We start from the raw sequence: 56128 nt of genomic DNA on the forward strand, positions 1-56128 counted from the left end.
GTACGTGCAGATCCTGGCCGCGCTGGGGGGCGGACAGCGCGATCGGCTTGACCGTCACCGTCGGGGTGAGTCCGGTCGTTTGGCGGGTGGTCACGTGTGTGCTTCTTTCCGGCGCGATGCGAGTGCGAGTCAGGTGATCTTGAGGCTGAGGATGCGTCCGGCGTTGATCCGTGACGTATCGGGCGAAAACCCCGGGGTCATGTCAGCTACGCTAAAACTTGACGTCGACGTCAAAGGCAAGCTGTTGTGGCGTAGATCACAGGGAGCTCGGAATGCGCATTGGGGAACTCGCCCGCCGCACAGGCGTCAGCACCCGGGCCCTGCGGTACTACGAGGAGCAGAACCTCCTCACGGCCGAGCGCAGCGACACCGGCCAGCGCCACTACCCGGAAACCGCGGTTGCCCGGATTCTCCTGGTTCGGGAGCTGTTCACCGCCGGCCTGTCGAGCAAGACCATCGCCGAGCTCACGCCCTGCGTCATCGACGGCAAGGCCACACCCGAACTCCTCGACCGCCTGGCTGTGGAGCGCGGCCACATCGACCAGCACATCGTCGATCTCACGCACACCCGAGACCGGCTCGACTCGGTCATCGCCAGCGCCTCCGCATCCATGGACACCGGTACCCCCTGCCGGCCCGGCCCGGCCTCGACCACTCCGGCGCGGGTCAGCGACGCTGCCCTCCGGGGAGATCAATCAGCTCGGGAAGGTGGGGATGACGTCGTCCAGTCCGCTCGGGGTGCTCTGGAACAGTGACCAGCTCGCGTTGTTACGAGAACTGGCGAGCTCGCGAACAGCGCCGCTGCGGCGGATGCATCGAGCGCATGTCGCCCTGCAAACGTGGCACCGCGAACGCCGTCGTCGCCCGCATGCTCCGACTGCACCTGGACACCGTGCGCCGCTGGCGTAAGCGGTTTACCGCTGAAGGACTCGCAGCTGTGGAGGACCGTCCGGGGCGCCCGCGCCGCTACGGTGGTGAAGTGCATTTGGCCATTGTGGCCACGGTGACCGGCGCATCTCGGTTGGTGCCTGCTGCCCGAGGGTGCGCCCTCACCGGCAAGGCACCGCCGGGGGACCAGCGGCAGTCCGGCCGACGAGCAGGATGGCCGAGCTGACGGTTTGCAGTCAGCTGACGTCCCCGAAAGCCATGTCAGGTGCGAATTCCGCAGGGCAACGTTCCCCAGTGACGTCGCATGCACGCAGGTGAGCGACCCTCTCCACCGCCAGATGAACTGTGACAGGGCAACAGGTGTGGTTTGCCCTGAGAGGCCGCAGGCTTAAGGCGGTCCGCGGCCCCGCTGCGGGCGGGCTCAGTCCCTGCCCGGCCCCGCCGCGAGGGCGTCCAGTTGCTCCTTCGACCATGAGAGCCTGCCGCCCCGCAGGTCTTCGACCACCGTGCGCACCCACTCCAACTCTGCGGCTGTCACGGCCCGCAGGTATTCGGTCTCCAGGCGGGTGATGCGCGGCAGCCCCTGCTCCGTCTCCGCGGCCATGGCCGCTTCCAGCCCGCAGAGCTTCTGCGTGAGGGCGCCGACCCGTTGCTCCAGTACCTCCGCCATCTCGTCGGACGTGAGCAGCAGAAGGTTCGAGAGGGCGGCCGGGAATTCCGGAAACTCCTCCTTGGGAGCGGTGAGCATCTCCTTCAGCCAGGCGCGCGCGGTCTCGCGCCCCGCGTCGGTCACCTCGTACACGGTCCGCTCGGGGTACTGCTGATCGCGTCCGGTCTCGCGGACCGCGATCAGCCCGTCACTGTTGAGCCGCTCGATCGTCCGGTAGAGGCTCGCGCGCTGCCTGACGTTGACTACCTGCTCCTTTCCCCAGTCCTTGACCAGGCGCTGGATGCCGTACGGATGCAACGGCTGGTAGTGCAGCAGAGCCAGGACGGTCAGGGCGAGGGGGGAGCTGCGGGGAGTGGATGCGGCCATGGGCTCCATTCTAGCCTCAGCACGACTAGTTGACATGATACTAGTCTCACTGCGACTATCAATCATCCGCACTGCACCACGCAGAGAGAGCCCACCGATATGCCCTCCGCCCAGCGCCACCCCTCCGATCCCGACCTCGTCAAGCACCTCGGTGCCCGGACGCAGGTAGTTCGCTTCGGGGTCGACAGCGGCGGCGTACCGACGATCGACGACCCTCCAAGGAGGCACCAGTCATGACCCACACCGGCAAAGCCCGCACCGCGCTCGTGATCGGAGGCGGCATCGCCGGCCCGGTCGCCGCGATGGCACTCCGTCAGGCAGGTATCGAGGCCGCCGTCCACGAGGCGTACGATCACACGGCCGACGGGGTCGGAGGCGGCATGACCATTGCCCCCAACGGCCAAGACGCCTTCGCCGCGGTTGGTGCGGGTGACCTCGTTCGCACCATCGGCACCCCAGTCACCGCCATGGGACTCCGGAGCTGGACGGGCAAGCCGCTCGCGCGGTTCGCCCCGCCTTCACGCCTCCCGTCCTCGCAGTTCGTCTGGCGCGCCGATCTCTACCGGTCGATCTACGACGAGGCGGAGCGCCGCTCCATTCCCCTCCACCACGGCAAGCGGCTGACCGGCGCGACGGACACCGGCTCCGGCGTCACCGCGCACTTCGCGGACGGTACGGAGGCGAGCGCCGACATCCTGATCGGCGCCGACGGCATCCGCTCCACGGTCCGCTCCCTGATCGACCCCGCCGCACCGTCACCGGCCTACGCCGGCCTGGTGTGCTTCGGGGCGCGCATGGACCGGTCAGGGATGCCCTCGACCGACGGGGTCATGTACATGTGCTTCGGTAAGCGCGCGTTCTTCGGCTACCAGATCTTCGACGACTCCTCGGCGGTGTGGTTCGTGAACCTGCCCCACCCCGCCCCGATGACCGTTGCCGAGGCTCAGGCGATCGGCGCGGAGGAGTGGATGCGCACCTTGCGGACCGCCTTCGCCGATGACCGCACCCCTGCCCTTGAAATGATCAGCCGTACCGACGCCGGCGAACTCCTCATCACCGGTCCGATGGAGAACATGCCGAGGGTCGCGAACTGGACCCACGGCCGTATGACCCTGATCGGCGATGCGGCCCACGCCGCCTCGTCCAGCTCCGGACAGGGAGCCTCCCTCGCCGTCGAAAGCGCCGTCGAACTGGCTCGGTGCCTGCGGGACCTGCCTTACGACCAGGCTTTCGTGGCGTACGAACAACTGCGGCGACCCCGCGTCGAGCGCATCATCAAGCTCGGCGCCCGCACGAACAGCAACAAGACCGCGGGTCCCCTCGGTCGCGCCCTGCGCGACCTCGTGATGCCGGCCGCCATGAAACTGATCAACCCCGAGAAGACGGCCTGGCAATTCGACCATCACATCGACTGGGAGGCGAAAGCCGCCTCGTTCAGCTGAACTGCAGCCCGTCCGCCGGCAACGGGCTGTTGCCCCTTTGCGCACGTCGGGCGCCGAGCACGCCGGATAGGGGCGACCGGTCACCCCGGGCCATGACCGCGGCCAGTTCCCCGTCGATCGTCTCGAACGCAATCCGCGACGCGGACCGGTGCGTTCGCGACGCATCGCTTTGCTGCACGCTCTCAGGTGAGGTTGACGTGGGCTCTCGATGAGCAGTTGACGACCTGTCGAGCAGCCCGACGTCCCGTTCCGGCGCCACTGGTTCACCCGCTTCGACGCGCATGCCCGCGAGATGCCCATCTCGACGGCGACGATGAGCGAGCGGGCGCGTCATGGACCGCTCGACGAGCCGACGGCAGTCCTCACACAGTCAGAGAGGCGTGGGCGTAGGTCATGATCCGACCTGGTGGGCCATGTAGGAAGCTGAGCCGGCCGCAAGCAGCAGGTACAGGCTGGGAAAGGCAATGTTGCGGTAGATGCCGGCCCGGACGTGAGCAATGACGGCACCGATGAAGAACACGGTGAGTCCGATGCCTGCCGCAAGGCCGAGCCAGGGCAGCCAAGCCAGTCCGACGAGAAGCCCGACAGCACCGGCGAGTTTTGACGTCGCAAGTCGCGGAAGCACCTTCAAGGGAAGGTGCACTTCAGTGGAGTTCTTCACCACGAATCCCGCTTTTGCGTAGTCGGCCGTTGCGATGAATGCGTTGGCGACAATGCAGAGGACCGTGAGGACGAGCAGGACTGTCGTCATGCGCTGTACCGGCCGGTCACGGGGTACGAGCGTGGAGCCCGGTCATCATCGGTCTGCCCGGGCACCCCACTGCCGGTCGCCGCAGCGGCAGGGAGCGACGGCGACCGGTCTCAGCACTGTCGCGGAGTTCGAGGGTCGAAGGGGACGCGGGTTCGCCGACGGCGCGTATGACCAGGTAGCTGGTCCGCCGTGGTGCCGATTCTCGCAGCGCGGCGAACAACCGCACCTGGTCGGGGCCTGTGCGGAAAGGAACGGTCTGTACGCTCATGGGCGTGCGTCTCCTTCGGGATGTCGGGCGTGAGATGGGTGGTCTCATCGGTCCCGACGTCTCGCAAATGGAAAAGGTGACACCCAGTGGAACTGGTGAGGGAGTTCGAGGCCGCCCGGCCGCAGCTGATGGCGGTGGCGTTCCGACTTCTTGGATCCGTGCACGACGCGGAAGATGCGGTGCAGAGCAGCTGGATCAAGGCAGCCTCGGCCGACAGCGACAGTCTGCGGAACCCGGCGGCATGGCTGACCACAGTGGTGAGCCGCGTGTGCCTCGACCGACTGCGCATGCGAGCTCGCCGCCATGAGGAGCCGCTACGGGCCGACGAACTCCCGGCGGAAGAGCTGACGGCCGACGAACGCTACCTGCGGCGGGAACGAGTCTCCCGGGCGCTCATGGTCGTCCTCGACGCGCTGACTCCTGCCCAGCGCGTCGCGTACGTTCTGCATGACCTGTTCGATGTCCCGTTCCGTGACGTGGCGCGGATCCTGGCCATCAGTCCGGACAGTGCCAAGAAGCATGCCAGCCGGGCACGTACACGGGTGGAGAGCACCGATCCCGCCGCGCACCGGGCGGCTGCGGTCGACACCGCCGTTGTGGAAGCGTTTCTTGCCGCAGCCGCCGGCGGCGACATCGACCGGATGATCGCTCTGATGGCCGACGACTGTGTGCGCATCGCAGACGGCACTCTCCTTCCTTCCGGGGCACCCGCCGTCGTCCGCGGCGCCCGGGCCGTCGCCGAGGAGACGACGCAGTTCGCGGAGCGGATCCGCGTCAGTACATGGATGCTCGTCAACGAGTGCCAAGCGCATGTCATCGCTCCCGGCGGGCACCCACTCGCCATCATCAACATCGCCATGAGGAGCAATCAGGTCTCCCAGGTCACCGTCACCCGAGTAACCGCGCAGACGACCTTCGCCCTGCTGTCGACAACCTCCTGACCCGCAGCGCCTAGCGCCCGTGGCGAGTCGGAATCCGTCGGCCGGAGTCGATCTCTGACTGAGGCCGGTCGCATGCCGGCAGACATCCACGGGGCGAGCTGCGACGATGGCCCTATGCTGCAGGTTTGTCTCAACGGTGCTCGAAACCGTGCCGAGTACTCCCGTCTGCCCGTGACCGCCGACGAGCTGGCAGCGGCGGCCCGTGAGGCTGTCGCCGCCGGTGCCGAGGACATCCATCTGCACCCCAAGGACCACGACGGTCAGGACACGCTGGAAGCCACCGCCGTCGCCGCCGCGGTGAGCGCGGTGAAGCTCGCGGTCCCGGGAGTCCCTGTCGGGGTCACCACCGGTGCGTGGACCATGGCAGACCCCCAGGCACGAGCCGCCCAGGTCCGGGCCTGGACCGTGCTACCTGACCACGCCTCCGTGAACTGGCACGAGGACGGCGCCACCGATGTCGCCGCGGCGTTGCTGGAGCGGGGGATCGGCATCGAAGCCGGCATCTATTCCGGCACTCCCGCGGCACAACGTTTCCTGAACTGGCCCGGATCACGCCGAGTCCTGCGCGTCTTGGCCGAGACCACGGAGACCACACCACAGGAGGCGCTCCACTCCGCGGCCGGCCTGCTGGACGAACTCGCATCGGCGGCGACCCCGATCCTCTTGCACGGCGAAGACGCCGCCGCATGGCCCGTCCTGCAACTTGCGGCCTCCCGCTGCCTGGATACCCGCATCGGCCTGGAAGACGTGCTCCACCTTCCCGATGGCGCCCCCGCGCCGGGCAACGCCGCCCTCGTCCGTGCAGCGCGCGCGATCATCCAGCACACACAGCAGCGCACGTGTAACGAGTCGTGATCACGCACTCCCCATGAGGTCCTTGACCGGATCAGGGAGGCGCGGAGGTGAAGTGCGGCGCGGTGCCTCTCGGGCACGGGGTGAGTCGCCCGGGGCGTCATGGCTGTCGTGCCAGAACTACTTCGCGCCCAGGGAGCACGACACCGAGCGGTCACGCCTGCTGCCGCTGGACGAGCCATCCGAGTGCGCCCCAGCCGCTCGGGAAGACGGGCGCTCGCGCGGACTACGGGCCGCTTCGGACGCGAGGTCGACGCACGCCCGTCGAAGAGTTGCCGTGCTGCTGGCCGCAGTCGGCATGTCTCGGTGCTCACATCGTTGCGAGGGCGATTCCGGGGTAGGTGGGCTGTGCCGGCGGGGAAGCGGTGCAGTGCCTGGGGAGGTCGGCACCGCTTCCCCGCCCTTCCTGGTGCCGAGGGTGGACCCGGTCCCATGCGTCGCTCTCGGCCTTGCCGTAGTTGGTGGCGTCGATGGTCGCGGGCTGGGGCCAGGTCTCCGACTTGGTGAACCGGAATTGCGGGCCGTGCCCGTCGGCCGAGGTAAGTCAGGTTCCAAGATGCATCCTGTCCGACGCGGACGGATTGCCCCTACGCGTGGGGCTCTCCGCAGCCCCCGGCAGCCAAGCCCTGAAGCCGACGCTGCCGCTCTCCCCATGGGACACGAATTTCACACGACGGGCCCCCACCCCGCCGCCTTCCAGCGGACACGGCGTAAGACATCCTTCACCTGCGGCTATGGCTCTGGGGCAAGTGCATCCGGGGCCGTATCGCGCGCAAGGGCAGCGACTCCAGCGGGCGGCTCGGTCGGCGGCGGATGGGTGATCGAACGCACCATGTCCTGGCTGACCGGCCACCGCCGTCGCAACCACCCCTGCGAGCGGAAACCACGCGAACTGCATGGCCCTTCAGGCATCACCAGGAAGAGTGGGCTGACCGGCCGCCGTAGGGAGAGGCCTCGGAGGGGGCGATGGGGCGCCTTCGCCTCGGTGGGGCCGTGTCATGCGTGGGTGAGCGGGAGAGAAGACCTCGTGCACTCAGGTCTTACGCGGGAACCGTCTGCGCCGAGGACTACAGAAACCGGCGGATGGGCAGGACGGCCGTCTCGCGGACGCGTTGCGCGAGCGAGCGCCTCTTCCAGCGGTCCTCTGCGATCAGTTCGCTCACGGCTACGTCTTGCTCGAAATGCTCGTCCAACGCAGTGGTGAAGTCCTGGTCCAGTACGGCGAGCATGACCTCTTCGTCGTGGTCCAGTGAGCGCCGGTTGAAGTTCGTCGATCCGACCAGAGCGGCGACACCGTCGACGGTGATCACCTTGGCGTGCATCATCGTGGGCTGGTACTGGAAGATCTTCACTCCGCAGGCGGTGAGGTCTTCGTAGAAGTGCTGGCCCGCCAGCTGACAGACCCGCTTGTCCGTGTGCGGACCGGGCAGCAGGATTTCCACCTCGACCCCGCGCCGCGCGGTGGCGCAGAGGAGCTCGATGAAGTAGGTGTCGGGTGAGAAATAGGCGGTGGACAGCCGGAAGCGTTCCTCGGCCGATTCGAGCATGACGCGGATCAGCGTCTGCATGTCCTGCCAGCCGAAGCTGGCCGAGCCGCGCACCACCTGCACGATCGAGTTCCCCTTGGAGTCGTGCTCGATGAACCGGTCGCGGTCGTCGAAGAGGTCCACGTGGCACTCGGCCCAGTTCTGGGCGAACGCGGCTGCAATGCCGTCCACGGCCGGGCCGCGGACCTGGACGTGGGTGTCGCGCCACTCGTTCTCGTTGCGCGCGTTCCCGCACCATTCCTCGGCGATGCCGACTCCGCCGGTGTAGGCCGTCGCCTCATCGACGACGAGGACCTTGCGGTGACAGCGGTGGTTCTGCTTGAACGGCGAGAGGTGCAGTGGCTTGCGGAACCACGCCACCTGTACCCCCGCGCGTTCCATCGCCTCCAAGTGAGCGGTCTCGATCAGCCGGCTGCCGAAACCGTCCAGCAACAGCCGTACCCGCACGCCCTCGCTGGCCCGTTCCGCCAGCGCCTGGGCGAACTCGCGGGCGATGTCACCCTTCCAGTAGACGAACGTCATCATGTCCACCGTGTGCTGAGCCGAACGGATGCCGTCCAGCATCGCCGCGAAGATCTCATCCCCGTTCCGCAAGGGAACCAGAGAGTTGCCCTCCGTGGCCGCGATGCCGATCAGTCGCTCCAACCGGCGCCGTATTCGCGTGATGCGCTCGTCGGCCGAAGGTCTGGGCCGAGCCTCCGGGAGGGCGTGGGTCTGTTCCGGGGCATCCTGTGTACTGGTCATGGTCTCACCTGGCCGGCGTAAGAATCGGAAACGGGGCCGGGCGCGGCCCGGTCCGGCGCGGGTCGGCACAGCGAGCCGACTGTACCCCTGCGGCCCCGATGCAGCCCGGACGCAGTGTCTCGCCTCCCGCCGGTGGACACGCTGCGCATGCACTGATCCGCCGGGAGCGGGGGTACACACCCCTCGCCCCCAGGAACCCTTCATGGTGATCGTCGGCATCGTCGCTGTCCGTGTCGTTCTCGCTGTCCTCGCCTTCTTCGGCCCGCGCTTGTCCGCCGTGCCGGACATGACACTCAGCGCACCGTGTGCGCTGGCTCACGCGCGGTGACACGGCCCGGGGTACGGGGCCCTGGGCCGGGTCTTCCGCAGCCCTTCCGGGGGAGTGGGGCGCCCGCAACGGGGCAGGAGCCGGTTCCAGGCAAGTGCGCGACCAAGAGAGGGTTGGGACATGGCAGCTGCTTCTGCGCCTACCACGGACACCGGGCGGAGCGAGACGGTGGTGACGCAGAAGGCCGGTGAACTGCCGTGGATCGAAGACGCGGGAAAGGTAGCTCCCCAGGACGCCCGGGCCCTGTCGAAGCTGTTCTTCGACCAGCTCCAGGTAGTGGAAGAGGGCACGCGGGAGTACCAGTACGCACGCAACACCCTCATCGAAATGAATCTGTCCCTGGTTCAGTTCGCCGCGCGCCGGTTCCGTAACCGAGGCAGCGCCGACATGGAGGACATCGTCCAGGTCGGCACCATCGGGCTGATCAAAGCGATCGACCGGTTCGATCTCTCTCGTGAGGTCGAGTTCGCCACCTTCGCCGTCCCCTGCATCGTCGGCGAGATCAAACGATTCTTCCGCGACACCACCTGGGCGGTGCACGTCCCCCGGCGTCTGCAGGAACTGCGCGTCACCCTCGCCAGGAGCAAGGAAACCCTCGTCACCGAACTGGGCCGCACCCCCACAGTGAAGGAACTCGCCGCCCACCTGGACCTGAGCGAGGACGAAGTCATCGAGGGCATGGTCGCCGCGAACGGCTACGTCGCCGGAACCATCGAGACCCCGGGCGGCGACGAGGATTCCAGCGGCGGTGGCCAGAAGTACGCGGATACCCTGGGCACGGTCGATCCGGCCCTGGAACTCTTCGAAGACCTGCACACGCTCGGTCCTCTCCTGCAACAGCTCGATGAGCGGGAGCGGACCATCATCGAGCTGCGTTTCGGCAAGGAGATGACCCAAGCAGAGATCGGCCACCGGCTGAACGTGTCACAGATGCAGATCTCCCGCCTGCTCACGCGCATCCTCGCCAAGCTTCACACCGGCCTCCTGCCCGCGTGACAGCCCTCTTGTCCGCCCTGGCCCACCCACACCCGCACACAGCACTGAAAAGGGGGCATCCGTCATGAATGCCGAGCAGGATCCCACGCCCCGGCCGTCCGGCCCTGTCGTCACCGAGCCGGTCCCGGACATCCAACTGCAGATGCTGATACGGCTGATCGGGCAGGACCCACAGGCCGCACTGCCCATCACACTCACGCTCGGTGGCGGCTTCCTCTACGGGGACCTGATCTCCCACCAGGCATGGACAGCGGGCTGGGCGCACAGCATGCGCAGGGTTGAGGGGTCCGGCGCCCAGCTGCTGGAGCGCTTCCCGGAGCTGGTCGACCAGGCCGTCATCGACACACAGGGACAGCAAGGGCCGCAAGAGCTGCCACAGTGGATCCATCTGCGCGATGCCACCGGATCCGCCGGTGTGATCATGCCGTTGTGGCGTGGCCGACTCGCGGACATATCCGGCTGGTCGCTGGGCAAGCCGGAATAGCGGGCGAGGGCTGATACCGCCGTATACACGGCACACTGCCGGTTTCCAGGTCCACCAGAAAGCGACGGGCGCGGTTCCCGAGAAGCAGCAGGGACGAAGCCGAGGAGTGAGGTGTCGGCGTACACCTGAACGTGCACCGGTAGGTACAGCTCAACGTACACAAAGCCCTTGAGCATTTTCGGGCTGTTGCTGATACTTGGCCATGGTGATCGCTGGGGGCCGTTTGTCTTCGCGGGCCGCTGCTTGATCGGTGGAAGTTCAGCGACGAGGATGCGGAAGACGAGATCACCCGGGGAGGCGTAGTGCGTCTGGGGACGGTGGCGGTGACGGGCGCGGCGGGGAACATCGGGTCCGTCGTGCGCAAGGCGCTTCGAGGTGAAGCGACGCGTGTGATCCTGCTCGACCGGGTGCCGCTGCGGCCGGAGGCTGGCAACGAGGACGTGCATACCATCGACCTACGCGACGCGGACGCCGTGGAATCGGCACTCGCGGGCGCTGATCAGGTGGTCCATCTGGGCGGCGTGCCGGACGAAGCGCCGCTCACGGATCTCCTCGACGCCAATGTGCTCGGCACCCACCACGTCCTGGAGGCGGCACGACGTTTAGGCACCGAGCGGGTAGTGCTGGCCAGCAGCAACCGCGTGACCGGCTTCTACCCCGTCGGGCATCTCACGAGGTCGCAGGAACCCGCACGGCCTGACGGCCTGTACGGGGTGAGCAAGGCAGCCATCGAGGTCCTCGGCCAGCTCTACGCCGACAAGTTCGACCTGTCCGTCATCTCCCTGCGCATCGGCAGCTTCGAATCCGTCCCGACCGAGCCTCGGCACCTGGCGACGTGGCTCAGCCCGCGCGACGCCGTCGGATACATTCGGGCCGCGCTGACCGCCCCCACCTCCACCCGCTTCGCCACCGTGTACGCCGTCTCCGCCAACACCCGCCGTTTCTGGGAAATCCCTGATCCGGCGGTACTGGACTACACACCCGTCGACAACGCCGAACTCTACGCTGTCGACATTGCCGGAGCCGACCTCCCGACCGACCCGGCAGCACCCCAGGCCGGCTCCTACGCCCTGCCCGAGTTCACCCTCCCGCACCTCCGGTCCTGACCATTCGGCCACCCATCAGCGACACCCTCCACGCGATCGGGCGCGCGTGGCCGATCGGGCTGACCATCGTGCGGTGCCGGTGTTGTGGTGCACCACGCACGGTGCATGTTCACCCGTACCAGGTTGTGCACTTTCACGCGAACGCCGACATGAGGTCGGCCGCATTCCCCGGTATGCGGGCGATGTCCGCCTCCAAGCGCATCAAGGGTGCAGCCTCCGGATATGTGGCCGAGTCCTCTTCGCCTGCGCAGCGCCACGGTGGGGGAGCCCGCCGTGTGGCTCTCCCCACCGCGGAGGGAGATCCGGCTCAGCTGGTCGCGAGGGCGAAGGGCCCGTCGTGCGCGAAGACGAGCTTGGCGAAGTTCTCGCCGATACGACGGTGGCCTTCGGGGCTCGGGTGGATCGCGTCCGGCAGGGGGAACTGGTCGTGCTCGCTCGCGCCGTAGAGGCTGAGCCCGTCGAGGTAGTGGAGGTGGGGGTCCCCGGCGGACCGCTGTTCGACGATGCCGGCAAGCACGTCGCGGACGATCGCGAGTGTCAGCCGCCCGGCGGCGGTCTCCGCCGGATCACCGGTGGCCTTGAACTTCAGGGTTCCGCTGGAAAGGTCCGGCATCAGAGGTCCGGGAGTGTTCTCGTGAGTCGGACACAGGAGGGGGGAGACCAGAAGCAGTGGGGTCGTGGGGTGGCCCTCCCGGATGGTGTCGAGGAAGCCATGAACGGCGGGAACGAAGGCACGCAGGCGCATGGCGTCGCTGTTGACGACGTTGATGCCGAGCTTGAGGCTGATCAGGTTAGCGGGTGTGTCGCGCATCGCGCGGGCGGTGAACGGATCGACCATTGCGCTCCCGCCGAATCCAAGGTTGATCAGCTCCACACCGCCTGCGGAGGCGGCCAGGGCAGGCCAGATGGTGCTCGGGAAAACCGCGTTCGATCCCTGGCTGATGGAGCTGCCGTGGTGGAGCCACACCCGGCGCCCGCTCTTCGGGGCCGGCTCGACAGGGGCGTCGGTGCGCAGCGAGATGACCTCGGTGATCTCCGCGTGCGGGAGCCAGACCTCGATGTCCTTCTCGCCCGCGGGCAGGTCGGTGAAGTGAGCGGTTCCGGAGGGGCCCGGGGTGAATTCCGCGATCTGGGTCCGCATGTCGGTGATCGTGCGCAGGTTCCCGCCGTCCACTGTCGTCCGGGCGGTGAGGAGGCCGTCGACCAGGAGGTCATAGACGCCGTCCGGCGGTGGCGGGAAGCCGGCGTAGACACGCTTGGTGGGCCGGGTTTCCAGGTCGATGCTGGTGGCGCTGGTACGGAACACGAGCCGCACACCTGAGGGTTGGGCCTCGGCCACGGTCAGCAGGTCGTCGGGAATCTGGCGGCGCGCCCAGGCCGGCAGTCGGTGCGGCAGCAGGCCGTCAGCTGTCTCTTCAATGTCGAGGTGCCCCCGCAGGAAGTCCTCGGTGAGGGGTGTGACGATCCGGTTCCGTTCGGTGCTCATTGCCTCAAGCCTTCTGATTCGGGGGTGGAGTGTCGGTATGGCGAGGCCGGCGCGCAAGGCGTGGGCCGGTCAGAGAGCGGACCGGCTTCGCACGCCGGTGTCGAGGCCGTCCGGCGTCCAGGCCGAGGACGGCTGCGCAGCGATGTCCGTGGGGTTGAAAGCGCCGGCTGCTTCCAGAGCGGCATGGCCATGGAAGACGCTGCCGAGCATGCGGACCGCGTGCGTCTGGTCCGGCTCAGCCAGCTCGTAGCCGCGAGGAATCGCCCGTGTCATCTGCGCGTGGCGGATACCTGTGCCGGCCGGGGCGGTCTGCGGGTCGAGCCCGGGCTGCTGCGTACCGCCCCGGCGTGCGCGCGGGCGTACGCCGGGTAGGCATTCGCGAACGCCGTCAGAGCGTCCTTGCCCGCCCCCGGCCACGGCGTCGGCGCCCCGCGGTCAGCGAGTTCCTCCCACGCGAAAAGCGCACTCGGAGTCCTCAGGTCACGGGAACTCTTCAGGTGCGCATACGGGCTGCCTGCTTCACGTGGAAACGCCGGGCCGGCGCGGACAGAGTCACTTGGTCGAAACCGGCCTCATCGTCGAGTTCCGCACCAGCGAGCGTCAGCCGCTCCGGGCTCAGGCCCGTCTGGACCATAGCCTCTATCACCTCCCCACGTGCCTACATGTCCATGTGATCTACCTATAGGTTATAGGTAGAAGCCTAGCTGGTTAGCGTGCGGGGTGCGAGAGCAGCCGGGAGTCGGCCGTGGAAGAACTGGACGGCGCTCTCCCGAGGGGCAAGAGGGCAAGCGGGCAAGCGCGGCGTTCGGGCGCCGGTCGTCACCGATGGCATGCCGCACCTGGCGCTCTGCCGCTGGGCGACCAGCGAGTCGGTCGAGGAGATCCAGCCCGACCCGAGATCGCGTCCCGACCGGCGAGGGCTTCGCGTCAGCGCCGCGAGCGGACACCCCACACTCAGCTCACCCAGTGGCTGAGACCTGCGCTCGGTTGCCATCTCCTACGGCGAGCGCACCGAATCGTCCAGCGTCAAAGCCGGAGGGAGGGGGCGCATGCGGGCCACCTCCGGGCATCCAGTCCACTCGGCGCCATGGACCCCGGTGTCAGGGACGCTCATCAGCCGACGCCTGTGGCGTGGGCAGGTGGCTGGTGCGCCGCCAGGTACCCCCGGGCCGTGCAACGCGACCAGTCCACGCAGCTTCCTGCTCGTCGAGATCTGCGCGCAGCTACCCGAGACCGCCATTGCTCTGGAGAAGCTGGGCGTTGATCCATCCGCCCTCTGCCGAGCAGAGGAACGTGACCAGATTCGCGCAGTCCTGCGGCACGCCGAGGCGTCCCAGGGGCGTGAAGCGGATCATGTCTGCCTTTTGATCTTCGGCCATCCAACCGGTGTCAGTCGGCCCGGGGTTGATCGCGTTACAGGTCACTCCCAGATGGGCGAGCTCGCGGGCGGCGGCCAGCGTGATCCGGTCCATAGCCCCCTTGCTCGCGCCGTAGGGCAGGTTGCCGACGGTGTGGTCGCTGGTCAGGCTGATGATCCGCCCGCTTCCGTGCCGCCCGCGGAATCGCAGCCCGTACTCCCGGATCAGCAGCCACGTTGCCCGCGCGTTGACCGCGAAATGGAGGTCGAAGCTCTCCACCGTGGTGTCCAGCAAACCGGAGTCAACCGACTCGCAATGGCAGAGCACCAACGCGGTGACATTCCCCAGCTCCCGCTCGACGTTGTCGAAGAGCTGAGCCGGCACCGCCGGGTCGCTCAGGTCCGCCTCGACCGCGAGCGTTCTCGCCCCGTGGGACGCCACCTCCTGCCGCAGCCCTTCGGGCGCGCCAGGCTCCCTGCCCCACTGCATCCGTGCGTCATACGGAGTCCAGTACGTGAAGGCCACGTCCCAACCTGCCCGGGCCAGATTCAGAACGACGGACGCCGCGATCCCCGCCGAACGTCCCGCCCCCGTGACCAAGGCAAGCGGGCGCACGGCCTCTCCCGCGTCCTGCCGCCATCCCACGCGCGTCTCCCCAGTCATGATCCTCATCCTGGCGGTCCGCCCATGGCGCGTCACTCGATTTTCGCGGGCCCTGCCATGCTCATTCATTCCCCTTGAAATGCGCAGCCCCGGCCGCCACGAGGCCCCCAGACTGTGGATGCCGGATTTTCCCCTCCTGGTGAGCCACCGTCCTTGGCCCGCTACCACCGGCCCGGGCCACAGACAGTTGGACCTGGCCGGTGGTGCCGGCGTCCTGCTCTGCCGCTTCACCTGCCGTGCCGATGACCAGGTCCTCGCGCGGGGCCCACGCCCCGGCCTTGCAGACGCACACCGATTCAGTGGCGGGAACGCCTCCGCAGGACCTCGGCCGCTGGTAACCCGGGCCTCACCTCGGCTGATCCGCGGTCGCCCCGGCCCTCACCCACACGGTCCGGACCGCGCTGAGCCGTGCGTGCCCACCGGGGGTCCGACGGGTGCGGTCAGCCTCCGGTCAGCTGCGGTACGGGCCGCCGACGCGGAATATGTGCCGTCATCGCTCAGCCCGCCGACCGAGCCGGTCACCGCCTTCGTCGCGGCCGGGCCGACGGATGACCGCCCGCTCTCGACGCCGAGACGTACAAGCTGCGCAACGCGGTCGAACGATGCATCAACCGCCTCACGCAGTGGGGCGGCTTGGCCATGCGAACGGACAAGCTCGCGATCGCCTACGAGGGCGCACTCCACCTCACTATCCTGATCTGGACGCGAGCATAGGCGCGGGTCAGCGGGAGCTGTGCGCTGCCTGGAGCGTCGTCTTCCATTCCAGGGCGGGAAGCTCGTAGCCCCAGCGCTTCCGGCACCCGTCTGTCCCGTGTTCGGAGAGAAGCTCCTCAATCAGGGCCATGAAAGCCCGAGTCATTGCCCATACCTGTGGATGACCAGCGATCTCCTCCGTCTCACCGTCCTGGGGCGTGCGACGCCCTATGCGAGCGTGGACAACCCTTGCTCCGGCTATCTGGTTTCCGGCGGTGGCACTCGGGTCTGGGTGGATGCGGGCAGCGGGACGCTGGCGGCGCTGCAGCGGCATGTCCGGCTCGATGCGCTGGACGCGATCTGGATCTCGCACCTGCACGCCGATCACAGCGCGGACCTGCTCACCGCCTACTACGCGGTGCTCTTCGCGGACACACAACGTGCCACGCCCATCCCCCTGTACGGGCCGCCGGGCATCGCTGACCGGCTGGCTCACTTCCTCACCAACACCTCGACGCGCAGCCCGGTCGAGTCCGCCTTCGCCGTCCACGAGCTGGATGACGGGCATCAAGCGCGCGTCGGCGCACTGAGGATGACCAGCCGGGCAGTGGCGCACGGCATCCCGGCCTTCGCCGTGCGCATCGAGGTCGAGGGCCGATCGCTGGTCTACTCCGGGGACACAGCACCGTGCGCGAACCTCACACGGCTGGCCGAGGCATGCGATGTGCTGCTGTGCGAGGCTGAGAGTGACCAGCTACCGGCCGAGGGCGAGCAGGTGCACCACACGCCCGAAGACACCGGCGACACGGCCGGCGCGGCCCGGGCGGGGCGGTTGATCGTCACCCACGTCGGCCGTTTCCTCACCCCGCAACAGGCGGTGGCACGCGCCTCGGCGCGGTTCGACGGTCCCGTCGACTATGCCGCACCCGGTGCTTCGTTCTCGATCGGTTAGGCCACGACTGCCTGGGGCCGTTCGACCCCCACACCTTGGTCCCTGGCCTGCGGAAACACTTCTGCCAGGGCCCTCCGCAATTTCATGGCACCGTCGCCGTCCACGAGCATCGGATCGGCGATCGCGATCGGTTCCTTGGGGCTGTCGACGCGGACGCCCTTCAGGTCAGGAGGAGGCAGGAGTGCGTCTCGGACAAGCGGATTCTGGGGCGGACACCGTCGGCCCTCGGCCCGGCTCCGTGCCGAGGGACACGGGATCCGGTCGCGCGAGGAGACCTGTCGGCGACTGAAATGATCATTGGTGTGGCTGGTGTGATCTGGCTTCGGAGTCCTCGTGGACTCCCCGTTCACCGGGCTGAGTCCGCGTGTCAGCGGAACTCGTGGACCAATTGGATCTCGCCGACCATGTGGGCGTTGAAGTCGTCCAGTTCCTCGGCCGGGACCCAGAGCTCGAGGATCGTCTGCCCGCCGGCCTGTTGGACGGGATACCGGCTCAAGAACTCCGACTCGACCTCGAAACGGGTGACGAAGCCGGCGCCGTCGTGCTTCACGTTCCAGTCCCGCGCGATCCTGACCGCGTAGTCCTCGTTGAGGACCGGGTAGAAAATCGGCTGCTCGGGCAGCCGGGGCGGCCAGGCACGCCAGTTCAGCTCCCGAACGAGATCCAGCTCCTTGGGACCGGTGGGGCGCCACAGGGTCGTCGTTGCTTGCTGCCTGGTCATCTGCATCGCTCTCTGAACATAGGCCGTCGGTACGGCAGGCCGGGAGACGGGACGATACCGGCACCGCGAACTCAGCCGCCCTGGGGTCCTGATCCCCTGATGGCAATGCGCCGGGCAGTTCACTGGCGAGCTGCGGGCGCGGCTCTCCGCCATGCTGACCGCCGGGCAGTGTGCCTAAGGGCTGTCCCGCGATTCCCGGCGGGCGCGCGACGACAGCTAAGGCACCTCGCCGCGTTGTCGAAACTCCCGACTACACCAGTATGCGGGCGTCTCTCCGCCTTGCGATGCACCGCATCTGACGCCGCGCGCTGATCCACCGGGAATCGCGGGACAGCCCTTAGTTCGCCCACGCCGGTCGACGAGTCGACCAGCGCCACGACCTCATGCCTGTACGTTGTGGGCTCCGGCAAGCCTATGAAAGGACGGCTGATCGCGGCCATGCTTCTCGCTCATGAGGGCTGTTCGCCCTCCGTCGACCCCACGGCCTATGTCGCTCCCACCGCCACGCTGTGCGGGGACGTGCGCGTGGGGGCCGGGTGCCGGGTGCTGTTCGGTGCGGTGCTCACCGCCGAGGGCGGGCCGGTGGAGCTGGGTGAGGGCTGCATCGTCATGGAGAACGCGGTCCTGCGTGGCACCCGGCGGGATCCGCTGGCCCTGGGGCGGCAGGTTCTGGTGGGCCCCACCTCCTACCTGACGGGCTGCCAGGTCGAGGACGAGGTCTTCCTGGCCACCGGCAGCCGAGTCTTCAACGGGGCACGGATCGGGACACGCTCCGAGGTCCGGATCAACGGCATCGTCCATCTGCGCACGGTCCTGCCGGCCGATTCGATGGTGCCGATCGGCTGGGTCGCCGTCGGCGATCCGGCGCGCATCCTCCCGCCGGAGGACCATCAGGGGATCTGGGACGTGCAGAAGGAGCTCGACTTCCCGGGTTATGTCTTCGGCCTGGATCGGCCCGGCGAAGGCCAGAGCCTGATGCCGGCCATCTCCGAACGCTTCGGCCGCAGCCTCGGCCGCCACCGCGACGACCACCGGATGTGAGCCCCGCTCCGTCGTCTGCATGGGTGTGTCGGGGGTACTCCAGGAGGCGGGGACCCCACTTCGTGATCGGGGCCGTTGCCGCGGGTCAGGCCCGACGGTCATGACGGCGAACCAGCCGAATGTCCTGCGGAGCGCACCGCTGGCGGCCTCCCCTCGGTGCGCAGCCACGGGCCGCCCTTTCTGAGCGCGTGGATGAAGACCTCTCAAGAGAACGGGGACGGGAGTCCGACGATGTGCTGCCTGCCCCTGCCGACAGGTCGCGGAAAACGAGGCGGGCGAGCCCAGCAGGGACGAGCCGTCGACCACTGGTTCGAGGGTCGGGCCAGAACTCGTTCATACCGGGGACCGGACCCCGGCTCAGGTGCCTACGGACACCTCGTGGGCCGGGGACTACGGGGAGGTCGGGGCGGAGGTCTCCCAGGCGGCCATCTGCTCCCGGAACTTGGTGCAGCCGACGATGTCCTTCTCGCCGCACTGCAGGGCGTGGACGAGGAGCTGGTGGGCGTGGTCGAGGTCGATCATCCGCTGCTCCACCTCGGCGATCTTGGCGCGGATCATCGCCTGCCTGCGCGGTTGGTCCTCCTGGAACTCGCCGATCTCCGCCAGGGTCAGCCCCGACTGCTGGCACGTGCGCAGCATCAAAATCCGCTGTGCGGCCTCCGGCGGGTAGCGCCGCTGCCCGCCCTGGCGCTCGGGCTCGGGCAGCAGGCCGTGGCGTTCCCAGAACCGGATGGCCGACGCCGGTACTCCGGTGATCTCCGCGAGCTGTCCGATGGTTATGCGCACGTAGCCGCTCCTGCCGTTCCCGCGGTCCGGCTGTCGGCCGCTTGACTTCAACCTGAGTTTAAGTTGAAGAGTGGGTCGTGCGAGCACGGCGGCGATCGAGAGCCGCCGGCAGCGGACTTCGGAGGTGCCGGATGGCAACTACACAGGCGGCGAACGATCTGGTCGCGGCGGCGGAGGCCCTCTTCACGGCGGGGGTGATGTCCCACTCGGGGCATGCCAACCTCAGCGCCCGACTCGACGCCGAAAGCTTCCTGCTGACGCCGGGATTCGTTCGCGGCCTCCGCCCCGGCGACCTTGCGGTCGTCAGCCTCGACGGGCGGCTCCTGGACGGGGAGCTACGGTCGGTCAGCACCGAGATCATCGCCATGCACAGCGCCGTCTACCGCGCCCGCCCGCACGTGGGCGCCATCATCCACACCCACTCGCCCTCCGCGACGGCGTTCGCCGTCGCGCACCGGCCGCTGCCGTGCCGCACCGAGCCGATGCTGCGCTTCGGACAGCCCGAGGAGGTGCCGGTAGTCCCGTGGGGGCCACGCGGGTCCGACGTATCCGTCCGGGGCATCGTCGACATCCTGGAGCAACGTCCCACGACCTCGGCGGCCCTGCTGGCCAACCACGGACTGCTCGTGTTCGGTCCGGACTCGACGGCGACCGCCCACCTGGTGGTGGCCATCGAGGAGAGCGCCGAGGCGGAGATCGCTGCGGCGGCGATCGGCGGGGCCGTGGATTTCCCCGAGGGCGCCCTGGCCGCCGTACGGGCCTCGATCGCCCGGGTCGCGTCATGACCGACGACGCGACGACGATCGCGGCGACGGCCGGCGACGCGACGACCGACGACGCCTTCACCCGGCGCACCGAGGCCGTACGTGCCCGCTACCACTCCACCCTCGGAGGCGTTCCGGGCGGTGTGCAGGACCGGCTGCGCCTGGCGCGGGACTTCGACCGGCTCCCCACCGAAGAGGCACTCGCGGCGCTGCGGCACATCGTACTGACAGACAATCCGCTGGGCGCCCGCGTGCAGCAGCTCGTCCACTACGGGCAACTCATGTCCCTCGGTCGGGAACACCCCGCCAGGATTCACGCCCGGGGCGCGCTCCACGCGGGCGCCACCGTCGCCGAACTCATCGGAGTCGCCGAGACCGCCCTCATCACTTCGGGTGTGCCGGCCTACGCCTTGGGAACGGAGATCGTCGTCGGTCTCCTGGCGTCCACCGAAGCTCGCTGACATGGCTGGTGATGGGGCGGCCGGGCAGCGTGGGTCACAGATGCCGTCGGGGACGGAGTACCAGTTGTCGGCGCCGCTTCCGCTCCTGACCGCCAGCTCAGTGCAGTCTGTGGAGGTGACGTGGTCGCAGTGCCTGCCCCTGAGGGAGCGAGGGGCGTCGAGCCCGTGTGCGTACGGCTGGCCCCATCACTGGTCCTCGAGGCGGTTGATGTCCCAGCTCCGGTCCTGCCAGATCACGTACCGCACATGCAGGGTGCTGGCGTTCGTCCGTAGCCATGCTCCGGGCCCCAGCCCTGAGACAGGGCGACGCTGGAGGCACGAGTGCCAAGGGTGTCGGGGGTGTAGTCGCGGGCGAGGCCGAGCGGGTGTTCGCCGCCCTCAGCCCTCGGAGTCTGGAGTCGATGCCGCCCTGCCAGCGACGCGGCCACTTGTTGTGGATCTTCTGGTGCCCGTGCGCTGTTGCCCCGGTCAGGCCGCGTCCGCCGGTCGGATCGGGATACGCGAAGGCGGTCGCGCTGCCCGGTATGCGGCCGGGGGGCCGGGCAGCGCGAAGGCGACCGGCACGGGGCCGCCGCCGGTAGCGCCGGACTGGCCGCCGGCCTGGTCGTATGCGTGGAGGCAGCGCAGGACCTGGTCCGCGTACCAGCAGGCGTGCTTGTAGCGGAGCGCCGCCTGAGGCAGCTGCGCGGCGTCGCTGGAATTGCTACTTCCGGTGCCGCAGAGTCGCACGGTGTCGCGCGTTGGGCGACAGCTCGCCGAACTTCGGCCGTTCCAGCGGGTGGAGGCGGCTGGAGGTGCCGGCTTGTTCCTCGAAAACGACCAGGTCCTCGATTCCGGCCTCGTCCAGGAGAGGTTCTGGCGGCCGGTCGACTGCCGGCCGGTCGGCCTCGCTTGGAGACCAGGTGGGTCATGCCCCCGTTGTGGTGGTCGCATCCGACCCCAGCTGTCAGCAAACCCTGTCATCATCCGCCATCGGATCCGATGGGATTCGCGCCGCCGCGGGGCCCCGGATAGGCCGTCCCCGATTCCCGTTCCGACAACTTGCTCGGTGACGGCGGAACGCGCATCCACGAATGGGTCTGCGACGTCGATAGCTGGCGGGAAGGCGCCACCACGGTGACCTGAGCGCTGTCGGCGCTGTCCGCCTGTGCCCCCTACTCCCTGACCGTGAAACCGGCCTCGATGAGACCGGCACCCATAAGCTCGGCTTGACCACCAGCCTCGCAGCTGCACCTTCCACGACTGCTGCCAAGCCCTTCTCGGATACCAGCGATTCGGCCGAGGTCAAGAGCACTCAGCACTTCGCATCAGGCCTCGTGCCCACCGCCGCGGGCACAGGGCAGCCGGGCACGGCGAACCTCAAGGGTCGCAGCTGGGTCACCGGCCGCGCAGACGGGCCCAAGGCTCGCCTCGCGGCTACGGGCCCCGCCGGGCAGGGCAGTGGCTGCGGGCCCCGCCGGGAAAGACAGCGTTGAGCGGGCGCGTCTTGAAACCTGACGGCAAGCCCCTTGCCAGGGTCACCGTCCGAGGAGGCGACCAGCGCGGTCGCACCGACGCCACGGGCCGCCTCCTCCTGGTCGGTGTCAACGAGGACGCCGCCACGCGGGTCGTCGACGGGACGAGTGCAGCCCGGCGGTGCAGGACGTCTCTCCATCAGCCCCGTTCGAAGCAGTGGGAGCGGCTGATGACGGAGAAGCCTCGGCGCTCGTACCAGTGCCGAGGCCAGTCCGCCGCGTCAGCGGTCAGAAACCGGGTATCGCAGTCCTTGTCGGCGGCCAGACGCAAGGCGGTGGTCAGGACGGCGTCGGCGTAACCGCGCCTGAGGTGGGCCTCCGACGTGATCAGGTCCTCGATATGGGCTATGCCGGTTGCCGGGTCCAGATAGAGGTAGGCCCATGAGGCGACCTCGCCCTCCTCCGTGCGGGCGCCGAGGAAGTGGACAATGTCGGCCCCTCGGCGGCGAGCCTCGCGTCGGTCGACGAGATGGCGTAGGACCTCGTCGTCGACGTCGGGAAGAAGGTCCCGCCATCGCCGCGTGAGGGGGATACGTATCGCGTCGAGGTCCACCTCCTCCGCGGCCCCTCCTGCCGGCACGGGGCCCGCATGGAGCATGACCAGGTAGGTGGAGTGGGTGTACCCGGCCCGTATCAGCGGCTCTGCGCACGCCATTCCGGCTTCGTCGTCAAGAACGGAGATCAGTCGGTGAGGCAGATGCCCAGCGCCTCCTCCGCGAGGGCGGGCAGGGCATCGGAGTCGACGACGTTGTCGATGACGACCTGGTTGTTCGCGCGGGAATGAGCGAAGGCGCTGTCATAGACGGCGAACCCGCCTGGGAGGTCGACGAGGTGCGCGGCCTGGCGGCGGGCGAAGGCCGACAGGAAGGAGTTGATCCGCTGCAGTTCTGAGGTCGGCATGAAGGGGAGCCTAAGGGCTGTCCCGGCTTTCCCACCTCGGCTCGAGCAGGTCAGGTCCACGCTGAGGACGGCCGGCCCCCTCCCGGACAGATTCCGGGGCGGCGCTCCCCCTTGGTGGCGGAGGGGCCACATCGCGACTTCTACGCGGTTGCCCCCTGGACGCGAACCAGCTCTGTCCTACCTCAGGCTGACGCGCGGTGAAGGACGAGGACGGTCCGATCAACAAGCGCATGTCCTCGACGGTCAGCTCGCCGATCGTCCGACGCCGCAAGGCGTGAGCAGTAGTGACAAGCCGAGTGTCGTCGGCTGACGCAGCCGGATGCCTCACCCACGTCAGCCGTACGTCCCGATGGCTTGGCTGGGCGCCCACTGCCTGTTTCGACCGGCGGGAGGCTCCCCCCGCCCTATCGACGTGCTACTGCGGGTCTTCCACGTTCGGTGTCAGAGTCGGCGGGCACACGGCCTTGCATGACTACGTACCAAGGCCCCGCCGTCGCGCTCATCGGCTGCGACGAGGTCCCCGTAACCGCAGACCTCGCCATCCACGTCAACCGCGGTTTGCGGTCATGGGGCGGCTCGCTCGAAGCCGACCCTGCCGTCGACTGGTTCGACGACGGGCCTGCGACTCTGCGCCTTCCAGGTCGGCGTGAGGGTGAGTTCATTGCCGTGTCTGGTGAGGCCGGGTCGGGAAACGTGCAGATCCAGGGGAGCGGGCCGGCCCCGTTTGGGGACGATTGAACAGCGCCGGACACGTTGCTGCGCCCTGCTCTCATGCGAGGGCTGCGGTCAGTCCGCCTCGCGTACGGAATGTGCCAGCAGTACTCGAAGCCCTCCACACGACGTGACGGCGCCCCTCCTGCCCGAAGGCGGGAGCGGCGCCGTCGCGTCGCGGTCAGACGTCCTCCACGACGACGCAGGGGTTCCGCGCATCTCCGTAGCCAAGACCGCCTCGTTGGGCCGTCCCCGTCGACGCGGGGGCGTTCCGCCGCGTCGCCATCGGAGCCGCCGCAACCGGCATCTCCAGCGCCGGCTACTACCGCTCGCCCCTGGCAAAGAGCATCACGCCCCTGTTCAAGGCACCCGCCGGGCCCCGCCCGCAGACCGTCCTCGCCGCGGAGATCACTCGTCTCAAAAGAACCGAGCGCGAACTGCGCTCCCGCCACGCAGCCGAGCGAGAAGAACTACGCGCCACCATGGCCACCTACGCCCAGCACATCCCGGTCCTCAGCCTGCGCCTGACGGAACCCGATGCCGCCAACGCTGCCCTCTGCGGGCCGCTCGGCACCATCATCACCACCTTCCTTCTGCCGCGGTGACCCCGTATCGGCCTGCGACCGGCACGGGTCATCGGGCTGAGCCGCGAGGGCCAGGGCCGTTCCGGCGACTGGGCACGATGTTGCGCTCCTGCACATGGGGGCTCTGTCGGCTGCCGGTCTGGCGGGGTTACTCGTATGGCAGCCTGCGCATCGAACACGACCTACGGCGGACCCGTGGGTTCGGGCGCGGTGGAAGGCCTGGCCCGCAACCGCGTGAACGTGAACAAGGTGATCACGCACTGGCAGGAGAGGTGCGCATCGACTGGTGAGGGGCGTGGTCCGCCCGCCCGCGACGAGTAGGCTGATCGTTCGTAATCGGACCGGGAGGTCGGCGTGGACTATGGCGACAAGCTCTTCTGGCTCTCGGTTGTGATTCAACGCAAGTACGCGCAGGTCTGCGCCGAGTTCGACCTCACCCCCTCGCAGGCCACGCTGCTCTGCGCCGTCAGGAACGAGCCGCGGCGGATGGCTGACCTCGCCGCGTCGTTGGGTATGACGAAGAACGCATTGAGCCAGCTGGTCGATCGCACCGCGCGGCGCGAGCTGGTCGGCCGGGCAGGCTCGGCGCAGGACCGACGGGTCGTCATGCTCAGTGCGACTCCCACGGGGAAGGTGCTCGCCGAGGCCGTTTACGCCGAGGTCGCCAAGCGCCTGCCCGAGATCGCGAGGAACCTCGACGCCGACGACCAGCGCGACTTCGAGCGCGTGGCCACCGCCATCGTGGACACCTCGGACCTCTCTCCGCCCACCTCGAACCAACCCGACACAGCGTGAGGTCCCGCTGCACCCGCGCCCTTGACGATGTTCATGCCGTGAACTAATTTCGTTCATGGCGTGAACTAGTGAAGGGTGGCAGCGATGAGCACACAGACGACCGGCACGATCGCAGTCTTCGGCGCGACGGGGCAACAGGGCGGGGCGGTAGTCGACGCGCTGCTGGACCGCAAGGCGCGGGTGCGGGCCTTGGTCCGCAATCCGCAGTCCGACCGGGCTCAGGTGCTGGCCGCTCGCGGCGTCGAGCTGGCGGCCATCCGGGCCGACGACCCGGCGTCACTGGCCGCCGCGCTGGCGACGGTCGAGGGGTTCTACTTCATGACCCCGGAGGCGAACAGCCTCGAAGAGGTCGAGGCGGAGATCCGCATCGGCACCGCGCTCGTCGACGCGGCGGTCGAGGCGGGCGTCCCGCACGTCGTGTTCAACTCGGTCTTCGGAGCGGACCGGGAGTCGGGTGTGCCGCACCACGACTCGAAGCACTCGATCGAGGAGCAGCTGAAGAAGTCGGGCCTCAGGGCCACGATGGTTCGCGCGACCGCCTTCATGGAGAACTTCACGAGCGTGATGGCACCGAGCCTGGAGCAGGGGGAGATCGTGCTGAGGCTGCCGCTGCCGGAGAACGTCCCGCTGAAGATGATCTCGCTCAGGGACATCGGCCGGGTCGCCGCCGCGCTCCTGCTCGACACCGCGGAGGCGCCCGGCGGAGCTGTCGAGCTCGTCGGCGACGAATTGACGGGCCCCCAGATCGCCGCGGCGTTCGGCGCGCGTGCCGGGCTTCCGGCACGGTATGAGGCCCTCCCGTTGAGCGTGCTTCGCAACGACCTCGACAAGGCGATGTTCCGCGAGTTCGCGGAGGCGGCGGAATACCCTTCGGACCTCGCGGTGGTGCGCTCGATCGAGCCGGCCACCCTGGACCTGGCCGAGTGGATCCGAGCCACCAGCTGGACCGCACCCACGAACGTGGCTGGTTCCTGAGCCTCCGGCCGCGATGAACGCCCCGCGATCGTGCCCACGGTTTCGGTGCTCTGGGCACGGCAACGCACAGGCGGCACGGACGACCTGGCGGCGAACGACACCGCGAGCGAGGCGACCGTACGCCAGTGGCTGACTCGCGAGTGCCACCAGCGGGCGCAGGACCACAACTCGGCCTTCGAGGAAGGCGAGTGGGGGTCGGTCGGCGACGACCACGGCGTCTGGACGCTGCCGGCGCTCGGCCCGTTCGCCCGGCGGCTGCGGCTGTGGACAGGCGCGGTCAAGCTCAGCGCCCCGACGCCCGGCGCGGCCATCGGGGTGGGGCGCACCGGATCCGGCGCTGCTGCGGCGATAGATGTTTGCGTCACCGTCACCGTCACCGCCACCGGTGAGGGGCACCGGACCGGTCCCATCTTCATGGGGGGTGTACGACCTCGGGATGCAACCTCTGAGCATCGCCGGCACCCCCTGTACGTGATCTTCGCCCGCAGCGTCGGGAACGTCACCCTGGGAGCAGCCACTTGACCTCGTCGGCTCCGTCCGCGGTGCAGGCGCCGCAGGGTGAGGAACAGGTGAGCAGGTCTGCATCACCGCGCCATTGCTCAGCGCCGCCGCCACCTCATCCGATGGGCTCGGCCACTCGGGCGAGCAGGGCGGCCGACTCCTCCGGTGCGAGTGCGTGGTCGTACACGAGCTCGCCGGTCATGCCGGGGAAGAAGCGGCCGGCGGGCCAGTTCCTCTGGTACGCGGGCGGGTCGAGGACCACGAGCCGGACGCCGTCCACGACGGGGATGTCCGCCGGCTTTCCTTCGTTCCAGATCCACTCGCCGTCGGCGCCGACCAGATTGAAGGAGCCGGTGGTTGGCACCATCCCGGGCTGGTCGCGGCAGCAGGCGACGGCCTGCGCCGACGGTGCCTGACCCTCTACGAGGCCCCGGCCGATCAGGGCGTCGGCCAGGAGCGTGTGCAGCTGAAAGTTGTCGCCGACCCCGGAGACGCGCAGCGCAAAGCCGGCCCCACTGACGCGGTCAAGTGCGATCAGCTGCTCGTCGTCAAGGACGGCAAGCGCATAGGCGAGGCACTTGAACGGCTCGCCCGACAGGTCCGCAACCCGCCTCACGGCGGCCGCCAACCCCTCACGGCCGCGGACCTCTCGGCGCACCTGCGGGGAATTGAGCATGGCCACGCAGGCCATCTCGAACTGTGGGAGCGCCTGCCAGGCCATGACGGGCTCGAAGCCGATCCGCTCGAAGTCGGCCTCATCCAGGCCCGCGCCCTCGTGGTCCGGCACCTCGCCGCGGCCCGCAGCCGCCCACCGCTCGCAGAAGACGGCAGCGTGCTCGAAGGCGTCCAGGGCGCTCGCGAACAGGGCAGGCGTGCAAGCCAGGGGGTCGGCACCCCGCTCCACGCACGCCCCGATCAGTACGGCCACGACCGCTCGCGGGCCGGGCGGAACCTGCCCGAGCAGAGCGGCAAGCCGAGGCCCCGCCGCCCGCAGGTCTGCGTCCGCCGCCTTGTCGAAACCTCGCGTCAGCCGCGCGAAGGAACGCTCCGCCGCATCAGCGTCCTGGGCCTGTACAGCCGTCTCGAAGGCCCCTACAGCGGCTGGAAACCGTCCACGTCCGAATATCATCCGCGCACCCTAGCCGACGCCTCCGACAGCACGTTCCGCCCGGCCCACCCGGACAGGTTCTGGCCGGCCGGCCCAGGGCGTGCGACCCCCGGCAAGACCCGAAAGACGGCCCCGCATGTTCAGCGGCGTCACCGACCGCTTTCGGGGGCGACGCGTAGCCCGCCCCGGTTACTTCTGGGTCTGCGTGGGCTCTTCCCCAGGGTCCTGCCTTAGTTTGCACACTTTGAGGCCAGCAGCCCGTCCGCAGCGCGCATGCTGTTTGTTGGCGTGCTTCAGCCCGTCCAGTTCGTCGATCACCGGCCTGGGGACGAGGAGTCGGATCGGCTCGTGCTCTCCATCGATGACCTCTGCGAGGTTGGCTTCATCCAGCTTGTCTGTGTGCTGGATGTAACGTCCGCAAGGAGGCGGAGGTCGGCAGGCCGGGGACGCTGAGCGGCTGCCGCCGGCTGCACCGACGTTACGAGCGCAAGCCTGAGCACTTGCTCGCCTTCACCGCCATTGCCGCGAGCCTGATCGACGATCGCCGACTCACCAAGTGAAGTCTGAACGGGCGGAGGCGGCTTTGCGCTGATCGTCCGGATGGGTGGCCGTGCTTCACAATGGCTCCCTGTGACGAGCACCAGAAACGCCGACCATAACCTCAACGCCCCCTCGCCCCCACCATGCGCGGGGCCGTTAGAACCTTTCAACGAAGCGCCCTCGCGGTCTCTTCTGGCTCCTCCCGTCTGGGTCCGGTGGCGTAGGCCAGCGGGGGCGCGATCGCCTGGGCGTCGGCTCCCTCGCCGACCCAGAGCCCGATGAAGAGCGCGGCGGTCGCTTCCAGGAGTCCGGCTCGTTCGAGACCGCCGCCCGCCACGGGTTCGCAGCCGACATGCCGCACCAACTGGCGTACGAGCGTGAGGGCCGTTTCGTCGTCTCCACAGACCGGAACTGCCAGGGGCCGCTCGTCGAAGATGGGCGGCGTCATGCGCCACACGTCCTCGTGGCAGAGATTGAACGCCTTGACCACATGAGTTCCCGGGGCCGCCGCGGCCAGTTGCTGTGCGGCCGAGAGGCCGCTCTGTGTCAGTAGCTGGAAGCCCGGACCGACAGGATTGGAACAGTCGATCAGTACCTTGCCGTCCAGGACCGCCCGCAGTTCCCGCACCACGCTCGCCCCCGCGCCGAAAGGCAGCGCGGCAAGCACCACTTGGCCGAACTCGGCCGCCGCACGCAGACTGGCAGGCTTCGCGTTGCTCCCGAGGCGTGTCGCGAGCCGCTCCGTCTTACGCACGTCCCGCCCGCCAATGACCACGTCGTGCCCGGCCCGCACCCAGTGGGTGGCGAGCGCGCCCGCCATGTTGCCCGTGCCCAGTACGCCGATTCTCATCACGTATTTCCTCCCAGGATTTGCTTGGACCGATCGCAATGACGCTAGAGCGCCCGTGGGGCACCATTTGGTACGTGACGACCGACGCCTTCCTCGCCGACTGCCGTGCCCGCCTGGCTTTCGACCTTCTGTCCCATACCTGGAACGCCGTCGTGCTCTGGGCACTGCGCGACGGTCCCAGACGCCCGGTCGAACTACGCCCACAGATCGGGGGAATCAGCTCCAAGGTCCTCACTCAGACGCTGCGGCGGTTGCAGTCCCACGGATTGGTGGAGCGGCAGTCGTACTCCGGGCACCGCCGCGCGTTGAGTATCGACTCACTTCTCTGGGGCGCACCTTGCTGGCCCCCATTGACGCTGTCGGAGCATGGGCTTTCGAGCATGGCGATGAGCTCATGGCCGCCCAGGAAGCCGGCTGTGCTGCCACCCTCCAGTCCTCCTCTGAGTGATCACAGACGGCGCCAGCAGATGAGTGCTCAGCCAAGGGTGAGGGAGGTTATGTGGATGTCGGCGCGGACCTCCCCGCGGATCCGCAGGCAGCGGAACCAGTGCAGACGGGCGAACGCGCGCTCCAGTAACCCGCGTTGGGAGCCCAGCGCGGATTTCTTCTCGATGCCGCGGCGGGTGATCAGCGACCTGACACCGAGCCCCCGGACCAGGCGGCGGTGCCTGGCGTGGTCGCAGCCGCGGCCGCCCAGGACCCTGTCCGCTGGCTGAAGATGGCCGGTGAGCAGGTGGCGTCCGAAGGACTGCCCGCACGCATCTGCTGGCTCGGTTACGGCGAGTGTCACCGGTCCGGTCTGCGCTTCAACGTGAGGGCGCCGGATCCCGGGCCGCCGCCCTGGCGATGGTCTTCAAGCTCGTCGAGTCCGCTCGGGCCCCCTGGCGAGCCGTGCATGCACCCCACCTCGTTGCCCTCGTCCGCGCTGGGCCCCGCTTTGAACGTGGCCAGCTCCTTGAACGGTCGCAGACGACCGCGGCGTGAACAGGGTGGCGGACCTGCCTCGAAGTTCGAGAACATCCGGTCATGTTGGATGGCACGGCGAGACAGGACCTTCCGGTCGGCCTCGGGTTCCGGCCGTATCGCGGCGACGAAGACCACGGTGCCATGGCCGCAGTGCGGCTGGGGTGTGTTGAACGGGACCGGGTCGATGTCCATTCGGTAGTGGAAGGGCTCCCGACAGCGGCCGAGATCGCCGAAGCTTCTGCCCAGTTGGAGGAGCCGTCCAAGAACCAGATCCTGGTGGTGCTCGAGGAGAGCGTCGTCGGCTACGCGACGATCCGGTGGTGGCAAGAGCGGGACGACACGTGGCTGTACCTGCATCGCGGCTACCTCTTGCCCGAGCATCGCGGCCAGGGCATCGGCTCAGCCATGCTCAGATGGGCCGAAGAACGGATCCGCCAGCTCGTCAAACAGCACGGAACGGCGCGGACGGCAGTGATCGGCGCGAACGCCATGGCCTCCGAGCACGACGCCACGGCACTTCTGTGCGCAGCCGGCTACCGACATGTCTTCAGCCTGGTCGAGCTGGAGCTGGGCGATCTGCAGCAGGTGCCCGAGCCGGGCAGCGAGCTGCCAGCCGGGATACGGACAGGGCCGATCGGGACAAGCCACTACCGTGCAGCCTGGAGGACGGTCGTCGATTCGTACGCGGACCGCGGTTTCACTCAGAGATGGCCTTTCCAGGACTTCGTCGACACCGCCGACCCGGCATGCTGGAGGGCTGCCTGGAACGGGCAGGACATGGTCGGGGTCGCCCTGTGCTCCATCCGCCGTCACGACCACACCGTGGGCGAGGTGGAAGAGCTGAGTGTGCGGACGGACCAGCGACGCCTCGGAATCGGCCGGGTCCTGCTGCTGGACGGGCTGTGGAGCCTTCGCGAGCAGGGTGCAACGACCGCTCGGCTGTTCACGGGCACGGCAAATCCACACCGGTCCTACGACCTTTACGAGAGTGTGGGATTCCGGCGGCGCAACGAGTACGTCCGTTACCGCAAGCCGCTTGCCTGATCGACCGCCCATTGGGCTGTCGGGTCAGTCCACAGAATTTGGCAATCCTCCATCCGGCACGTGGACGCCGGGTACGAGCACGTCACGTCGGTCGCCAGGGAGCGTGGTGTGCGCATCCCGATGAAGGAAACCGCGACGGAGGAGGGCGCGGCATGAGGTACGTCCTGTCCGACCAGGAGGTCGATGTCCGCACGGACACCGCGCCCGCTGCGTGGACCGGCCGGGAGGACGGTCCTGGTTCCGAGGACCTGCGCCGGCACCACGCCGTGCCTCTCGACCCCGAACGGGCGGAGCCCGGCGAGACAGCCTTGGCCTGCTTCGGCAGTGACGAGGGGGTCCGCCGCAACAAGGGCCGGCCGGGTGCCGCGGACGGCCCGGCGGCCCTGCGCCCCGCCCTTGCTTCGATGGTGCTGCCGGAGCCGCTGAGAGCGCTGGACGCCCGGAACGTGGAGGTCGCCGGGGACGGGAAGGACGTCCTGGGGTGCGACCGATCCCGCTCAGCGGGCACGATACCTGCGACTGCCGTCGGGCCGGCAAGGGACAGCCGCCGCCGCAGAGGTGACGAGAAGACCGGTGGCGGAGTACGGGCCCTCGCGTGCCCGTACTCCGCCGGCCCGGCTCCGCAGGGGCGAGCGATCGGGCGCGTGCGGGCGAGCGGTCATGCACGTCCAGTCACGCGCCCCCGGGAACCCGTTCGCCCTACGCCTCCACCAGAGCGGTCTCGCTGACGGGGGAGCCGAAAGTGGTACCTGCCGCTCCAGCCTCCACCGACGCCGGCTGCGTACGCCCCTGATAGCGCTGGCGGCGTTGGTGGATGCCAGGTCGAGCCGGCCGATCTGAGTCCGGCTCTGCCACGTCACTTCCCCTGCGGTGCCGATTCCACCCGGGAGTACGAATACGTGGCCGTAACGGGAAAATGGGTGGGAGTGCTGCTCGGGGCCCCTCGCAACCGCGAGGAGCCCCGGACCGGCTTTCACGACGTCAGGTCATCGCCTCAAGGGAAGGCGACCACATTGCTGGGAGTGGTGTTCGAGGCGGTGACCGCCCCCGTGTCGTTGATGACGTGGGTGATGGTGCCCATTCCGCCGAGTGAGACGGTCAGAGCGTCGTGGAACTTCACGCCCGGGGTATTGGGCACCTCGAAGGCGTGGTAGCCGTTCACCGCCGGATTGACGTTGAAGTAGCAGTAGCTGCCGAGCCCCCACGCCTCGTGGGTGGTAACGCCCGCGCCCACCTTGTAGGCGGGGTACCCGTTGACCCCTGCCGCGCTCATCCACGCGGCCTGGTTGGGCACGTCGTACGGCATCTCGTTCTGGAAGAAGATCGTCTTGCCGTTCTGACCGTTCCAGACGACCTCGTGCTTCTGGTAGTGCTCGACGAAGAGACCGGTCGCCAGGACGCTGCTGCCGTTGACGATCACGCCGGTGTCCGCCGTGTTGGTCGTCCAGCCGATGGTTCCCGGGTTGCCGTGGTCGGCTCGCCAGGCCCAGATATGGTCGATGATCGTGTTGTTGCTGTTGACGATCAGGCTGGTCGTCGCCTTGCCGGCGATCTGGCCGCCGATCCGGAAGAACACGTCCTGGATGGTCGTCGGGTTGCCCGCGTGGGTGGCGGACGATCCGGCCGGGCCGACAGTCAGGAGCGCCGCTGAGTTGGTGGTGCCGGCGTCGATCAGCAGGCCCTTGAGCCGGACTCCGTCCACGTCGGCGACCTGGATCGCGTTGACGCCGTTGTCCGGGACGAAGGTCGGGTAGCCGATGCCGAGGACGACGGTGTTGGCCCGGGTGATGTTCAGTGTCTGGTTCAGGTGGTAGACGCCCGGGGTGACGAACAGGTTGCAGCCCTGGGAGAGCGCGTTGTTGATGGTCGCGGCGGTGTCGCCGGCCTTGACCACGTAGAACTGGCTCATCGGCTGCGAAGTGCCGGCAGTGCTGCCGTTCGCCCAGCTCGCCCCGGAGGCGTTGGTCCGCAGCGACGGAAGGAACACGCGGTACTTTCCGGCGCCGTCGACGTACAGGTACGGCACGTCACGGGAGACGGGAGTGGTGGCCAGGGTGGTCTCGGGCGGGTCGGGGAAGGTGTTCGCGGGAGCACCGGTGGTGCCGGAGAAGACCATGTTCCACACGCCGCCGGCCCAGCTGCCCAAGTTGCTGTCCCGGGTGTACCACTGCTGCTGCGAGATGGACGCCGCCTGGCCGCTGACCTTGGTGTCGGCGACGTAGCCGCCACTGGCCCAGCCGTAACTGGCCGGGTAGAGCTGCAGATCGCCGTGAACGTCGATCCGGCGGAACGGGGCCGCCTGGGCCACGGCCCAACGGTTCCCCCCGACCGGGTTGATGGCCAGGTTCTCGGCCGAGCGCCAGAAGTTCTGCGTCGCATTGCCCGCGTCGGAGGCATTGAAGGCGTCTACGGTGACGTGTCCGTTGATCGTCACGTCGCCCGGGTTCTGCCCGAGACCGGCCACCGACGTGTAGAAGCCGACGTTGTCGTCGACGGCGTACGTACCCGGCTTGAAGAGCTGCGCCACCCGGTTCTCGCTGAACTGCGCGGTGGTGGTGTCCTTCATCTGGGTGAACTGTGCGTCGAGTTGGGCCTGGATGGTGGCACTGGGCATGGACGGGTCGTAGATGTGAACGTTCGGGCCGAAGTTGGGTAGGTCCGACTGGGTGGGGCAGCCGGCCGATGTGCCGATCGTGTAGGTCGCGCTGGCGACGGCGGAGTTGGTGAGGCCGGATTTGATGGCGATGGCCTTGATGGTGGTGGTGGCCGTCACGCTGATCGGTGCGGTGTAGAGGGTGGACGTGGCGGAGGGGGTGGAGCCGTCACGGGTGTAGCGGATGGTCGCGCCCGCAGTCGTGTCGGCGAGCGTCACGCTCTGGGCCGATGTGTAGGTGCCCGCCGCCGGAGTGAAGGTCGGTGTGGCGACCGTGCCGGTGCCGCTACTGCCCTGGGTGTAGGTGTAGTGGGGCGTGTCGTACTGCGGCCCGCTCTTCTCGTAAGTGAACCAGTACTCCAGGACCGTGCCGTTGGTCAGCGAGCCGACGGTCTGTGTCCACGTGCCCGCATGGTTGGTCATGCGGACGTTCTGTTGGTTGGCGCTGTTGACGAGGTAGTGCACATCGACGTAGATCGCGGCTGTGGTGGGTGTGAACGATATCTGCGCCTGCGTCGCGCTCAGTTCCGTGACGCTCTGGGTGTAGTCGGGCGCGGCTGCCGAGGCGGGAGCGGCGGTCTGGGTGAGGCCGAGCAGTCCGACGAGCGCGAGTACGAGTGCACTCAATAGGGCGATGACGCGTTGGTTCGGACGTGGCGGGGGCCTCATGCGGCCGGGGAGGACGGTCGTGCGCATGGGGGGAGTCCTTTCGCCTGGTTTCGTGAAGTGAACGCCGGGTCAGTGCGGAAGGGTGAAGACGGTCGCCTAACTGCGAGTTGATCGTCTTACCAGCTCTACAGACCTTTGAATCGGCCTATTGAAAACGCTCTCAATCTGCGGATCAGTGAGTCATTGGATCTGTTAAGGCAGTGTTGAGTGGCAACGGCAACCCGTCAAGATGAAGCGCATGCTTCAACTCTTGAACACCAACTGGGCTGAATCGCACCCACGTTCGATCACGCGAGTGGTTGGTTCACGAAAGGTTGAACCTGGCCTCTGGTGCACCGGATGAGGTCCACATCGCCGGCTCCGGAAGAGCCATGCAGGACGAGAGGGAGCGCGGCGACAAAATCAGGTTTCATCCGGATCGGCGCGGGCTCCCTGAGGTGTCTCACCGCGAGCAGGGACTTCGCACCAGCCGTCACCGCGCACGCTGTCAGCGCGAGCATCGCCACGAGCGAGGGGCGCACTCCTCGTGCATCACGCGGGTCCGGCACCGCTGCCAGGCGCTCCAGCAGGCCGGGCACCTCGCGGAACAAGGCTTGGGGATGCAGTCTGATCTGGTCAAACGTGGGCGATAACGGAGATGACGCGTCGGCAGGCACCGGCTTCCCAAGATCACAGAGCATGGAGAAATCCATGATCACGGACGTCCGTGCCTGCTTCGTACCGGGCCCCGCCCCACCCGACGGGGGGCGATCGGACGTCAGTCGACTACGTCGAAGCCCTGGGGGAGGAGGTGTGCCCGAAAGAGAAGGTCACCCTGCGTCTACGCTGGGTGCTCGGGCACATGTTCCTCAAGCGGCTCGAAACCCTCAGGCAGGGGGATACCGAACTGCTGGCACAGCAATGGGACATCGTGGCGATCGACGGCACGAGCCGGGTATCCCGTATGGCAGCGCACCGCCCACTCAGCCGACTCGCAGCGCACCGAAGTCCCGGCGATCGAACCACGACCGGCGAGTGCTTCGGCCGGAAAAACATCGCCATCCACCACGGATCCGTAGTGCAGCGATCCGTCCGCAAGCCGTTCGTAGAGGTGCAAGTCGACCCGCAACCGTACCCCGTCGTGTAAGACGAAGTTCCACGGCCTGTCACCAGGCCACGGGAAAATCCGGTCGACGCCAGCTTCCCCGAACGCAACGAACAGCGGGCCAAGATGTGCGGCCGGCACCCATACATCAAGGTCGGAATGTTCTCTCGTCTGCTTCCCGAGCAGTGCATCCACGCTCCACCCGCCACCCACGCACGCATCTACGTTGTGGGCGTGGAGCCGCTCCAGAAGCGCGAGTGCATCCTTGGCTGACATCGAATATTGGCTCACCACATGAAGGTAGAGGCTGCCCGACCTCGCAACTAGCGATTATTGCAGCTTCACCAGACCGGGTTCCCGGGGTGGGGCTTCGGCGTAGGCGCGTGGCCTTCGCCGCCCCCTTGCGCTCCTCGGCCTCGGATGATCACGAACCGGCCATGAGGCGACTACGCCGAACCCTTGGCCCAGAACTGGATGAGGTAACGCTCCACGCCGAAACCGGTGCCTTCGCCCTCCGCCAGGGCGGCGGCTTCAGCCCGGCCGACACAGCTGACCCGGACACGCCAGGAACCTCCTGTGTCCGCCAGCCTGATGACGTCGTCCGTGCGGCCCGTGTGCGTGGACCACACGGCAACCTGTCCACTTGCCGACTCGAAATCGCCCTCGCCCTGCTCATCCCAGCCGACTGGATCCTGCGGTGGAGCTGCGTCCCACACCTCGACGTCCACCGTGGCGGTATGCGTGTGGCCGCCGCTCGTGATGTCCAAGCGCCCTGGATGGGTGCTGATCAAGGCATTCCGTTGGAAAGCGTCAGGGAACGGAACTGGAAGGTCCCCGTCGTTGGACTCCTGCAATCCGAACGCGTGATACCCCACATACGCGCTCACGCGCTGTCGTCGCACAACCTGCGCCACGGTCACCTCCTTCGCTTCAGCCTGGATCCACCGGGTTGATACCTGCGGAGGGTTTCTCGAAACGAGTAAGTGCCCTGTGAACTGCGGTGATGGGAGTTTTTTGGGTTTCCGGTACGCACGATCACGAGGGCCCTTCGAGGGGCGATCTTCCCATGCCGCGAGCGCGTTTTCCGCACGGTTCGACGATCCGGATCTGATGGCGTACGGATGGCTCGCTCAAAGACTCGGCGTCTCGGCGCCAACGAACGAGGACCTCGCGGTGAGGGCTGCAGCGCTGTACGCCGAAACCCAGCGGCTTGGGTCGCCGCCGATGGTTTCAGGTGGACCGTTCGACCACCACCCGTGCGGTCGGCGAGATACGGCCTCTGCTCGCCGACCGCGGCTGCCGCATCTAAGGGCTGTCCCGCAATTCCTGGCGGGCGCGCGACGCCAGCTACGGCACCTCGCCGCGTTGTCGAAACGCCCGAATACATCCAGTATGCGGGCGCCTCTCCGCCTTGCGATGCACCGCATCTGACGCCGCGCGCTGATCCACCAGGAATTGCGGGACAGCCCTTAGGTGGCCTGCGCCTTCGCATGCTTGCCGATGTGATCGCCCATCTCGGTGCCACCGGCCAGACCGCGCTGATGGATGCCACCGAGATCAGGGTCCGCCGCCCGGGCGCACACCGTGGTGGACGCAGCCGGTTCATCTCCGGCAAGAGTCGCATCAACGCCATGAAAGCCCTCGTCGTCACTGATGAGCGCGGACGACCACTGTTCTGCGGCGAGGTCCGGGCCGGATCCGTCACCGATGTCACCCAGGCACGTGACGCCGGGCTGATCGACCTGCTCGCCGACACTATCGACCTGCGGATCCTTGCCGACGCGGGCTACCAGGGCCTCGCGGCGCAAACCTACGGCCAGGTCGTCACCCCGCCGCGCTAACGTCGCGGCAAACACCTCGAACATCTGCAATGGCTGATGGCACACCACGAAGCCGCCCGCTTCGCCCACTCCTCAGCCAGAATCCCCGTCGAACACGGCATCGCCCACCTTGAGAACTGGAGGGCCCTCGCTCGACACCACTCCCGACGAGACAACCTGCCGACACCATTCGAGCCCTCGCCGGACTCCTGACCGACCAACAAGCAACCCACCGCACGAAGGCACTCGTACGGCCCGTCACGCCCGCGTGATCAAAACGCCAGCTACAAGCTGAACCCGCCCTCACCCCAACCATGCGCGAGCTCGTTAGCGCCCAGACGGGTAGAGCTTGATGGCCTCGGTGATGAAGTGCCGGGTGTGGCCCGGGCTGAGGGTCTGGTTCTGCATGCGGGCGTAAAGCGCGTGGTACTGCCGCACGTCGGCCGGCCTTTCCAGGCAGAGGCCGTTGGTGAACCTCTCCAGATACACGACCGTCTGACGGCTCGTGGGGAACTCCAGGAGGGAGAACTGCCCCGTGAGGCCCGGATGGGCGCCCGCGGTGTGGGGGAGGACCTCGACGGTGATGTGTGGCTCGGTGCTCAGCGTGTGCAGGTGCTCCAGTTGCTCACGCATGATCTCCCGGCTGCCGACGACGCGCCGCAGGGCTGACTCGTCCAGGACGACCCACAGACGCAAAGGGCGGGCGGGGTCGTAGATCCGGTGCTGACGGCGAAGCCGCACCTTGAGCCGCGCGGCGGCCTCCTCGACCGTGACCAGGGGGATCGTTTCTTCGATGACCGCGGCCGCGTAGGCGGGAGTCTGCAGCAGAGCCGGGACCACCATGGACTCGTAGGTATGGATGGAGGCGGCTTCCGTTTCCAGGTCGATGTAGACACTGTGGGGGATGTCGCCGTAGGCGTGCCACCAGCCCTGCCGGACCGACTCCCTGGCCAGCTCCATCAGGAAGTCGACGACATTCCGGTCGGCGACGCCGTAGAGCTTGCACAGGTCGCGCACGTCGCGGGGACGGACGGCACGCCGGCCGGTCTCCATATGACTGACCTTGGCCTGGGAGATCAGCAGGTGCGCCGCCACCTGCGTGCCGGTCAGTCCGCTGGCCATACGGAGCCGACGCAGCTCCGCTCCCAAGCGCCGTCTCCTGACGGTGGGGTCGTTGTTCGCCGTCACGGGCGGTCTACCTCCAGCTCCACACCACTGCGTGCGCCAGGTTCGCACGCAGCACCGGCTGATGATCACGCGCCGTGCCACCGGGGTCGACGGCGGCCAAAACGGATTGTGACCGTGTAATTTGCCGCTCGACGAAGTTGAGACCGGCTCCCAGCAGCTCAAGGAACGCGGCGCCGGAGGGAAGGGCTTTTTGTCTGCCGCGCGCGAACGCCTTCGCCGCCGCCGAGACGTCCCCGGGAACGCCAGCTCACCCGTTCAGGGACGCCCTCACCGATGGAGGGGGCACCGGCAGCGGATGATCGGGCGGATCCCGGCCGGCCCGAGGAGCGGGTATGTGCGGCGCTGATGTGTCCTCAGGCGCCCGCTTACACCCGGTCGTCGGTATGGAAGGTGCGGCGGTAGGAGGCGGGTGAGACACCGAAGGCGGTGCGCATGTGGGCGCGCAGGGAGTTGGTGGAGCCGAAGCCACAGCGGTGGGCGACCAGGTCGATGGACAGGTCGGTGGTCTCCAGCAACTGCTTGGCCAGTTCCAGGCGTTGCACGGTGAGCCACTGCACGGGGGTCATGCCGACCTCGTCGCGGAAACGGCGGGTGAAGGAGCGCAGGCTCATCCGGGCGTGTTCGGCCAGGCGGTTCAGGGAGAGGGGTTCGCCGAGGTGTTCCAGAGCCCAGGCGCGGGTGGCGGTAGTGGCGGCGACGGTGGGTTCGGGCACCGGGCGGTCGATGTACTGGGCCTGGCCGCCGTCCCGCCAGGGCGGGACGACGCACATGCGCGCGGCGCGGTTGGCGGCGGCGGCACCGTGGTCGCGGCGGATCATGTGCAGGCACAGGTCGACGCCGGCGGCGACGCCCGCGGAGGTCAGGACGTCGCCGTCGTCGACGAAGAGGACCTCCTCGTCGACCTTGACGCGGGGGTAGGCGCGGCGGAACTCGGGGGCGAGGTTCCAGTGGGTGGTGGCGGGCCGGCCGTCGAGGAGGCCCGCGGCGGCCAGGACGTAGGAGCCGGTGCAGATGGACACCAGGCGGGTGCCGGGCCGGATGCCGGCGATGGCCGCGGTGACCTCGGGCGGCAGCGGGCCGCCGCGGCCCAGCTCGGGCATGGCGTGCGTGGGCGGGACGATCACGGTGTCCGCGGCGGCCAGGGCCTCGGGACCGGCCGCGGGCTGCACGGTGAACCCGGCGTCGCTGAGGACCGGGGCGCCGTCGGCGGTGCAGACGGTGACCTCGTACAGCGGGCGTGAGCCGGCGTCCAGGACGCTGCCGAAGACGCGGGAGGGGATGCCGAGTTCGAAGGGTGGGACGCCGGGCAGGGCGAGGACGGCGATGCGGTGCCGCCCGGCCGCGTCGGCGCTCGGGTCGGGGCGGGGGTCGGTGCACGGCCACTGCATCTCGCTCATGGCCAGATCCTGTCACATAGTGGCCAGAAGGCCAACACCATGGTGGGGGCGGGTGCCGGATCGTGGACTGCGTCGCGGCGGGAAGGACCCGGGCGGCCGGTAGCCGATCAAGACGGAAAAGAGCGAGGCGGACAGCATGCGTGCAGTGGTCGTGGAACAGTGGGGCGGACCGGGGATGCTCGTGGAGCGTGAGGTCGCCCGGCCCGAGCCAGGCCTGAATGAGGTCCTGGTGCGGGTCCACGCGGCCGGTGTGAACCCGGTGGACTTCAAGACCCGAGCCAGCGGGGCACTGATCCAGTGGGGCGAGGTTCCGGCGGTCGGCTGGGACGTCTCCGGCACCGTGGAGGCCGTCGGACCGGGCGTGGGGATATTCCGCCCCGGGGACGAGGTGTACGGCATGCCACTGTTCCCGCGGCAGGCCGGCGCCTACGCCGAGTACGTCGTCGCCCCGGCCCGCCACCTCGCGCCCAAGCCGGCGAACCTCACCCACGTGCAGGCGGCGGCGCTGCCGCTGGCCGCGCTGACCGCCTGGCAGGCCCTGGTGGACACCGCCGCGGTGCGCGCCGGTGAGCGGGTGCTGGTGCACGCGGCGGCCGGCGGAGTCGGCCACCTGGCCGTGCAGATCGCCAAGGCCCGCGGCGCGTACGTCATCGGCACGGCCAGCGCCCACAAGCACGACCTGCTGCGGCAGCTGGGCGCGGACGAAGTGATCGACTACCGCAAAGTCCGCTTCGAGGACGCCGTCGGAGACGTGGACGTGGTGCTGGACGGGCTCGGCGGCCAGAACGCCGAGCGGTCCCTGACGGTGCTGCGCCCGGGCGGCCTGCTGATCACCCTGCCCGGTCCCGACGACGTCCCCGCTGACGTCCCCGGCCACGTGCGAGCGGTGTGGATGCTGGTCGAGCCCGACCACCTGGGTCTGCGCGAAATCGCCACCCTGGCCGAGCGGGGCGCGCTCACGCCCGTGGTCGAGACCGTCGTCCCGCTGGCCGAGGCCGCGAAGGCGCACGAGATCGGCGAGCAGGGCCGCACCACCGGGAAGATCGTCCTGAGCGTCGCCTGACGCAGGCCGCCCCGGCCGGTCCGGCTGCGGGCAGGTGGAGCGACAGCCACTCACCGCGTGTCAGCGCACATCGGGCGCCCCGGCCTCGGCGAGCAGGACCTCCTTGCGGGTGTCACAGCTGTCCTTGTCCGCGTCGATCCACAAGTGGAAGCTGTCCCGCTCGTAGCCGACGCGGTCCTCCGTGCCGTCGGAAAGCTTCGCGATGGCTCCGCGAGGGCCAGCCCCAGCGCACTGCACTCGTGCGCGAGGGTGCAGGTCATGGCTTCCGAGGTGAGCAGGACAACCCCCAGGGACGGCAGGATCGATGTGCAGTACGGGTATCTCGTGGCGGACGGAGGGCACCACACTCTGTGGCGCCGCGGGATGTCCACGGAGCCGCCGGTGCTGACGAGGGTGGTCTACGACCCGAACAAGCCGAAGCGGGCCGACTTCAGCGACCGCATGCCGGAGGACGTGCAGCGCAGGCGGATGGTTCTGCTTTGTCTCACGGCGGTGGCCCTCGTCATGTTGGTGCTGATGGCCGTGGGCGCGCTGTTGTGATGGTTGAGGGATGCGCGACTCGGAAGGCGGACGGGCAGATCAGCTGCGGAGCCATAGCCTGAGCGCGGCCACGGCGACCGTCGTGTTCGTGGCAACGTCAGGTTGTACCTGGCAGCAGCTGCCTTCAGCGTCGTTCGGCCCGTCCGGAGCGATCCTGTCGACCGGGGCAAGTACGGCTCGAAGATCCACCTGATCACGGAACGGTCGGGGCTGCCCATATCCGTCGGGATATCCGGGGCCAACCTGCACGACAGCCAGGCCCTGATCCCGCTCGTGAAGGGCATCCCGCCCATCCGCTCGCGCCGCGGCCGGCGACGGCGCAAGCCCGGCAAGCTCCACGCCGACAAGGGCTACGACTACGCCCACCTGCGGCGATGGTTACGCGGCCGGGGCATCGCCCACCGCATCGCCCACAAGGGAGTCGAGGCCTCGCAACGGCTGGGCCGCCACCGCTGGACCGTGGAACGCACCATGGCCTGCTCGCCGGCTGTCGCCGCCTCCACCGACGCTACGAACGCAAGGCCGACCACTTCCTCGCCTTCACCAGCATCGCCTGCACCCTCATCTGCTACCGCAGACTCGCCAAATGAGATGACCTCCTAGCCGCGTCCACCAGGTCGCGCGGTTCCCGGTCCACCGTCTCTCCGCCGGCCCAGGCGCCCTGCGGCCGGGTCTCTTAGAACTCCTAACGGAATGACCTCGCCGGGTTTGCCGGTGAGCGCGGTTGGTACTGTCCGGCCGTGACTCTGACGGACCTTCGAGACGGATTCCGCGACGCTGAGCAGCGGCAGTGCGTTCAGGCGGTGATCGCCAGTCGCCTGGCGGATGATCGCGAGCCGCAGGAGTGCCGGTATCTCATGCGCTTCTGGTGGCAGCTGAGCATGCCGTATCGGGAGGTATCGGTTGCGGAACTGCGCCTGAATGTCGGCCAGCAGAAGCTGGACGTCGTCATGGAACTGGTCAGCGCCATCAGGTCGTCCCACGAAGAGATCGACGCATGGCTGTCCGGCGCAGTGCAGACGTTCCCGGTGCTTCAGGACCATGGCTTCAGCGCCACCTTGGACAGCCGCGATTGCGACTAGAGCTTCGTCAGGCGTCGCCAGCAGATCAGTGCGCATCCGAGGGTGAGGAAGGCTTCGTGGATGTCGCGGATCTCCCAGCGGATTCGTAGGCGACGGAACGAGTGCAAATGCGCGAAGGCACGCTCCACGACCCAGCGTTGGGTGCCCAGCCCTGAGCCGTGCTCGGTGCCCCGGCGGGCGATGACTGGCTTCACGCCGAGGGCCCAGACGAGGCGGCGGTACTTGTCATGGTCGTAGCCGCGGTCGCCCAGCACGATGTCCGGGCGGCGCCGGGGCCGGCCCCGCTTGCCCCGCACGGGCGGCACCGCTTGGAGAAGTGGGATGAGCTGGGTGACGTCGTTGCGGTTGCCGCCGGTCAGCGTGGCGGCGAGCGGGAGGCCAGTGGCATCAGTGATCAGATGATGCTTGCTGCCGGTTCTGCCCCTGTCAACAGGGCTTCGTCCCGTCTTGGGCCCCCCTTTAGCGCCCGGATGTGGGAGCCGTCGACGGCCGTCCGGGAGAAGTCCAGCGCGTCCGCGCTGCGGAGTCTGGCCAGGAGCGCCTGGTGCAGTCGGGGCCACACCCCGGCTTCGGTCCACGCGGCCAGACGGCGCCAGCAGGTCATGCCAGAGCCGAAGCCGAGTTCCTGCGGCAGGTGTTCCCAAGCGATCCCGGTGTGCAGCACGAACAGGATGCCCTGAAAGACCAGCCGGTCCGGATGCCGCTTCCGCCCCGGATGTCGGACCCGCCGCTCCACCTTCGGCAGCAGCGGCTCGACCACCGCCCAGAGCTCGTCATCGACATCCCACGGCTTCGGCCGAGCCACCCCACACCCCCGGATCATCGCTCCCGGAGTGATCCAACCACTTCGAAGATCATTTCGTTAGGAGTTCTTAGCCCGCAGCGGCGTTGAGGAGGTCGAGGACGCTCTGCTGGCAGCCGTAGTCGGTGGTGCCGGTGCCTCCGCTCCAGTGCGGGCCGTACTGGTCGAGCGGGTTGCGGTCGTGGTCGTAGGCGCTGTTCGCCCAGCGGGTGAGGGCGGGGGTGTAGGGATGGTCGGACAACTGGCGGTTGAGCGCGCCGAGGCCGCGGACGTAGGCGCCCTTGAAGCCGGGCCCGTCGCCCGTGCAGCTGTCGCCCTCGCCCGGTTCACGCAGAACTCCGTCCGTTTCGAGTCCCGTGGTGGAGGCGTCGGCCAGTTCGCGTGCGGTTGTCAGGAGGCCCGCGTCGCCGGTGGCCCTGTGGAGCTCGGTCAGTGCGCCCAGGACGACGCCTTGGTTGTAGGACCAGGTGGGCTGGCCGTTGTTGGCGCAGCCGCTGGAGAGACCGTCGTTGATCATATGGTCTCCGTTGATCATGCCGCTGGCCTTGAACCAGCTCCACTCGCTCCTCGCTCGGTCCAGGTACGCGGTGTCACCTGGGATGCGGTTGTGCAGGGCCGAAGTGAGCCTAAGGTAGAGCTCGTTGGTGATGGCGTTCTTGTAGTTGCCGTTCGTGTTCCAGCGCACCCCACCACCACAGGTGTCGTTCCAGTTCGCGTGCATGTGGTCCGCGTCGGCCCGTGCGGTGTTCAGGTAGCGGCTGTCGCCGGTCGCGTCGTAGGCGGCGACCCAGGCCAGGCCCCACCATCCGGTGTCGTCGAGATACTCGTTGCGGAACTGGCCTCCCTGTGCGTTGACATTCTTGTCGTACGTCTCGGCGATGGCGTAGGTGTAGCTGCCCATGCCGCTGATCCGGCTGTTGTCGATGACCGCGGTCAGGGCGTTCGCGGCGGTCCACCAGCCGTTGCCGCCGAACAGCTTGCTGTTCCGGTCGAACGACATCATGAGGGCGGTGGCTGCCGCGGTGCTGCGGCTGCCCGCGTTCCAGGTGGTCCGTGCCCAGGGCGTACACGCGATGGCTCCGCCGGCCGGCTGCCCGCAGGCCCGAAGGGCTCCGACCCCCTTCGTGTTCCAGTCGTCCACGTTGTACATCTGGGTGCGCCAGCCCCTGCCTCCGGACGGAACGGCGGTGTCGCCGAGGCGGCTGCCCCCGTCCCAGGTCCGGCCCCCGTCCATGGACCGGTCCAGCCACACGCGATCGCCCGGCCCGCCGTAGTCGATGGACGCCCAGCCCATCGCGTCCGCGTCGTCGAAGTGCAGCGCGATCGACCGCCCGGAGACCGAGGCGGTGACGGGAACGCGGTCCTGGGGACTTGAGGACGGGTCACGGGCGTCGCAGGACGTGTTGCACACGACCGCCGTCGCCGCGGCGGCGGAGGGCGCCGACATCCCGGAGTAAAGCAGGGGAGACAACGTTGTCAGAATAGCGAGGAAGGCGGTCGGAGCGGACCTGATCGGCTTCATGAGGGAGACTCCCGAAACGTTTGGCCAGGGTGGGGGATGCGCTGCCGAGTGAGGGAGGGCGATTCCTGAAACTAGCTAGGCGGCATGGCCACGTCAACGCCTCGACCGCACCTGCCCGCCGCCCTCCGTGGCGGCGGGGGTCGGCGCCCCGGATCGCTCCGCCTCGCCGGGGCGTCCACACCCGCTCGGGCCTCCGGGCCGTGCGACGGCCCCGGAGGTCGCGGTGACCGTCGCCCTGCGGCGCCGCGCCCGGCTGGCCCGAAGGTGCTCGGCGGCGCCTCCGCGGCTGGGCGGGAGTGTGCGCTTCCATGAACATCCGCCCGTGAGCGCGCAGTTGGCGGCAGCCGGCTGGAGGGCGGGACTTTGTCCCCCCATAGATAGAAGTCCGGGTCTGGCGCGTCAAAGGGGTTTCCGGTTGATGGAAAAGCCATTACCTTCCTGGTCTGTACCGGATAACAAGGACGCGTCGCCCAACTCCCTCCCGGGGCGACCGTGTTCCCGGCGCGACGGCGCGCGCCTGTGCGAGACCCCCCAGCCCCGTTGACTTACGGAGGATGCGCGTGCACAGGAGACTTGCCCGGCCCTTAGCGGCGCTCACCGGCACCCTGCTCGCTGCGACGGGAGCCCTCACGGCCCAGCAGAGACCGGCCGAAGCGGCCCCGGCAGCACCCGAGTTCCAGCAGGTCACCCTTGCCAAGGGGGTGGCCGAGACCGGTGAGCCGATGACGCTCACGGTCCTGCCCGACCGATCCGTTTTGCACACCTCGCGGGACGGCACCCTGCGACTCACCGACGCGGCCGGCACCACCAGGGTCGCCGGCAAGCTGGACGTCTACTCGCACGACGAGGAGGGTCTCCAGGGCGTCGGCGTCGACCCGGCCTTCGCCACCAACCGCTTCGTCTACCTCTACTACGCCCCGAAGCTCTCCACTCCCTCCGGAGACGCCCCGGCGGACGGCTCGGCCGCCGACTTCGCCCCCTTCGACGGCGTCAACCGGCTCTCCCGCTTCGTCCTGAAGCCGGACGGCACCCTGGACACCGCCAGCGAGAAGAAGGTCCTGGACGTGCCCGCGAGCCGGGGACTGTGCTGCCACGTCGGCGGTGACATCGACTTCGACGCCCAGGGCAACCTGTACCTCTCCACCGGTGACGACAGCAACCCCTTCGCCTCCGACGGCTACACCCCCATCGACGAGCGGCCCACTCGCAACCCCGCCTACGATGCCCAGCGCTCGGCGGGCAACACCAACGACCTGCGCGGCAAAGTCCTCCGGATCAAGGTCAACGCCGACGGAAGCTACTCCGTGCCGGCGGGCAACCTCTTCGCCCCCGGCACCGCCAGAACCCGGCCCGAGATCTACGCCATGGGCTTCCGCAACCCCTTCCGGATGACCGTCGACAAGCCCACCGGCATCGTTTACCTCGGTGACTACGGCCCCGACGCGGGCACCGCCAGTGCCACCCGCGGGCCCGCCGGGCAGGTCGAGTTCAACCGCATCACCAAGGCCGGCAACTACGGCTGGCCCTACTGCACCGGAAACAACAACGCCTACATCGACTACAACTTCGCCACGTCGGTGTCCGGCGCCGCGTTCTCCTGTTCGGCGCCCAAGAACACTTCGCCGAACAACACGGGCCTGACCGACCTCCCCGCGGTCCAGCCCGCGTGGATCCCGTACGACGGGGGATCGGTCCCAGAGTTCGGCAGCGGGTCGGAGTCGCCCATGGGGGGACCGGTCTACCACTACGACGCTGCCTCCACCTCCGAGGTCAAGTTCCCGGAAAGCTTCGACGGGGACTTCTTCGCGGGCGAGTTCGGCCGCAAGTGGATCAAGCGCATCGAGCAGGCCGGTGACGGCACCGTACAGTCCATCAACGCGTTCCCCTGGCAGGGCACCCAGGTCATGGACATGGCCTTCGGCCCCGACGGTGCGCTGTACGTGCTCGACTACGGCACCGGCTACTTCAACGGGGACGAGAACAGCGCGGTCTACCGCATCGAGAACGTCAGCGGCGGACGGTCCCCGCTCGCACAGGCCTCGGCCGACCGCACCTCGGGCACCTCCCCCCTCGCCGTGAAGTTCTCCTCGGCCGGGACCTCCGACCCCGACGGTGACCCCCTGTCCTACGCCTGGAAGTTCGGAGACGGCGGTACGTCGACGGCGGCCGACCCCGCCCACACCTACACCGCCCATGGCCAGTACAGCGCGGAACTGACCGTCTCCGACGGCACCGGCCGGACGGCGACCGCCTCCGTCACCGTCACCGTGGGCAACACCGCGCCCACCGTGAAGCTGGAACTGCCCCTCGACGGCCGGATCATCGACCCCGGCGCAGCGGTGCCCTTCAAGGTGACCGTCACCGATCCGGAGGACGGCACCATCGACTGCTCCAAGGTCAAGGTCACCTTCATCATCGGCCACGACAGCCACGGCCACCCGCAGACCTCGGCCACCGGCTGCTCCGGCACCGTGCAGACCATCGCCGACGGCGAGCACGACCCCAACGCCAACATCTTCGGCGTCTGGGACGCCGAGTACACCGACAAGGGAGCGAACGGGCAGCCCGCCCTGACCACGCACGACGAGCACATCAGCCAGCCCAGCCACCGCCAGGCCGAGCACTACGGCGGCTCCGCCGGGGTGTCGGTCGTCAGCCACACCGCCGCCCACGGCGGCAAGACCGTCGGCAACATCGAGAACGGCGACTGGATCTCCTTCAAGCCCTACGCCCTCGACAACGCCACCAAGCTGACCGCCCGTGTCTCCTCCGCCGGCGCCGGCGGCACGCTCGAGGTCCGCGCAGGCTCGCCCACGGGCACTCTGCTCGGTTCCGTGGCTGTCCCCGTCACGGGAAGCTGGGAGACGTTCCAGGACGTGTCCACGAAGCTGACCAACCGCCCGGCCGGCACCACCACGCTGCACCTCGTCTTCAAGGGCGGCAGCGGCTCCCTCTTCGACGTGGATGAGTTCAGTGTCACCACGTCGGGCGCGTCCGGTCCTCGGGAGGGTGCGATCACGGGGATCGGTGGCAAGTGCGTGGACGTGGACGGGGCATCGTCGGCGGACGGGACGCAGATCCAGTTGTACACGTGCAATCAGACGGCCGCGCAGAAGTGGACGGTGGGTACGGACAGCACGCTGAGGGCACTCGGCAAGTGCATGGACGTCAGTGGCGGCGGTACGGCGGACGGGACCAAGGTCCAGTTGTACGGGTGCAACGGCTCCGGGGCGCAGAAGTGGACGTCCGCGGCTGACGGGACGCTGCGCAATCCCCAGTCCGGCAAGTGCCTCGACGCGGAAGGCGTCTCCTCGGCCGACCGCACGAGGTTGCACCTGTGGACCTGCGGCACCGGCGCCAACCAGAAATGGATCCTGCCATGAGCCGACGACCGAACCGACCCCTCGGACGCCTCGCCTGCTGGGCCGCCTGCGGCCTGCTCGGCGTCACCGCCCCGCCCGCGGCGGCCGCGACCGCGGCCCCCCAGCCCTCAGCCCTGGAACGCCCGGCATCCGCCTCGGTGCTGACGGCCGCCGACCCCGCGTACGACGTGCTCGTCTTCTCCAAGACCACCGGCTTCCGCCACTCCTCCATCGACGAAGGCCTCACAGCCCTGCGCGAGCTGGGCGCGGCCAACAACTTCACCGTCACCGCGACCGAGGACGCCGGCTCCTTCACCCCGTCGAATCTCGCCGGATACGAGGCCGTCGTCTTCCTCTCCACCACGGGCGACGTCCTCGACGCGTCCCAGCAGACCGCCTTCGAGGGATACATGGCGGCCGGCGGTGGTTACGTCGGCATCCACGCGGCGGCCGACACCGAGTACGACTGGAGCTGGTACGCGGGCCTGGCCGGCGCCCTCTTCCAGTCGCACCCGGCCATTCAGCCCGCCAAGGTCAAGGTGGAGGACCGCGCCCACGACGCCACCGCCCACCTCGGCCCCACCTGGCAGCGGACCGACGAGTGGTACAACTACCGGACCAACCCGCGTACCTCCGCCCATGTGCTCGCCTCGCTCGACGAGACCAGCTACAGCGGAGGCAGCATGAGCGGAGACCACCCCATCGCGTGGTGCAAGGACTACGCCGGAGGGCGCGCCTTCTACACCGGCGGCGGGCACACCGAGGACTCGTACAGCGACCCGGCCTTCCGCCGGCATCTGCTCGGAGGCATCCGCTGGGCGGCCGAGCTGAACGAGGCCGACTGCCGTCCGGAGACCGGCTACACCATGCTCTACGGCACGTCGGGCACCACCGGCTGGAAGCAGGCCGGTCCGGGCTCGTTCGCCGAATCCGACGCCACGCTGACCTCGCGCGGCGGCCTCGGTCTCCTCTGGTACCAGGCCAGGGAGTACACGTCGTACTCCCTGAAGCTCGACTGGCGGCAGGCCGGCGACGACAACTCCGGTGTCTTCGTGGGATTTCCCGCTTCCGACGACCCCTGGTCGGCCGTCGACACCGGCTACGAGATCCAGATCGACGCCACCGACACCCCCGACCGCACCACGGGCTCCGTCTACGGATTCAAGTCCGCCGACCTCGCCGCCCGTGACGCGGCCCTGAACCCGCCGGGGGAGTGGAACACCTACGAGATCCGGGTGGAGGGCGAGCGCCTCCAGGTCTTCCTCAACGGCCGGCGGGTCAACGACTTCACCAACACCGACCCCCTCCGAAGCCTCCGGCAGGGCCACATCGGTCTGCAGAACCACGGGGACGGCGACGACGTGTCCTTCCGCAACGTCCGGATCAAGGAACTCGGCGGCGCGTCCGGTCCTCGGGAGGGTGCGATCACGGGAATCGGTGGCAAGTGTGTGGACGTGGACGGGGCGTCGTCGGCGGACGGGACGCAGATCCAGTTGTACACGTGCAATCAGACGGCCGCGCAGAAGTGGACGGTGGGTACGGACAGCACGCTGAGGGCACTCGGCAAGTGCATGGACGTCAGTGGCGGCGGTACGGCGGACGGGACCAAGGTCCAGTTGTACGGGTGCAACGGCTCCGGGGCGCAGAAGTGGACGTCCGCGGCTGACGGGACGCTGCGCAATCCCCAGTCCGGCAAGTGCCTGGACGCGGAGGGTGTCTCCTCGGCCGACCGCACGAGGTTGCACCTGTGGACCTGCGGCACCGGCGCCAACCAGAAATGGGTCCTCCCCAGCTGAGTGACCCGCTCGACACCGTCATCGGCGCGGAGGGCGCCGACGGCGGGACCGGCCGCTGCGCTGGGCCGGTGACGGCGGCAGGGTGCGACGCCGAAGCGCCCTGCCGCCGTCCCTCATGCCAGCGCCCCCCCTCAGCCGTTGAGTGCCGCGTCACGCGCCGTCGAGCGTTCTCGCCGTAGAGCGTCTGTGTCGCAGACCGGGGCGGCACGATCCACCGGTCTCGGACCGCGTCCCTGAACGATGCAGAGTTCGACAAGGTGGCCGACAGTCTGGCGCGGTTTCTTGAGTACGTCCGCCACTGGGTCTTCGCGCGCCTCCCTTCGCCCCTTCGTCCCTTCGTTCTTCGTCTCTGTGTTTCGTTTGTGAGGCATTTTGTTTGGGGTGAGGTTCTTGTTTGTGGGGTGGGGTGGGAGGGCCCGTGGGCCCGTTGCAAAGAACCGTCCAACCGGTATATTTTTGGTGGGGAGGGTTTCCGTGGGGAGAAGGGGGTGGGGTGGTTTCTTGCGTGTCTGTTTGTGGTTGTTTTCTGTGTGTCTGTTGGTGGCCGGGTTGTTCCGGGCGTGATGGAGGGGGAGGTTGGGGATGGGTGGGCGTGTGTGTGCGCAGGTGTTGGTGGTGGGGGGTGGTCCGGTCGGCATGTTGGTTGCGGGGGAGTTGGCTGCGCAGGGTGTGGATACGGTGGTTCTTGAGTCGGGGGCGGTGACGGTGGAGAGGCCTAAGGCGACGACTCTTCATGCGAGGGCGGTTCAGTGTCTGGCCCGGCGTGGTTATTTTTTCGGGCCGGGGTCTGTGTCGGGGGGTGGTGGGGGTACTGTGCCGTTTCATTTTGCCGGTATTCCGGGTTTGTCGATCACGGCTCCGGAGAGGGAGCCTGGTCCGATCCTGAAGTGTCCGCAGGCTGAGCTGGAGCGGCTTTTCGAGGGGCGGGCGCGGTCCAGTGGTGCGCGGGTGCTGCGCGGGCACCGGGTGACGGGGTTGGTGCAGGACGGTGATGGTGTGGGGGTGGTCGCGGAGGCTCCGCAGGGGCGTCGGAGGTTCAGTGTTGGGTATGTGGTGGGGGCGGATGGTGCCCGTAGCACGGTCCGGGAGATGGCGGGGATCGCCTCCGATGTCAGTGCGCCGACGATGTCCGCGATGATGGGTCTGGTCCGTATTCCGGACGATCAGGCGGTTCCGGTGGGCTGGCATCGCACGCCCAGGGGCTGGCTGATCACGAAGAAGGGCTTTGACGGGCATACCCTTGTCCATACGCTCGCGTGTGGCGATGGTTCTTCGCGCCGGCATGTTCCGCTCACCCTTGAGGAGTTGAGCAGTCAGGTGGCGTGGATCGTCGGGCACGCGGTCACGATGAGCGCCCCGCGCTGGCTCAGCCGGTTCAGTGATTTCACCCGGCTTGCCCGGACGTATCGTGCGGGGCGTTTCTTTCTGGCCGGGGACGCCGCGCACGTGCATTTCCCGATCGGTGGGCAGGGTCTGAGCACCGGAGTGCTGGACGCTCTCAATCTGAGCTGGAAGCTCGGTCTCGTGGTGCGGGGTGCCGCGGCCGACGGGCTGCTCGACACGTACGGTCTGGAGCGCCGGCCCGCTGCCCAGAAGGTCGTCGACAACACCCGTGCGCAGGTCGCGCTGATGGGGCCCGGTACCGAGCTCGACTCCCTGCGGACGCTGCTCACCGGGCTTTTGGAGTCGGGCAGGGGCAATGATTTCCTCAGCGGGATGATCAGCGCCCAGGACACTGTGCTGCCGGCGAGCCCGCGTTATGGGTCCCCTCACGAAGGGACCTTTCTCCATAACATCGAGCTGATCACCGCCAAGGGCCCGTCGGACCTGATCGGGCTGCTGGGGGAGGGTGGTGAGCCGCTCCTGCTGCTTTTCGGTGAGGGAGGCGGGCGCTACGCGCAGACGGCACGGGCCTGGGAGCGGTCCCTGCGTGTGGTGCGTTGCCGGCCGGCGGGCTTGGTGCCGTACTCGGCGGTGCTCGTGCGTCCCGACGGGTATGTCGCCTGGGCATCGGACGGCGGCGGGCCGCTGGCCGACGCGCTGGCAGCGCTCTTCGGAGCGGCCCCCGGCCCGGGGCCGGGGCCGGTCCCCGGCCTGGAGGAGGTGCCGGCCCCCGGCCCGGGGGCGGCCCCCGGCCTGGAGGGGGTGCCGGCTTAAGGGCTGTCCCGCAATTCCTGGCGGGCGCGCGAGGACAGCTCCGGCGCCTCGCCGCGGGTGTCGAAGCGCCCGGATACATCCAGTATGCGGGCGCCTCTCCGCCTTGCGATGCACCGCATCTGACGCCGCGCGCTGATCCACCAGGAATTGCGGGACAGCCCTTAGGGCGCGTTTCGAAAAGTCCCGTCTGCCCTGCGGCGTCTGGCACGCATGCTCGCCGCGTTGTGGAAGTGCCCTGGTGGCTCCGCTACGAGACCGTTTCCACGCCTTGCGATCGCACGCACCAGACGCCTTGGGGCCCGTCCTTCGGGCGGACGGCGTTGCTTTCGGAACTCGCCCTGAGGGCTGTCCCTATTCCTGGCGGGCGCGCGAGGACAGCTCCGGCGCCTCGCCGCGTTGTCGGGACGCCCGGATACATCGAGTATGCGGGCGTCTCTTCGTCTTGCGATGCGCCGCATCCGACGCGGCGCGCTGATCCATCAGGAGTTGCGGGGCAGTCCTCAGGCCGTGGCGACGGCCTCCTGGGCGAGGGCTTCTTCGTGGGGCATCTCGGTCAGCTCGGTGAAGACCGCTACTCCCCGGGTGCGTGAGATGTCCACCGAGGCGAGGACGGAGGCGAGTACCACGTTGGGCAGCAGGTGGCGCAGCAGGGAGCAGACGCGCTCGGCGAGGTCCTGGTAGCCGCTGAGCGCCTGGGACATCGCCTGGACGCCGGCGAAGCAGCCCACCAGGACGTGGGAGGTCTCCCGGGGTACGACGTGGGGCAGGAGCTCTCCTTGGGCCTGGGCCTGGTCGAGGAGCCTTGTCAGGACCTCGCCCCAGTTCAGGAAGGGGCCGCTGCGGTCGAGGTCGTGGGCCTGCTGGTCCAGGGACAGCCGCACTCCGGCGCGGACCATCGGGTCCGTCTGCAGCCGGTAGGCGTGCAGCATGATGACGTCGACGAGCTCCTGGGTCTTGCAGGCGTGTTCGGTGACACCCAGGCGCTGTTCCTGCTCGCTGAGCACCCCTTGGGCGAGCTCTTCCTTGGACTGGAAGTGGAAGTACAGGGCTCCCTTGGTGACCTGGGCCTCGCTGAGTATCTCGGCGATCGTGGCGGCCTGGTATCCGTGCTTCTCGAACACGTGCGCCGCTGCCGACAGGATCGTCTGACGTGTACGGATGGCTCGATCCTGCTTCGCCACTCTCGCCTCCTCCATTTACATGACTACTGCACTGAAGACACCGTAGCGCATGAAAAAAACCGGCTAGTATGTATCTTACAGTGGCGGGCGCTCGCGGCGAACGGGGGTGGAGCATGATCGACTCGCCTCGCGGGGGTGAAGCCCTCTCGAAGCCCGGCGCGGTGGTCTGCTTCCCCGCCCCGGTCGGGGGGCGGGGACGGCGAGGGAGGGGGTCCGGTGATTCTGGTGACAGGTGCGACAGGGACGGTCGGCAGGGAAGTGGTGCGTTGCTTCCCGCCGGGTGTGGCGCTGCGTCTCATGACCAGGAACCCGGCGGGCGTTACGGCCGTGCGGCCCGGAGCGGAGGTGGTGGCCGGGGACTACGCCAGCCCCCAGTCGCTGGCGCGGGCGCTGCGGGGGGTGCGTAAGGCCTTCCTCGTCACGAGCCGGGTCGGCGGTGACGAAGGCGCCGTCTTCCTTCGGGCGGCGCGGGCGGCAGGTGTGCGTCACGTCGTGATGCTGTCCGCGGCCTCGGTCACCGATGCCCGGGCCGACGACCTGATCACCCGCTGGCAGCGTGCCAATGAGGACGTCCTGCGGCAGTCCGGGATGGCCTGGACCCTGTTGCGGCCTCGTTCGTTCATGTCCAACTGCCTGTCGTGGGCGGAGCCGATCCGTTCGCAGCGCGCCGTGCGGGCTCTGTACGGGACGTCGGTGAACGCGTGTGTCGACCCGCGCGACATCGCCGAAGTGGCGGTGCGGGCGCTCACCGGGGACGGACACGAGGGTGCGGCCCACACCCTGACCGGGCCGGAGGCGATCAGTGCGGCTGAACAGACACGGTTGCTCGCGCAGGTGCTCGGGGTGTCGCTGCGTTTCGAGGAACTGGGGCCGCGGCAAGCGCGTGCTGCGCTGCTGCGCCGCTACCCGCCCGAGCTGGCGGAGGCGTTGTTGAGCAGTGCGCGGCGGCAGCGGGAGGGGGCCAAGGCGGCTGTGGGAAGCGGGGTCCGCGAGGTGACGGGTCGGTGCGCGCGGTCGTTCGCCCAGTGGGCCGGGGACCATGCCGGCGCCTTCGCCCCGAGTCGGCCTCATGAGAGCGAAGGCAGCGGCACGAGCGGGTCAGCTCTCGGGTGACAGGGTCTTCACCGTGCAGGTGAACACCAGGTCGCCGTCCTGGTGGGCGGTCACCAGCACCGGCTTTCCGGCGCCGGCCGTGGCGGGCAGGTGCTGAGCCTGGATCATGCAGGGCGTGTCCAGTTCGGCGTACCGGTGGAACTCGCTCGCCATGCCGATGGGCAGCATCGCGGAGCTGTCGAGGGCCGCTGCCGCCGCCTGGCGGGCTGCCTCCAGCAGCACCATGCCCGGAACGTGGTCGACGGGGTGGTCGAACAGGACGTGGTGGCGGGTGTCGGCCCTGAGCTGCCAGCGGTTGGTCTGCCCGGCGGGGGAGAGCACCACGTCCATGGGGGACATGCGTCCGACTCTCTGGGGCGAGGCGGGGGCCATGAGGGGGAGCCGGGGCCGGGCCTCGGCGCGACAGCGCTCTCCCCGGAGTCTGCGGTACACGGCCGGTGTGGTGCAGGTGAAGGAGCCGCCTCCGCGGACGGCCGGTTTCCCGTCGCGGTGGATCACCGCTTCGTAGCGCAGTCCGGTCAGGGCACTGCCGCGCCGCTTGATCTCGGTGCAGGTGATGTCGATGTCGAGCGATGCGGGTGTGCCGCCGATGAGGACCTGGTCGGGCTCGACGGCGTACTCGAGGTCCCACATCAGGAACTGGTGGCCGAAGGGAACACCGAACTCCGCGTGCGCCAGGAGCGAGCCCACCTGACGTATCGTCTCGGCCGCCAGCAGCGGGTCGTGGTGTGCGCCGATGGGGCTGAAGAAGCTGTGCCCGCGGGGCCACTGGGCCGTCACCTTGAAGTGGGCGTCGTCCTCGCGCTTCCAGTCGGTGAGCATGACCTCGGCGACGGCGGCCCGGTGCACGAACTCCTTGGGGACCGTGGTCGTCAGCGACGGGAAGCGGAACAGGGGAGGCGCGATCGACGAGGCCGACCGGGTGTCCTGTGCAGATGCCTCGTTCGTGAGCGGGTGAGCCGGCTGGATCGTTGCAGCAGTCATTCTTCCCCCAAAACAACGGTGACGGATAACCGGTGAGCCCCTCGCGGGATGCCACCAAAGATACATACCAACCGGTTTACTTTCTACCGTCCTTTGAGGCCGGGCGGAAGCGAAACCGCGAGCTCCGCTTGTGATTGCTGAGCGGCCCGCGCGCCGTGCTCCCGGCCGGGGCGGCCCCCGCGATCGCCGCTCGAGCACCGCTCGAGTTTCCTGCTCCAGAGTCTTTTGACGAGGAGGGAGGCCTTCATGAGTGGATTCCGCCTGGAGGGGGCCGGAGTGGCCGGGGTGGCGCGAGTGGAGCGTGGTAGGGCGAATCAGGACGAACTGAGCGCGCTTAACGCGGCCCTGCTCTCGGTGCTCGCGCGCAATCGCGTGGAGGGCCGTGCGCGCAGGGACGGTGCGGAGGGCCGCCCGGCCGGGTGGCGCCGCTGGGAACAGGCCCCGTACCGGGCGCCGCAGAGCTGGCGTTAGGGCGGCCGGAAGTGCGTTACCGCAGCCAGATAGCCTGTGAGCAGAAAACCGCTTAGGTGGTTTTTTAAACGTGGTTCAATGCCGAGAGGCAAGATCGAGAGGGGCTGGGGCATGTCGGTGGGGAGGCTCGCCGGGTCCGGCGAGCCGAGCGATGCCCGTGGCCGTGTGGCGGAGCTGCTCGCGCTGCGCGAGCAGGCCCGGCGCGGACCGGGCGACCGCGCGACCCAGGCGCAGCACGCCAAGGGGAAGCTGACGGCGCGTGAGCGCATCGAGCTGCTCGTGGACCCGGGTTCGTTCAAGGAGGTCGAGCAGCTGCGCCGTCACCGGGCGACCGGGTTCGGCCTGGAGGAGAAGAAGCCGTACACCGACGGGGTCATCACCGGCTGGGGCACGGTGGAGGGCCGCACGGTCTTCGTGTACGCACACGACTTCCGGATCTTCGGCGGCG

Annotated in this window: 49 protein-coding genes and 10 pseudogenes (1 of these 59 cut by a window edge); 35 read left to right on the forward strand and 24 right to left on the reverse strand. The window is 68.6% G+C overall.

All coding sequences use genetic code 11. From position 1 onward, the window contains the following. A protein-coding gene (locus tag E6R60_RS09295) for a chlorophyllase (protein ID WP_136325953.1) crosses the window boundary here: on the reverse strand, positions 1-94 show its beginning. The gene continues 830 nt to the left of window position 1, outside the view; 94 of the gene's 924 nt are visible here — the first part of the coding sequence; its start codon is at positions 92-94; the stop codon falls past the left edge of the window. A 178-nt stretch (positions 95-272) separates the two neighbouring features. On the opposite strand from E6R60_RS09295, the pseudogene E6R60_RS09300 reads away from it, so the two are divergent. Both E6R60_RS09300 and E6R60_RS09305 read left to right on the forward strand, forming a co-directional pair. Further along, positions 273-623: pseudogene (locus E6R60_RS09300) on the forward strand (MerR family transcriptional regulator); the annotation flags it as partial. 200 nt (positions 624-823) lie between these two features. Then, positions 824-1114 carry a helix-turn-helix domain-containing protein gene (locus tag E6R60_RS09305; protein WP_276613951.1) on the forward strand — a complete coding sequence of 97 codons (291 nt, stop codon included), beginning with the start codon at positions 824-826 and terminating at the stop codon, positions 1112-1114. Between the two features lie 195 nt (positions 1115-1309). Here E6R60_RS09305 and E6R60_RS09310 read toward each other — a convergent pair whose 3' ends face one another. Continuing rightward, entirely contained in the window at positions 1310-1924 is a 615-nt protein-coding gene (locus E6R60_RS09310) for a PadR family transcriptional regulator (protein WP_136325956.1), read from the reverse strand. Between the two features lie 233 nt (positions 1925-2157). Between E6R60_RS09310 and E6R60_RS09315 the strand changes: the two genes are divergently transcribed. Beyond that, positions 2158-3366 (forward strand): NAD(P)/FAD-dependent oxidoreductase, encoded by a 1209-nt coding sequence (locus E6R60_RS09315; protein ID WP_136325957.1) that lies wholly within the window; start codon positions 2158-2160, stop codon positions 3364-3366. Positions 3367-3757: 391 nt separating this feature from the next. Here E6R60_RS09315 and E6R60_RS09320 read toward each other — a convergent pair whose 3' ends face one another. After that, positions 3758-4117, reverse strand: a complete 360-nt coding sequence (locus tag E6R60_RS09320; protein ID WP_136325958.1) for a DoxX family protein — start codon at positions 4115-4117, stop codon at positions 3758-3760. Positions 4118-4471: 354 nt separating this feature from the next. Here E6R60_RS09320 and E6R60_RS09325 point away from each other — a divergent pair, with 354 nt between their 5' ends. The 3 genes and pseudogenes from E6R60_RS09325 to E6R60_RS37270 all read left to right on the forward strand — a co-directional run. Next, entirely contained in the window at positions 4472-5326 is an 855-nt protein-coding gene (locus E6R60_RS09325; protein WP_206309355.1) for a sigma-70 family RNA polymerase sigma factor, read from the forward strand. Between the two features lie 114 nt (positions 5327-5440). Then, entirely contained in the window at positions 5441-6181 is a 741-nt protein-coding gene (locus E6R60_RS09330; protein WP_136326037.1) for a 3-keto-5-aminohexanoate cleavage protein, read from the forward strand. 523 nt (positions 6182-6704) lie between these two features. After that, positions 6705-7067 (forward strand): annotated as a pseudogene (locus E6R60_RS37270) (IS5/IS1182 family transposase); the annotation flags it as partial. 178 nt (positions 7068-7245) lie between these two features. Here the strand turns inward: E6R60_RS37270 and E6R60_RS09335 are convergent. Further along, positions 7246-8469 (reverse strand): phospholipase D-like domain-containing protein, encoded by a 1224-nt coding sequence (locus E6R60_RS09335; protein WP_136325959.1) that lies wholly within the window; start codon positions 8467-8469, stop codon positions 7246-7248. Between the two features lie 202 nt (positions 8470-8671). On the opposite strand from E6R60_RS09335, the gene E6R60_RS37775 reads away from it, so the two are divergent. The 4 genes from E6R60_RS37775 to E6R60_RS09350 all read left to right on the forward strand — a co-directional run bounded on the left by E6R60_RS37775 (position 8672) and on the right by E6R60_RS09350 (position 11383). Then, entirely contained in the window at positions 8672-8797 is a 126-nt protein-coding gene (locus tag E6R60_RS37775; protein ID WP_276613945.1) for a hypothetical protein, read from the forward strand. Positions 8798-8917: 120 nt separating this feature from the next. Further along, entirely contained in the window at positions 8918-9793 is an 876-nt protein-coding gene (locus E6R60_RS09340) for a SigB/SigF/SigG family RNA polymerase sigma factor (RefSeq protein WP_136325960.1), read from the forward strand. 64 nt (positions 9794-9857) lie between these two features. After that, entirely contained in the window at positions 9858-10277 is a 420-nt protein-coding gene (locus tag E6R60_RS09345) for a hypothetical protein (protein WP_136325961.1), read from the forward strand. Between the two features lie 302 nt (positions 10278-10579). Further along, positions 10580-11383 (forward strand): NAD(P)-dependent oxidoreductase, encoded by an 804-nt coding sequence (locus E6R60_RS09350; protein WP_206309356.1) that lies wholly within the window; start codon positions 10580-10582, stop codon positions 11381-11383. A 307-nt stretch (positions 11384-11690) separates the two neighbouring features. Here the strand turns inward: E6R60_RS09350 and E6R60_RS09355 are convergent, their stop codons facing one another. From E6R60_RS09355 to E6R60_RS09365, 3 genes and pseudogenes are all read right to left on the reverse strand, one after another. Then, positions 11691-12869, reverse strand: a complete 1179-nt coding sequence (locus E6R60_RS09355) for a GDSL-type esterase/lipase family protein (RefSeq protein WP_136325962.1) — start codon at positions 12867-12869, stop codon at positions 11691-11693. A 69-nt stretch (positions 12870-12938) separates the two neighbouring features. Further along, positions 12939-13503: pseudogene (locus E6R60_RS09360) on the reverse strand (TetR-like C-terminal domain-containing protein). Between the two features lie 589 nt (positions 13504-14092). Then, positions 14093-14890, reverse strand: coding sequence for an SDR family oxidoreductase (locus tag E6R60_RS09365; RefSeq protein WP_136325963.1), 798 nt, complete (start codon positions 14888-14890; stop codon positions 14093-14095). A 468-nt stretch (positions 14891-15358) separates the two neighbouring features. Between E6R60_RS09365 and E6R60_RS09370 the strand changes: the two are divergent. Further along, a pseudogene (locus E6R60_RS09370) lies at positions 15359-15604 on the forward strand (IS5/IS1182 family transposase); the annotation flags it as partial. Positions 15605-15764: 160 nt separating this feature from the next. Continuing rightward, complete coding sequence (locus E6R60_RS09375) at positions 15765-16535, forward strand: MBL fold metallo-hydrolase (RefSeq protein WP_136326039.1); 771 nt, start codon at positions 15765-15767, stop codon at positions 16533-16535. A gap of 367 nt (positions 16536-16902) precedes the next feature. Here E6R60_RS09375 and E6R60_RS09380 read toward each other — a convergent pair whose 3' ends face one another. After that, entirely contained in the window at positions 16903-17262 is a 360-nt protein-coding gene (locus E6R60_RS09380; RefSeq protein ID WP_206309357.1) for a hypothetical protein, read from the reverse strand. A gap of 432 nt (positions 17263-17694) precedes the next feature. Between E6R60_RS09380 and E6R60_RS09385 the strand changes: the two genes are divergently transcribed. Continuing rightward, the gene (locus E6R60_RS09385) at positions 17695-18297 is read left to right on the forward strand and encodes a gamma carbonic anhydrase family protein (RefSeq protein WP_136325964.1); all 603 of its coding nucleotides are present in this window, start codon (positions 17695-17697) and stop codon (positions 18295-18297) included. Between the two features lie 390 nt (positions 18298-18687). Here E6R60_RS09385 and E6R60_RS09390 read toward each other — a convergent pair whose 3' ends face one another. Then, the gene (locus E6R60_RS09390; RefSeq protein WP_136325965.1) at positions 18688-19083 is read right to left on the reverse strand and encodes a MerR family transcriptional regulator; all 396 of its coding nucleotides are present in this window, start codon (positions 19081-19083) and stop codon (positions 18688-18690) included. Positions 19084-19214: 131 nt separating this feature from the next. Between E6R60_RS09390 and E6R60_RS09395 the strand changes: the two genes are divergently transcribed. Further along, complete coding sequence (locus E6R60_RS09395) at positions 19215-19868, forward strand: class II aldolase/adducin family protein (RefSeq protein ID WP_136325966.1); 654 nt, start codon at positions 19215-19217, stop codon at positions 19866-19868. Next, entirely contained in the window at positions 19865-20308 is a 444-nt protein-coding gene (locus E6R60_RS09400) for a carboxymuconolactone decarboxylase family protein (protein WP_136325967.1), read from the forward strand. The genes E6R60_RS09395 and E6R60_RS09400 overlap by 4 nt, the downstream gene beginning before the upstream one ends. A 1653-nt stretch (positions 20309-21961) precedes the next feature. Here the strand turns inward: E6R60_RS09400 and E6R60_RS09410 are convergent. Both E6R60_RS09410 and E6R60_RS37780 read right to left on the reverse strand, forming a co-directional pair. After that, positions 21962-22722, reverse strand: a pseudogene (locus E6R60_RS09410) (GNAT family N-acetyltransferase). Positions 22723-22732: 10 nt separating this feature from the next. After that, positions 22733-23092, reverse strand: coding sequence for a contact-dependent growth inhibition system immunity protein (locus E6R60_RS37780; protein WP_136325968.1), 360 nt, complete (start codon positions 23090-23092; stop codon positions 22733-22735). An 823-nt stretch (positions 23093-23915) separates the two neighbouring features. Between E6R60_RS37780 and E6R60_RS37785 the strand changes: the two genes are divergently transcribed. From E6R60_RS37785 to E6R60_RS09430, 4 genes are all read left to right on the forward strand, one after another. Then, positions 23916-24038 carry a hypothetical protein gene (locus tag E6R60_RS37785; RefSeq protein ID WP_276613947.1) on the forward strand — a complete coding sequence of 41 codons (123 nt, stop codon included), beginning with the start codon at positions 23916-23918 and terminating at the stop codon, positions 24036-24038. 333 nt (positions 24039-24371) lie between these two features. Beyond that, entirely contained in the window at positions 24372-24812 is a 441-nt protein-coding gene (locus E6R60_RS09420; protein ID WP_136325969.1) for a MarR family transcriptional regulator, read from the forward strand. Between the two features lie 84 nt (positions 24813-24896). After that, positions 24897-25787: an NmrA family NAD(P)-binding protein gene (locus E6R60_RS09425; protein WP_136325970.1), complete on the forward strand. Its 891-nt coding sequence runs from the start codon at positions 24897-24899 to the stop codon at positions 25785-25787. Positions 25788-25817: 30 nt separating this feature from the next. Beyond that, positions 25818-26309 (forward strand): hypothetical protein, encoded by a 492-nt coding sequence (locus E6R60_RS09430; protein ID WP_136325971.1) that lies wholly within the window; start codon positions 25818-25820, stop codon positions 26307-26309. Between the two features lie 94 nt (positions 26310-26403). Here the strand turns inward: E6R60_RS09430 and E6R60_RS09435 are convergent, their stop codons facing one another. After that, positions 26404-27417, reverse strand: coding sequence for a hypothetical protein (locus E6R60_RS09435; RefSeq protein ID WP_136325972.1), 1014 nt, complete (start codon positions 27415-27417; stop codon positions 26404-26406). Positions 27418-27845: 428 nt separating this feature from the next. Here E6R60_RS09435 and E6R60_RS09440 point away from each other — a divergent pair. Beyond that, a pseudogene (locus tag E6R60_RS09440) lies at positions 27846-27956 on the forward strand (IS5/IS1182 family transposase); the annotation flags it as partial. Between the two features lie 146 nt (positions 27957-28102). Here the strand turns inward: E6R60_RS09440 and E6R60_RS09445 are convergent. Further along, on the reverse strand, positions 28103-28786 hold the full coding sequence (locus E6R60_RS09445) for an NAD(P)-binding domain-containing protein (protein ID WP_136325973.1): 684 nt from the start codon (positions 28784-28786) through the stop codon (positions 28103-28105). 74 nt (positions 28787-28860) lie between these two features. Here E6R60_RS09445 and E6R60_RS09450 point away from each other — a divergent pair. The 4 genes and pseudogenes from E6R60_RS09450 to E6R60_RS09465 all read left to right on the forward strand — a co-directional run bounded on the left by E6R60_RS09450 (position 28861) and on the right by E6R60_RS09465 (position 30796). Further along, positions 28861-29234: pseudogene (locus E6R60_RS09450) on the forward strand (helix-turn-helix domain-containing protein). A 258-nt stretch (positions 29235-29492) separates the two neighbouring features. Continuing rightward, positions 29493-29597 (forward strand): annotated as a pseudogene (locus E6R60_RS09455) (hypothetical protein); the annotation flags it as partial. Between the two features lie 2 nt (positions 29598-29599). Continuing rightward, a pseudogene (locus E6R60_RS37275) lies at positions 29600-29770 on the forward strand (IS256 family transposase); the annotation flags it as partial. Between the two features lie 42 nt (positions 29771-29812). Next, positions 29813-30796, forward strand: coding sequence for a GNAT family N-acetyltransferase (locus E6R60_RS09465; protein WP_136325974.1), 984 nt, complete (start codon positions 29813-29815; stop codon positions 30794-30796). Between the two features lie 994 nt (positions 30797-31790). On the opposite strand, the gene E6R60_RS09475 is transcribed toward E6R60_RS09465, so the two are convergent. The 4 genes from E6R60_RS09475 to E6R60_RS09490 form a co-directional block, all read right to left on the reverse strand. Continuing rightward, entirely contained in the window at positions 31791-34076 is a 2286-nt protein-coding gene (locus tag E6R60_RS09475) for a chitobiase/beta-hexosaminidase C-terminal domain-containing protein (RefSeq protein ID WP_206309358.1), read from the reverse strand. Between the two features lie 329 nt (positions 34077-34405). Then, positions 34406-34810, reverse strand: a complete 405-nt coding sequence (locus E6R60_RS37285) for a transposase family protein (protein ID WP_240802468.1) — start codon at positions 34808-34810, stop codon at positions 34406-34408. Between the two features lie 128 nt (positions 34811-34938). After that, entirely contained in the window at positions 34939-35493 is a 555-nt protein-coding gene (locus tag E6R60_RS09485; protein WP_240802469.1) for an aminoglycoside nucleotidyltransferase, read from the reverse strand. Between the two features lie 155 nt (positions 35494-35648). Then, a complete protein-coding gene (locus E6R60_RS09490; RefSeq protein WP_136325975.1) occupies positions 35649-36116 on the reverse strand; it encodes a hypothetical protein in 468 nt (155 codons plus the stop codon). 576 nt (positions 36117-36692) lie between these two features. On the opposite strand from E6R60_RS09490, the gene E6R60_RS37290 reads away from it, so the two are divergent. After that, complete coding sequence (locus tag E6R60_RS37290; RefSeq protein WP_240802470.1) at positions 36693-37043, forward strand: transposase family protein; 351 nt, start codon at positions 36693-36695, stop codon at positions 37041-37043. A gap of 306 nt (positions 37044-37349) precedes the next feature. Here E6R60_RS37290 and E6R60_RS09505 read toward each other — a convergent pair whose 3' ends face one another. After that, positions 37350-38210 (reverse strand): helix-turn-helix transcriptional regulator, encoded by an 861-nt coding sequence (locus E6R60_RS09505; RefSeq protein WP_136325976.1) that lies wholly within the window; start codon positions 38208-38210, stop codon positions 37350-37352. A gap of 365 nt (positions 38211-38575) precedes the next feature. Next, on the reverse strand, positions 38576-39598 hold the full coding sequence (locus tag E6R60_RS09510) for a helix-turn-helix domain-containing protein (RefSeq protein ID WP_168713573.1): 1023 nt from the start codon (positions 39596-39598) through the stop codon (positions 38576-38578). Positions 39599-39743: 145 nt separating this feature from the next. Here E6R60_RS09510 and E6R60_RS09515 point away from each other — a divergent pair, with 145 nt between their 5' ends. Then, on the forward strand, positions 39744-40670 hold the full coding sequence (locus E6R60_RS09515; RefSeq protein WP_136325978.1) for an NADP-dependent oxidoreductase: 927 nt from the start codon (positions 39744-39746) through the stop codon (positions 40668-40670). A gap of 60 nt (positions 40671-40730) precedes the next feature. On the opposite strand, the gene E6R60_RS36630 is transcribed toward E6R60_RS09515, so the two are convergent. Beyond that, complete coding sequence (locus E6R60_RS36630; RefSeq protein WP_168713555.1) at positions 40731-40907, reverse strand: hypothetical protein; 177 nt, start codon at positions 40905-40907, stop codon at positions 40731-40733. Positions 40908-40928: 21 nt separating this feature from the next. Between E6R60_RS36630 and E6R60_RS09520 the strand changes: the two genes are divergently transcribed. From E6R60_RS09520 to E6R60_RS09530, 3 genes and pseudogenes are all read left to right on the forward strand, one after another. Next, positions 40929-41210: a hypothetical protein gene (locus tag E6R60_RS09520; RefSeq protein WP_136325979.1), complete on the forward strand. Its 282-nt coding sequence runs from the start codon at positions 40929-40931 to the stop codon at positions 41208-41210. Positions 41211-41283: 73 nt separating this feature from the next. Continuing rightward, positions 41284-41800: pseudogene (locus E6R60_RS09525) on the forward strand (IS5 family transposase); the annotation flags it as partial. Positions 41801-41950: 150 nt separating this feature from the next. Then, complete coding sequence (locus E6R60_RS09530) at positions 41951-42292, forward strand: hypothetical protein (protein ID WP_136325980.1); 342 nt, start codon at positions 41951-41953, stop codon at positions 42290-42292. Here E6R60_RS09530 and E6R60_RS09535 read toward each other — a convergent pair. Together E6R60_RS09535 and E6R60_RS09540 are read right to left on the reverse strand one after the other, a co-directional pair. Then, a protein-coding gene (locus E6R60_RS09535) for an IS5 family transposase (protein WP_240802471.1) occupies positions 42289-43115 on the reverse strand; the annotation gives its coding sequence in 2 pieces (ribosomal slippage) (positions 42289-42755 and positions 42755-43115; 828 coding nt in all). The genes E6R60_RS09530 and E6R60_RS09535 overlap by 4 nt on opposite strands. Before the next feature lie 49 nt (positions 43116-43164). Next, positions 43165-44541 (reverse strand): glycoside hydrolase family 76 protein, encoded by a 1377-nt coding sequence (locus tag E6R60_RS09540; protein WP_136326043.1) that lies wholly within the window; start codon positions 44539-44541, stop codon positions 43165-43167. Positions 44542-45176: 635 nt separating this feature from the next. On the opposite strand from E6R60_RS09540, the gene E6R60_RS09545 reads away from it, so the two are divergent. From E6R60_RS09545 to E6R60_RS09555, 3 genes are all read left to right on the forward strand, one after another. Next, positions 45177-47999 (forward strand): PQQ-dependent sugar dehydrogenase, encoded by a 2823-nt coding sequence (locus E6R60_RS09545; RefSeq protein WP_136325981.1) that lies wholly within the window; start codon positions 45177-45179, stop codon positions 47997-47999. After that, positions 47996-49774 carry a ThuA domain-containing protein gene (locus E6R60_RS09550; protein ID WP_136325982.1) on the forward strand — a complete coding sequence of 593 codons (1779 nt, stop codon included), beginning with the start codon at positions 47996-47998 and terminating at the stop codon, positions 49772-49774. Before E6R60_RS09545 ends, E6R60_RS09550 begins: the two co-directional genes overlap by 4 nt. 582 nt (positions 49775-50356) lie before the next feature. After that, entirely contained in the window at positions 50357-51931 is a 1575-nt protein-coding gene (locus E6R60_RS09555) for an FAD-dependent monooxygenase (protein ID WP_136325983.1), read from the forward strand. Between the two features lie 500 nt (positions 51932-52431). On the opposite strand, the gene E6R60_RS09565 is transcribed toward E6R60_RS09555, so the two are convergent. Beyond that, positions 52432-53112 (reverse strand): ScbR family autoregulator-binding transcription factor, encoded by a 681-nt coding sequence (locus tag E6R60_RS09565; RefSeq protein ID WP_136325985.1) that lies wholly within the window; start codon positions 53110-53112, stop codon positions 52432-52434. 216 nt (positions 53113-53328) lie between these two features. On the opposite strand from E6R60_RS09565, the gene E6R60_RS09570 reads away from it, so the two are divergent. After that, positions 53329-54225: an NAD(P)H-binding protein gene (locus tag E6R60_RS09570; protein ID WP_136325986.1), complete on the forward strand. Its 897-nt coding sequence runs from the start codon at positions 53329-53331 to the stop codon at positions 54223-54225. Here E6R60_RS09570 and E6R60_RS09575 read toward each other — a convergent pair. Next, a complete protein-coding gene (locus E6R60_RS09575; protein ID WP_136325987.1) occupies positions 54211-55209 on the reverse strand; it encodes a ScbA/BarX family gamma-butyrolactone biosynthesis protein in 999 nt (332 codons plus the stop codon). The genes E6R60_RS09570 and E6R60_RS09575 overlap by 15 nt on opposite strands. A 246-nt stretch (positions 55210-55455) precedes the next feature. Between E6R60_RS09575 and E6R60_RS09580 the strand changes: the two genes are divergently transcribed. Together E6R60_RS09580 and E6R60_RS09585 are read left to right on the forward strand one after the other, a co-directional pair. Beyond that, entirely contained in the window at positions 55456-55680 is a 225-nt protein-coding gene (locus E6R60_RS09580) for an acyl-CoA carboxylase subunit epsilon (RefSeq protein WP_136325988.1), read from the forward strand. Positions 55681-55791: 111 nt separating this feature from the next. Beyond that, on the forward strand, positions 55792-56128 hold a 337-nt coding region (locus tag E6R60_RS09585; RefSeq protein ID WP_276613952.1), incomplete at its 3' end, for a carboxyl transferase domain-containing protein.

It is taken from the genome of Streptomyces sp. A0642 (assembly GCF_004795105.1).
GTDB lineage: Bacteria > Actinomycetota > Actinomycetes > Streptomycetales > Streptomycetaceae > Streptomyces.

Excerpts from the sequence above, each read along its gene's own strand:
- E6R60_RS09515 (WP_136325978.1), top strand. The coding sequence starts at position 39,744 with ATGCGTGCAGTGGTCGTGGAACAGTGGGGCGGACCGGGGATGCTCGTG.
- E6R60_RS09395 (WP_136325966.1), top strand. The coding sequence starts at position 19,215 with ATGGCAACTACACAGGCGGCGAACGATCTGGTCGCGGCGGCGGAGGCC.
- E6R60_RS09520 (WP_136325979.1), top strand. The coding sequence starts at position 40,929 with ATGGCTTCCGAGGTGAGCAGGACAACCCCCAGGGACGGCAGGATCGAT.
- E6R60_RS09345 (WP_136325961.1), top strand. The coding sequence starts at position 9,858 with ATGAATGCCGAGCAGGATCCCACGCCCCGGCCGTCCGGCCCTGTCGTC.
- E6R60_RS09425 (WP_136325970.1), top strand. The coding sequence starts at position 24,897 with ATGAGCACACAGACGACCGGCACGATCGCAGTCTTCGGCGCGACGGGG.
- E6R60_RS09330 (WP_136326037.1), top strand. The coding sequence starts at position 5,441 with ATGCTGCAGGTTTGTCTCAACGGTGCTCGAAACCGTGCCGAGTACTCC.
- E6R60_RS09335 (WP_136325959.1), bottom strand. The coding sequence starts at position 8,469 with ATGACCAGTACACAGGATGCCCCGGAACAGACCCACGCCCTCCCGGAG.
- E6R60_RS37285 (WP_240802468.1), bottom strand. The coding sequence starts at position 34,810 with ATGGATTTCTCCATGCTCTGTGATCTTGGGAAGCCGGTGCCTGCCGAC.
- E6R60_RS09320 (WP_136325958.1), bottom strand. The coding sequence starts at position 4,117 with ATGACGACAGTCCTGCTCGTCCTCACGGTCCTCTGCATTGTCGCCAAC.
- E6R60_RS37785 (WP_276613947.1), top strand. The coding sequence starts at position 23,916 with ATGGCCACCTACGCCCAGCACATCCCGGTCCTCAGCCTGCGCCTGACG.
- E6R60_RS09550 (WP_136325982.1), top strand. The coding sequence starts at position 47,996 with ATGAGCCGACGACCGAACCGACCCCTCGGACGCCTCGCCTGCTGGGCC.
- E6R60_RS09305 (WP_276613951.1), top strand. The coding sequence starts at position 824 with ATGTCGCCCTGCAAACGTGGCACCGCGAACGCCGTCGTCGCCCGCATG.
- E6R60_RS09540 (WP_136326043.1), bottom strand. The coding sequence starts at position 44,541 with ATGTCGGCGCCCTCCGCCGCCGCGGCGACGGCGGTCGTGTGCAACACG.
- E6R60_RS09355 (WP_136325962.1), bottom strand. The coding sequence starts at position 12,869 with ATGAGCACCGAACGGAACCGGATCGTCACACCCCTCACCGAGGACTTC.
- E6R60_RS09400 (WP_136325967.1), top strand. The coding sequence starts at position 19,865 with ATGACCGACGACGCGACGACGATCGCGGCGACGGCCGGCGACGCGACG.
- E6R60_RS09375 (WP_136326039.1), top strand. The coding sequence starts at position 15,765 with ATGACCAGCGATCTCCTCCGTCTCACCGTCCTGGGGCGTGCGACGCCC.
- E6R60_RS37775 (WP_276613945.1), top strand. The coding sequence starts at position 8,672 with ATGGTGATCGTCGGCATCGTCGCTGTCCGTGTCGTTCTCGCTGTCCTC.
- E6R60_RS09310 (WP_136325956.1), bottom strand. The coding sequence starts at position 1,924 with ATGGCCGCATCCACTCCCCGCAGCTCCCCCCTCGCCCTGACCGTCCTG.
- E6R60_RS09465 (WP_136325974.1), top strand. The coding sequence starts at position 29,813 with ATGTTGGATGGCACGGCGAGACAGGACCTTCCGGTCGGCCTCGGGTTC.
- E6R60_RS37290 (WP_240802470.1), top strand. The coding sequence starts at position 36,693 with ATGCTTGCCGATGTGATCGCCCATCTCGGTGCCACCGGCCAGACCGCG.
- E6R60_RS09575 (WP_136325987.1), bottom strand. The coding sequence starts at position 55,209 with ATGACTGCTGCAACGATCCAGCCGGCTCACCCGCTCACGAACGAGGCA.
- E6R60_RS09380 (WP_206309357.1), bottom strand. The coding sequence starts at position 17,262 with ATGCAGATGACCAGGCAGCAAGCAACGACGACCCTGTGGCGCCCCACC.
- E6R60_RS09435 (WP_136325972.1), bottom strand. The coding sequence starts at position 27,417 with ATGATATTCGGACGTGGACGGTTTCCAGCCGCTGTAGGGGCCTTCGAG.
- E6R60_RS09580 (WP_136325988.1), top strand. The coding sequence starts at position 55,456 with ATGAGTGGATTCCGCCTGGAGGGGGCCGGAGTGGCCGGGGTGGCGCGA.
- E6R60_RS09385 (WP_136325964.1), top strand. The coding sequence starts at position 17,695 with ATGCTTCTCGCTCATGAGGGCTGTTCGCCCTCCGTCGACCCCACGGCC.
- E6R60_RS09340 (WP_136325960.1), top strand. The coding sequence starts at position 8,918 with ATGGCAGCTGCTTCTGCGCCTACCACGGACACCGGGCGGAGCGAGACG.
- E6R60_RS09555 (WP_136325983.1), top strand. The coding sequence starts at position 50,357 with ATGGGTGGGCGTGTGTGTGCGCAGGTGTTGGTGGTGGGGGGTGGTCCG.
- E6R60_RS09365 (WP_136325963.1), bottom strand. The coding sequence starts at position 14,890 with ATGACTGGGGAGACGCGCGTGGGATGGCGGCAGGACGCGGGAGAGGCC.
- E6R60_RS09445 (WP_136325973.1), bottom strand. The coding sequence starts at position 28,786 with ATGAGAATCGGCGTACTGGGCACGGGCAACATGGCGGGCGCGCTCGCC.
- E6R60_RS09510 (WP_168713573.1), bottom strand. The coding sequence starts at position 39,598 with ATGCAGTGGCCGTGCACCGACCCCCGCCCCGACCCGAGCGCCGACGCG.
- E6R60_RS09315 (WP_136325957.1), top strand. The coding sequence starts at position 2,158 with ATGACCCACACCGGCAAAGCCCGCACCGCGCTCGTGATCGGAGGCGGC.